The sequence below is a fragment of the Streptomyces kunmingensis genome (assembly GCF_039533535.1).
In the GTDB taxonomy this organism is placed as follows: Bacteria; Actinomycetota; Actinomycetes; order Streptomycetales; family Streptomycetaceae; genus Streptomyces; species Streptomyces kunmingensis.
Genome location: NZ_BAAATS010000016.1, coordinates 55,934 through 112,371, shown reverse-complemented (window position 1 = coordinate 112,371; position 56,438 = coordinate 55,934). Strand labels below are relative to the sequence as shown.

The 56,438-nt window shown below is 70.9% G+C and carries 52 protein-coding genes and 2 pseudogenes (2 of these 54 running past the window's edge); 28 read left to right on the top strand and 26 right to left on the bottom strand.

Features of this window, described 5'->3' with window-relative positions:
• The 3 genes in view from ABD366_RS18995 to ABD366_RS18985 are tightly spaced (at most 58 nt apart) and all read left to right on the top strand, a layout consistent with a single transcriptional unit that may run on beyond the window.
• A protein-coding gene (locus tag ABD366_RS18995; RefSeq protein ID WP_324767725.1) for an SRPBCC family protein crosses the window boundary here: on the top strand, positions 1–50 show its final stretch. The gene continues 463 nt to the left of window position 1, outside the view; the window shows 50 of its 513 coding nt (coding positions 464–513); the start codon falls outside the window, past its left edge; its stop codon occupies positions 48–50.
• Positions 51–108: 58 nt separating this feature from the next.
• On the top strand, positions 109–2,460 hold the full coding sequence (locus ABD366_RS18990; protein WP_324767726.1) for an FdhF/YdeP family oxidoreductase: 2,352 nt from the start codon (positions 109–111) through the stop codon (positions 2,458–2,460).
• Complete coding sequence (locus tag ABD366_RS18985; protein WP_324767727.1) at positions 2,457–2,636, top strand: DUF6480 family protein; 180 nt, start codon at positions 2,457–2,459, stop codon at positions 2,634–2,636. The genes ABD366_RS18990 and ABD366_RS18985 overlap by 4 nt, the downstream gene beginning before the upstream one ends.
• A 23-nt stretch (positions 2,637–2,659) precedes the next feature.
• Here the strand turns inward: ABD366_RS18985 and ABD366_RS18980 are convergent, their stop codons facing one another.
• From ABD366_RS18980 to ABD366_RS18965, 4 genes are read right to left on the bottom strand one after another with little or no spacing between them, the layout of a single operon-like run.
• Positions 2,660–3,679, bottom strand: a complete 1,020-nt coding sequence (locus ABD366_RS18980; RefSeq protein WP_324767728.1) for a Rieske (2Fe-2S) protein — start codon at positions 3,677–3,679, stop codon at positions 2,660–2,662.
• Positions 3,676–4,680 (bottom strand): phytoene/squalene synthase family protein, encoded by a 1,005-nt coding sequence (locus ABD366_RS18975; RefSeq protein WP_324767730.1) that lies wholly within the window; start codon positions 4,678–4,680, stop codon positions 3,676–3,678. Before ABD366_RS18975 ends, ABD366_RS18980 begins: the two co-directional genes overlap by 4 nt.
• A complete protein-coding gene (locus ABD366_RS18970) occupies positions 4,677–6,215 on the bottom strand; it encodes a phytoene desaturase (RefSeq protein ID WP_324767731.1) in 1,539 nt (512 codons plus the stop codon). Before ABD366_RS18970 ends, ABD366_RS18975 begins: the two co-directional genes overlap by 4 nt.
• The gene (locus ABD366_RS18965; RefSeq protein ID WP_324767732.1) at positions 6,212–7,444 is read right to left on the bottom strand and encodes a polyprenyl synthetase family protein; all 1,233 of its coding nucleotides are present in this window, start codon (positions 7,442–7,444) and stop codon (positions 6,212–6,214) included. The genes ABD366_RS18970 and ABD366_RS18965 overlap by 4 nt, the downstream gene beginning before the upstream one ends.
• A gap of 213 nt (positions 7,445–7,657) precedes the next feature.
• Between ABD366_RS18965 and ABD366_RS18960 the strand changes: the two genes are divergently transcribed.
• Genes ABD366_RS18960 through ABD366_RS18950 form a run of 3 tightly spaced genes read left to right on the top strand, consistent with a single transcriptional unit; the run spans position 7,658 to position 11,150 of the window.
• Positions 7,658–8,848: a lycopene cyclase family protein gene (locus ABD366_RS18960; protein ID WP_324767733.1), complete on the top strand. Its 1,191-nt coding sequence runs from the start codon at positions 7,658–7,660 to the stop codon at positions 8,846–8,848.
• Positions 8,849–8,874: 26 nt separating this feature from the next.
• Positions 8,875–9,597, top strand: a complete 723-nt coding sequence (locus tag ABD366_RS18955; RefSeq protein WP_324767734.1) for a class I SAM-dependent methyltransferase — start codon at positions 8,875–8,877, stop codon at positions 9,595–9,597.
• A complete protein-coding gene (locus ABD366_RS18950) occupies positions 9,594–11,150 on the top strand; it encodes an FAD-dependent oxidoreductase (RefSeq protein ID WP_324767735.1) in 1,557 nt (518 codons plus the stop codon). Before ABD366_RS18955 ends, ABD366_RS18950 begins: the two co-directional genes overlap by 4 nt.
• A 37-nt stretch (positions 11,151–11,187) precedes the next feature.
• On the opposite strand, the gene ABD366_RS18945 is transcribed toward ABD366_RS18950, so the two are convergent.
• Complete coding sequence (locus ABD366_RS18945; protein ID WP_324767736.1) at positions 11,188–12,057, bottom strand: SGNH/GDSL hydrolase family protein; 870 nt, start codon at positions 12,055–12,057, stop codon at positions 11,188–11,190.
• Positions 12,058–12,323: 266 nt separating this feature from the next.
• Complete coding sequence (locus tag ABD366_RS18940) at positions 12,324–12,812, bottom strand: spore-associated protein A (protein WP_324767738.1); 489 nt, start codon at positions 12,810–12,812, stop codon at positions 12,324–12,326.
• A gap of 261 nt (positions 12,813–13,073) precedes the next feature.
• Between ABD366_RS18940 and ABD366_RS18935 the strand changes: the two genes are divergently transcribed.
• The 7 genes from ABD366_RS18935 to ABD366_RS18905 all read left to right on the top strand — a co-directional run bounded on the left by ABD366_RS18935 (position 13,074) and on the right by ABD366_RS18905 (position 19,801).
• Complete coding sequence (locus tag ABD366_RS18935; protein WP_324767740.1) at positions 13,074–13,382, top strand: hypothetical protein; 309 nt, start codon at positions 13,074–13,076, stop codon at positions 13,380–13,382.
• A 216-nt stretch (positions 13,383–13,598) separates the two neighbouring features.
• Positions 13,599–14,174 carry an RNA polymerase sigma factor gene (locus ABD366_RS18930; RefSeq protein ID WP_324767741.1) on the top strand — a complete coding sequence of 192 codons (576 nt, stop codon included), beginning with the start codon at positions 13,599–13,601 and terminating at the stop codon, positions 14,172–14,174.
• Entirely contained in the window at positions 14,171–15,433 is a 1,263-nt protein-coding gene (locus ABD366_RS18925; protein ID WP_324767742.1) for a CU044_5270 family protein, read from the top strand. Before ABD366_RS18930 ends, ABD366_RS18925 begins: the two co-directional genes overlap by 4 nt.
• Positions 15,434–15,547: 114 nt before the next feature.
• Entirely contained in the window at positions 15,548–16,792 is a 1,245-nt protein-coding gene (locus ABD366_RS18920; RefSeq protein WP_324767743.1) for an AAA family ATPase, read from the top strand.
• A gap of 18 nt (positions 16,793–16,810) precedes the next feature.
• Positions 16,811–18,328, top strand: coding sequence for a VWA domain-containing protein (locus ABD366_RS18915; RefSeq protein ID WP_411293659.1), 1,518 nt, complete (start codon positions 16,811–16,813; stop codon positions 18,326–18,328).
• A gap of 140 nt (positions 18,329–18,468) precedes the next feature.
• Positions 18,469–19,368, top strand: coding sequence for a LysR family transcriptional regulator (locus tag ABD366_RS18910; protein ID WP_324767744.1), 900 nt, complete (start codon positions 18,469–18,471; stop codon positions 19,366–19,368).
• Positions 19,369–19,471: 103 nt separating this feature from the next.
• On the top strand, positions 19,472–19,801 hold the full coding sequence (locus tag ABD366_RS18905; RefSeq protein ID WP_324767745.1) for an STAS domain-containing protein: 330 nt from the start codon (positions 19,472–19,474) through the stop codon (positions 19,799–19,801).
• A gap of 421 nt (positions 19,802–20,222) precedes the next feature.
• Here the strand turns inward: ABD366_RS18905 and ABD366_RS18900 are convergent, their stop codons facing one another.
• From ABD366_RS18900 to ABD366_RS18880, 5 genes are all read right to left on the bottom strand, one after another.
• A complete protein-coding gene (locus ABD366_RS18900; protein WP_324767746.1) occupies positions 20,223–21,155 on the bottom strand; it encodes a sensor histidine kinase in 933 nt (310 codons plus the stop codon).
• Positions 21,152–21,439 (bottom strand): STAS domain-containing protein, encoded by a 288-nt coding sequence (locus ABD366_RS18895; RefSeq protein WP_324767747.1) that lies wholly within the window; start codon positions 21,437–21,439, stop codon positions 21,152–21,154. Before ABD366_RS18895 ends, ABD366_RS18900 begins: the two co-directional genes overlap by 4 nt.
• A gap of 153 nt (positions 21,440–21,592) precedes the next feature.
• The gene (locus ABD366_RS18890) at positions 21,593–22,300 is read right to left on the bottom strand and encodes a 3-oxoacid CoA-transferase subunit B (RefSeq protein WP_324767748.1); all 708 of its coding nucleotides are present in this window, start codon (positions 22,298–22,300) and stop codon (positions 21,593–21,595) included.
• Positions 22,297–22,995: a 3-oxoacid CoA-transferase subunit A gene (locus ABD366_RS18885; RefSeq protein WP_324767750.1), complete on the bottom strand. Its 699-nt coding sequence runs from the start codon at positions 22,993–22,995 to the stop codon at positions 22,297–22,299. The genes ABD366_RS18890 and ABD366_RS18885 overlap by 4 nt, the downstream gene beginning before the upstream one ends.
• The gene (locus ABD366_RS18880; RefSeq protein ID WP_324767751.1) at positions 22,992–24,197 is read right to left on the bottom strand and encodes a thiolase family protein; all 1,206 of its coding nucleotides are present in this window, start codon (positions 24,195–24,197) and stop codon (positions 22,992–22,994) included. The genes ABD366_RS18885 and ABD366_RS18880 overlap by 4 nt, the downstream gene beginning before the upstream one ends.
• Before the next feature lie 93 nt (positions 24,198–24,290).
• On the opposite strand from ABD366_RS18880, the gene ABD366_RS18875 reads away from it, so the two are divergent.
• Positions 24,291–25,193 (top strand): LysR family transcriptional regulator, encoded by a 903-nt coding sequence (locus ABD366_RS18875; protein ID WP_324767752.1) that lies wholly within the window; start codon positions 24,291–24,293, stop codon positions 25,191–25,193.
• Between the two features lie 382 nt (positions 25,194–25,575).
• Positions 25,576–26,841, top strand: coding sequence for an MFS transporter (locus ABD366_RS18870; protein ID WP_411293664.1), 1,266 nt, complete (start codon positions 25,576–25,578; stop codon positions 26,839–26,841).
• Here the strand turns inward: ABD366_RS18870 and ABD366_RS18865 are convergent.
• On the bottom strand, positions 26,800–28,359 hold the full coding sequence (locus ABD366_RS18865; protein ID WP_324767753.1) for a DNA alkylation repair protein: 1,560 nt from the start codon (positions 28,357–28,359) through the stop codon (positions 26,800–26,802). The genes ABD366_RS18870 and ABD366_RS18865 overlap by 42 nt on opposite strands.
• Before the next feature lie 305 nt (positions 28,360–28,664).
• Between ABD366_RS18865 and ABD366_RS18860 the strand changes: the two genes are divergently transcribed.
• From ABD366_RS18860 to ABD366_RS18850, 3 genes and pseudogenes are all read left to right on the top strand, one after another.
• A complete protein-coding gene (locus tag ABD366_RS18860) occupies positions 28,665–29,225 on the top strand; it encodes a DUF2243 domain-containing protein (protein ID WP_324767754.1) in 561 nt (186 codons plus the stop codon).
• Entirely contained in the window at positions 29,225–30,070 is an 846-nt protein-coding gene (locus tag ABD366_RS18855; protein WP_324767755.1) for a cytochrome c oxidase assembly protein, read from the top strand. The genes ABD366_RS18860 and ABD366_RS18855 overlap by 1 nt, the downstream gene beginning before the upstream one ends.
• A gap of 18 nt (positions 30,071–30,088) precedes the next feature.
• Positions 30,089–30,475: pseudogene (locus ABD366_RS18850) on the top strand (cysteine hydrolase family protein); the annotation flags it as partial.
• 132 nt (positions 30,476–30,607) lie between these two features.
• Here ABD366_RS18850 and ABD366_RS18845 read toward each other — a convergent pair.
• Positions 30,608–31,345 carry an SDR family oxidoreductase gene (locus tag ABD366_RS18845; RefSeq protein ID WP_324767756.1) on the bottom strand — a complete coding sequence of 246 codons (738 nt, stop codon included), beginning with the start codon at positions 31,343–31,345 and terminating at the stop codon, positions 30,608–30,610.
• Between the two features lie 157 nt (positions 31,346–31,502).
• On the opposite strand from ABD366_RS18845, the gene ABD366_RS18840 reads away from it, so the two are divergent.
• Together ABD366_RS18840 and ppk2 are read left to right on the top strand one after the other, a co-directional pair.
• A complete protein-coding gene (locus tag ABD366_RS18840; protein WP_324767757.1) occupies positions 31,503–32,297 on the top strand; it encodes a helix-turn-helix transcriptional regulator in 795 nt (264 codons plus the stop codon).
• 52 nt (positions 32,298–32,349) lie between these two features.
• Positions 32,350–33,300, top strand: coding sequence for a polyphosphate kinase 2 (ppk2, locus tag ABD366_RS18835; RefSeq protein ID WP_324767758.1), 951 nt, complete (start codon positions 32,350–32,352; stop codon positions 33,298–33,300).
• Between the two features lie 17 nt (positions 33,301–33,317).
• On the opposite strand, the pseudogene ABD366_RS18830 reads toward ppk2, so the two are convergent.
• The 8 genes and pseudogenes from ABD366_RS18830 to ABD366_RS18795 all read right to left on the bottom strand — a co-directional run.
• Positions 33,318–33,911: pseudogene (locus ABD366_RS18830) on the bottom strand (helix-turn-helix domain-containing protein); the annotation flags it as partial.
• Between the two features lie 4 nt (positions 33,912–33,915).
• Positions 33,916–34,335, bottom strand: coding sequence for an ATP-binding protein (locus ABD366_RS18825; protein ID WP_411293660.1), 420 nt, complete (start codon positions 34,333–34,335; stop codon positions 33,916–33,918).
• The gene (locus ABD366_RS18820; protein WP_324767759.1) at positions 34,335–35,186 is read right to left on the bottom strand and encodes an MEDS domain-containing protein; all 852 of its coding nucleotides are present in this window, start codon (positions 35,184–35,186) and stop codon (positions 34,335–34,337) included. The genes ABD366_RS18825 and ABD366_RS18820 overlap by 1 nt, the downstream gene beginning before the upstream one ends.
• Before the next feature lie 354 nt (positions 35,187–35,540).
• Positions 35,541–35,816 (bottom strand): DUF3253 domain-containing protein, encoded by a 276-nt coding sequence (locus ABD366_RS18815; protein ID WP_324767760.1) that lies wholly within the window; start codon positions 35,814–35,816, stop codon positions 35,541–35,543.
• Positions 35,817–35,874: 58 nt separating this feature from the next.
• The gene (locus ABD366_RS18810) at positions 35,875–38,226 is read right to left on the bottom strand and encodes a glycoside hydrolase family 31 protein (RefSeq protein ID WP_324767761.1); all 2,352 of its coding nucleotides are present in this window, start codon (positions 38,224–38,226) and stop codon (positions 35,875–35,877) included.
• Positions 38,223–39,065, bottom strand: coding sequence for a carbohydrate ABC transporter permease (locus tag ABD366_RS18805; RefSeq protein WP_324767762.1), 843 nt, complete (start codon positions 39,063–39,065; stop codon positions 38,223–38,225). Before ABD366_RS18805 ends, ABD366_RS18810 begins: the two co-directional genes overlap by 4 nt.
• Positions 39,065–39,982, bottom strand: coding sequence for a carbohydrate ABC transporter permease (locus ABD366_RS18800; RefSeq protein WP_324767763.1), 918 nt, complete (start codon positions 39,980–39,982; stop codon positions 39,065–39,067). The genes ABD366_RS18805 and ABD366_RS18800 overlap by 1 nt, the downstream gene beginning before the upstream one ends.
• 39 nt (positions 39,983–40,021) lie before the next feature.
• Positions 40,022–41,332 carry an ABC transporter substrate-binding protein gene (locus ABD366_RS18795; RefSeq protein ID WP_324767764.1) on the bottom strand — a complete coding sequence of 437 codons (1,311 nt, stop codon included), beginning with the start codon at positions 41,330–41,332 and terminating at the stop codon, positions 40,022–40,024.
• A 172-nt stretch (positions 41,333–41,504) separates the two neighbouring features.
• On the opposite strand from ABD366_RS18795, the gene ABD366_RS18790 reads away from it, so the two are divergent.
• From ABD366_RS18790 to ABD366_RS18770, 5 genes are all read left to right on the top strand, one after another.
• Positions 41,505–42,524: a LacI family DNA-binding transcriptional regulator gene (locus ABD366_RS18790; protein ID WP_324767766.1), complete on the top strand. Its 1,020-nt coding sequence runs from the start codon at positions 41,505–41,507 to the stop codon at positions 42,522–42,524.
• A 147-nt stretch (positions 42,525–42,671) separates the two neighbouring features.
• On the top strand, positions 42,672–44,543 hold the full coding sequence (locus ABD366_RS18785; RefSeq protein WP_324767767.1) for a glycoside hydrolase family 2 protein: 1,872 nt from the start codon (positions 42,672–42,674) through the stop codon (positions 44,541–44,543).
• Positions 44,536–47,580 (top strand): alpha-mannosidase, encoded by a 3,045-nt coding sequence (locus tag ABD366_RS18780; protein ID WP_324767768.1) that lies wholly within the window; start codon positions 44,536–44,538, stop codon positions 47,578–47,580. Before ABD366_RS18785 ends, ABD366_RS18780 begins: the two co-directional genes overlap by 8 nt.
• Before the next feature lie 112 nt (positions 47,581–47,692).
• Entirely contained in the window at positions 47,693–48,751 is a 1,059-nt protein-coding gene (locus ABD366_RS18775; RefSeq protein WP_324767770.1) for a vWA domain-containing protein, read from the top strand.
• Positions 48,752–48,855: 104 nt separating this feature from the next.
• A complete protein-coding gene (locus ABD366_RS18770) occupies positions 48,856–49,527 on the top strand; it encodes a DUF5701 family protein (protein WP_324767771.1) in 672 nt (223 codons plus the stop codon).
• A 317-nt stretch (positions 49,528–49,844) separates the two neighbouring features.
• Here ABD366_RS18770 and ABD366_RS18760 read toward each other — a convergent pair whose 3' ends face one another.
• Positions 49,845–50,816: a TIGR03557 family F420-dependent LLM class oxidoreductase gene (locus ABD366_RS18760; protein WP_324767772.1), complete on the bottom strand. Its 972-nt coding sequence runs from the start codon at positions 50,814–50,816 to the stop codon at positions 49,845–49,847.
• A gap of 413 nt (positions 50,817–51,229) precedes the next feature.
• Between ABD366_RS18760 and ABD366_RS18755 the strand changes: the two genes are divergently transcribed.
• Positions 51,230–52,237 carry a hypothetical protein gene (locus ABD366_RS18755; protein ID WP_324767773.1) on the top strand — a complete coding sequence of 336 codons (1,008 nt, stop codon included), beginning with the start codon at positions 51,230–51,232 and terminating at the stop codon, positions 52,235–52,237.
• A gap of 54 nt (positions 52,238–52,291) precedes the next feature.
• Here the strand turns inward: ABD366_RS18755 and ABD366_RS18750 are convergent, their stop codons facing one another.
• Together ABD366_RS18750 and ABD366_RS18745 are read right to left on the bottom strand one after the other, a co-directional pair.
• Positions 52,292–52,732 carry a hypothetical protein gene (locus tag ABD366_RS18750; protein WP_324767775.1) on the bottom strand — a complete coding sequence of 147 codons (441 nt, stop codon included), beginning with the start codon at positions 52,730–52,732 and terminating at the stop codon, positions 52,292–52,294.
• A 37-nt stretch (positions 52,733–52,769) separates the two neighbouring features.
• A complete protein-coding gene (locus ABD366_RS18745; protein ID WP_324767776.1) occupies positions 52,770–53,267 on the bottom strand; it encodes a GNAT family N-acetyltransferase in 498 nt (165 codons plus the stop codon).
• A 234-nt stretch (positions 53,268–53,501) separates the two neighbouring features.
• Between ABD366_RS18745 and ABD366_RS18740 the strand changes: the two genes are divergently transcribed.
• A complete protein-coding gene (locus ABD366_RS18740) occupies positions 53,502–54,656 on the top strand; it encodes an outer membrane protein assembly factor BamB family protein (RefSeq protein WP_324767777.1) in 1,155 nt (384 codons plus the stop codon).
• A 44-nt stretch (positions 54,657–54,700) separates the two neighbouring features.
• Here the strand turns inward: ABD366_RS18740 and ABD366_RS18735 are convergent, their stop codons facing one another.
• Positions 54,701–55,018, bottom strand: coding sequence for a hypothetical protein (locus ABD366_RS18735; RefSeq protein WP_324767778.1), 318 nt, complete (start codon positions 55,016–55,018; stop codon positions 54,701–54,703).
• A gap of 70 nt (positions 55,019–55,088) precedes the next feature.
• Between ABD366_RS18735 and ABD366_RS18730 the strand changes: the two genes are divergently transcribed.
• Positions 55,089–55,946 (top strand): LysR family transcriptional regulator, encoded by an 858-nt coding sequence (locus tag ABD366_RS18730; RefSeq protein ID WP_324767780.1) that lies wholly within the window; start codon positions 55,089–55,091, stop codon positions 55,944–55,946.
• A gap of 185 nt (positions 55,947–56,131) precedes the next feature.
• On the opposite strand, the gene ABD366_RS18725 is transcribed toward ABD366_RS18730, so the two are convergent.
• Positions 56,132–56,438 carry the 3' portion of a LacI family DNA-binding transcriptional regulator gene (locus ABD366_RS18725; protein WP_324767781.1) on the bottom strand. It continues 725 nt past the right edge of the window, so the window shows 307 of its 1,032 coding nt (coding positions 726–1,032); the start codon falls outside the window, past its right edge; the stop codon is at positions 56,132–56,134.

Genomic DNA, 56,438 nt, shown 5'->3' with positions numbered 1-56,438 from the left:
CGGACGGCGAGCAGGCGCCCCGGCCCGTGCCGCACTGGCCCACGGGCTGAACCCCGCGCCCCTCCCGCGGTCCGGCAGAGCAGCGGTACTGAACGAAAGGCTGATGTGGTGCGAGAGTCATCGACCGAAGACCCCGGCGGCGAGCAGGCGAAGATCACGCCGCCGAAGACCTGGGCGGCCGGCGTCCCGGCGGTCGCCCACGCGGTCCAGTACTCGCTGGCCGAGACATCGCCACGGCGTACGGCCCTGAACCTGCTGGACCTGAACCAGACCAAGGGCTTCGACTGCCCCGGCTGCGCCTGGCCCGACCCGGATCCGGGCAACCGCCACGTCAACGAGTACTGCGAGAACGGCGCGAAGCACGCCAACGACGACGCCACCACGAGGCGCATCACCCCCGAGTTCTTCGCGCGCCACTCCGTCTCCGAACTGGGGCGGGCCTCGGACCGGTGGCTGAACCAGCAGGGCCGGCTCACCCACCCGATGGTCAAGCGGCCGGGCCGTGACCACTACGAGCCCATCGACTGGCACGAAGCCCTCGGGCTGCTCGCCGACGAGCTGCGCGGCCTCGACTCCCCCGACGAAGCGGTCTTCTACACCTCGGGCCGCGCCGGCAACGAGCCCGCTTTCCTCCTCCAGCTCTTCGCCCGCGCCCTGGGCACCAACAACCTGCCGGACTGTTCCAACATGTGCCACGAGTCCAGCGGTACGGCGCTCCACGAAACGCTGGGCATCGGCAAGGGCGACGTGAGCCTGCCGGACCTGCACCACGCCGACCTCGTCCTGAGCCTGGGCCAGAACCCGGGCAGCAACCATCCCCGGATGCTCTCCGCCCTGGAGGAGACCAAGCGCAGGGGCGGCAAGATCGTCGCCGTCAACCCGCTGCCCGAGGCGGGTCTGATGCGGTTCAAGAACCCGCAGAAGGCGCGCGGGGTGATCGGCCGCGGCACCAACATCGCCGACCAGTTCCTCCAGATCCGGCTCGGCGGCGACCTGGCCCTGTTCCAGGCGCTGAACCTGCTGCTGCTCGAAGCCGAGGAGGCCGCGCCCGGCACCGTCCTGGACCGCGCGTTCATCGACTCCCGCACCGACGGCTTCGAGAAGTTCGCCGACCGGCTCCGCCGTACCGTGTCCTGGCCGGACGTCCTGGCCGCCACCGGACTGAAGCGGGCCCAGATCGAGGAGTTGCGCGACCGGGTCCTGGCCAGCGAGCGGATCGTCGTCTGCTGGGCGATGGGGCTCACCCAGCAGAAGCACGCCGTCCCCACCCTGCGGGAAGTGGTGAACTTCCTTCTCCTGCGGGGCAACATCGGACGGCCCGGCGCGGGTGTCTGCCCGGTGCGCGGGCACAGCAACGTCCAGGGCGACCGGACGATGGGCATCTGGGAGCAGATGCCGCAGACCTTCCTGGACTCCCTGGAGCGCGAGTTCTCCTTCACTCCGCCCACCGCGCACGGCCTGGACACGGTGGACTCCATCCGGGCCATGGCCGAGGGAAAGATCAAGGTCTTCCTGGGGCTCGCGGGCAACTTCGTGCGCGCCACTCCCGACAGTGACTACACCGCGGACGCGATGCGCCGCTGCCGGCTCACGGCTCACATCTCCACCAAACTCAACCGCTCGCACGCGGTGTGCGGCGACACCGCGCTGATCCTCCCCACACTGGGCCGCAGCGAGCGGGACCGGCAGAGCGGCGGCGAGCAGTTCATCACCGTCGAGGACTCCATGAGCCAGGTGCACGCCTCGTCGGGGCGGCTGGAACCGGCGTCGAAGCACCTGCTCAGCGAGGTGTCGATCCTGAGCAGGCTCGCCCGCCGCACGCTCGGGGACCGCGTGCCCGTCCCCTGGGAGGAGTTCGAGTCGGACTACGGCCACCTCCGCGAGCGGATCTCCCGGGTCGTGCCGGGCTTCCACAACTTCAACGCCCGGGTGGCGAAGCCCGGCGGGTTCGGTCTGCCGAACCCGGTCAACGACGGCGTGTTCCCCACGCCCAGCGGCAAGGCCCTGTTCACCTGCAACGACTTCGAGATGCTGCGCGCCCCCACGGGGCATCTGCTGCTGCAGACGCTGCGCTCGCACGACCAGTGGAACACCGTCCCGTACACCACGAACGACCGCTACCGCGGGATCCACGGCTCGCGCCGCATCATCATGGTCAACCCGGCCGACCTGCGGGCTCTCGGCCTCCGGGACGGGGCACAGGTCGACGTGGTCAGCGTCTGGCGGGACGGCTCGGAACGCAGGGCCGACGACTTCCGGCTCGTGTCCTACTCGACGCCGCCCGGCTGCGCCGCCGCGTACTACCCGGAGGCCAACGTCCTCGTACCGCTGGACAGCGTGGCCGACCGGAGCAACACGCCGACCTCCAAAGGCATCGTGGTCCGCCTGGAGCCGCGCGCAGCCGCACCGAACGGGCCCGACATGCGCACCTCCCCGGCAGGAGAGACCGTGGAGGGATGACACACATACTCGTACCGCCGACAGAGACACCGCCCGCCGAGGGCTCGACCGCCGAGGCCCATCAGGAACGGGCCGACGGGGGCATGTGGGAACACCCCGGCTGGTGGGCGTGGACCATCGTGATCGGCGCGGCCCTGGTGGCCGGCTACTTCGTGGCCCGTATCTGGGGGCTGTGACCGCACGCGGTGCGGCTCCGGCGTCAGTACTCCGGGCTACGGCGTGAGCGCAGCGTCCAACGGCGTTCCGCGTAGGCGAGGTCGTCGCGCCACAGCCGTCCCGCGGCCGCACGCATCAGGGGCCGCAGCGCGAAGGACGCATGCCGGGCGACGGTGAACCCGGGGCGTTCGGACGTGGCGATCACCGCCTCGACGACGGCGGTCCGGGGCGCGGGATGTCCCGCCGGGGTCAGCGGCGTGGCATGTGTCTCGACCACCGAGTCGCGTCCCTCGCCGTCGGTGATGTGCATGACGACGGTACGGGGCTCCGGCGCGGTGAAGACGGCGCGGACCGGGACCACGAGCCGGGACGTGAGCTTGAACGAGACCTCCACGACGAACCTGTCCGGGTCCGCGTCCGTCCCGCCGGCGTCGCCCGGAGGGCTGTCGACGACGCGCAGGTCGACGAACGAGTACGGGTGGAACCAGGCTCCGTGCCAGGGGTCGAGGCGGTTGGCGACGACGTCCTCGGGCTCGCAGCGTCCCGCGCCTGTGTAGACGGCGTGCACGGAGCGAGCCGGGTCCGGACGTGGCGGGATGACCGGCCGGCCGAGCGGCTCCTCGCCGCCGGCCCCGTCCAGGCGGACCCACATGAGGACGCCGTCGTCGTGGACGGGCAGGGTCCGCCAGCCCTCCTTGCCCTCCGCGCCCAGGGCCATTCCGTGCCAGTGACAGACGAGAGTCCCGCAGCGCACGGGGCTGTCCTTCAGGGGCGCGCCCAGGTGGGGGCAGGCGCCCGGACCGGCGGCGAGGTCACCGTGGGCGTCACGCCAGACGACGATCTCGCGGCCCGCCACGGTGCGCCCGAGCGGCGCCCGGCGGGGTACCTCGTCGGCGGCTCCGACGACGTACCAGTTGCCGGAGGGGCGTGCCTGTGAGCGCTTCAGGGCGGTCTCGATCACCGAGGGCCGAGCTGCCCGCCAGGTGGGTTCCTGGCGCTCCCACGCTTGCGGATTCCTGCGCAGCGTCAGCGGAAAACGCGGTGTCCTGGGCCGCTTGTTCATGCCGCCCCCCGACGTACGGGCGCGGCCGGCCGCAACTCGGCAGGTGCCACCGTCCCGGGGGGCGCCGAGCGATGCGCGATCCGGGCGTGTGCGATCCGGGCGAGGCCGTCCAGGGCCACGACCGCGCGGCGGCGCCGGGGCACCACCGCGCGCCGGTGCAGCACGCTGTACCCGTCGTCGGCGACGGCGTCGAGGATGCCGGAGTAGAGCACGAAGGCGCTGCGGATACAGGGCCGGGACACCGGCGCCAGCAGGGCGATGCCGGGGACCGCCTGCCGGTAGACGTCACGCGTCAGCGCTTCGAACGCCTTGAGGGCTTGGGTGATGCGGGTGTCGCGGCGGCCGGTGTCCCGGCTCCACTGCAGAAGGTCCCGGTCGACCCCGTGCGCGTGCAGCAGGTCCGCGGGGACGTAGACCCTTCCGCGGTCGAGGTCTTCTCCCACGTCGCGCAGGAAGTTGGTGAGCTGGAAGGCCACGCCGAGGGCCGCCGCGTACGGTTCGGCCTCGCTGTGCGGCACCGTGGCGCCGAGGACGGGCAGCATCTGGAGTCCGATCACGGCGGCCGAGCCGTGCATGTAGCGGCGCAGGTCGGCGTAGGTGGGGTAGTCCGTGACGGTGAGGTCGTCGCGCATCGCCGTCATGAAGTCGTGGAAGTGGCGCGGGTCGATCTCGTAGCGGTGCGCGGTGTCGGCGAGGGCGTGGACGACGGGTTCGGTGCTGTGCCGCGTGCCCAGGCCGTGCCGCAGGCTGGTCTCCAGCTCCGCCAGGCCGGCGGCCCGCTCCGGGTGGCCGGGCCGGCTGCCGTGCGCGTCGACGATGTCGTCGGCCCAGCGGGCGAAGCCGTACAGCGCGTGGACGGCGGGGCGGTGATGAGCGGGGAGCAGCCGTGTGGCCAGGAAGTACGTCTTGCCGTGGCGGGCGTTGAGCCGGCGGCAGTGGGCGTAGGCGTGCCGCAGGGCCGGATCGGTGATGCCGGCCGCGTCGAGTTCTCGGGCGGTCACGAGAGGGCTCCTCTGGGGGTCGTGAGCTTGCCGCGGCCTCGGGGCGCCGGAGTGCGGTGGGATCCGGTGATCCTCGCGGCGGCGAGTTTTCCGGACAGCAGGACCGTGGGCACGCCGACGCCGGGCGTGGTCCCGCAGCCGGCGAGTACCGCGTTCTCGGTGCCGCGGACCAGGTTGCGGGGGCGGAAGGGGCCGGTCTGGGCGAAGGTGTGCGCCGCGGAGAACGGGGTGCCGGCCGCGTGGCTCTGGGCGTGCCAGTCGGCGGGGGTGACGAGGCACTGCTCGTCGATGGCGGTACCGATGCCGTCCAGGCCTCGCCGTTCCAGTTCGGTGAGGAGTTCGGCGCGGTACCGGGGTGCCAGATCGCCCCATTGCGCGGCGCTCGGCCCGATGTCGGTGTTGGGGCAGGGGGCCAGGATGTAGTGCAGATGCCGGCTGGGCGGCGCCAGGGTGGGGTCGGTCGCGGTGGGCCGGGTGATGAGGAGCGAGGGGTCGCTCATCAGGCGGCCGTGGCGGGTGAGTTCGTCGAACGTGCCGTGCCAGGCGGCCCCGAACGAGATTGTGTGGTGGGCCAGTTGGGGCCAGGTGCGGTCGGTTCCCGCGTGCAGGATCACCGCGGAGGGGGCGTGCCGCAGGGGTGGGGAGCGGCGCGGGGTGCGGCCCAGCAGCCGGTAGGTGACGGGCAGGTCGGGGGTGAGGACCACGGCGTCGCAGGGGATCCGCTCGGCGTCGGTCACCACGGCGGTGATCCGCTCGCCCGTGCGCTCCAGGCGCTGCACGGTGCGGCCGTAGCGCAGTTCGGCGCCGGCGGCCTCGGCGGCGTCCGCCATGGCCTGCGGGAGTGCGTGCATGCCACCGCGGGGGAAGTACACGCCGGCGACGGTGTCCATGTAGGCGATGACCGCGTAGGCCGCCAGGGCGCGGGCCGGTGGGACGCCGGCGTACAGGGCCTGGAAGGAGAAGACGCGGCGCAGGCGTTCGTCCTTGATGAAGCGGCTGATCTGGGCGTCCATACGGCCGAATCCGCCGAGCGCGGCGAGCCGGGCCAGGTCGGGGGTGAGCAGTTGCAGCGGCGTGTCGAAGTTGGTGTCGATGAAGTGGTTCATCTGCGCCTGGTAGAGGCGGTGCAGCCAGCGGCGCAGCCGCGCGTACCCGGCTGCTTCCCGTGGGCCGGCGAAGTCCTCGACGGCCTGGCGCATCGCGGCCGCGTCGGTGTGGACGTCGAGGCTGCTGCCGTCGGCGAACGACGCGCGGTAGGCGGGATGGAGCGGGATGAGTTCCACGCGGTCGCGCAGCCGCTCGCCCACGGCGGCGAAGGCTTCGTCGGCCAGGTCGGGCATGGTCAGCACGGTCGGTCCGGTGTCGATCCGGTAGCCGCCGCGCGTCAGCCGTCCGGCCCGGCCCCCGGGCAGGTCGTCGCGTTCCACCAGGGTGACGCGGCGGCCCGCGCCCAGCAGGTGCAGCGTGGCCGCCAGACCGGACAGGCCCGCCCCCACGACGACGACATGGTCCGTTTTGCCTCGTACGGTCCTCACTGGACCGCTCCCGCGAACGCGGGGCCGCCCGGTGCGGAGGACACTCCGGCCGCCTGATGGATCAGGGTCCTCAGGCGGGCACCGGCGACGGGATCCAGGGAAGCCGTGTCCAGTTCGTGCATGCTCTGCGCGGTCAGACGGCGGATCTTCTCCTCGACGTTCTGCCGGGCCCCGGTGCGCTCGAGCACGTGCCGGACGTCGTGCAGGTCGGTGTCGTCGAAGTCCGGCCGGCCCAGGCAGCGCCGCAGGACCTCCAGCGCCTGCCGGTCGCCGTCCGCCTCGGCCCGCGCGTGCGCGAGGGCGACGAGGTAGGTGGGTTTACCGGCGCGCAGATCGCCGCCGGCGGGTTTGTCGCGGCGTGCGGCGTCGCAGAAGACGTCGTCGAGGTCGTCGCGCAGTTGGAAGGCCAGACCGGCGCCGCGGCCGGCCGAGCACAGGGCGCGCAGCGTCGCCTCGTCCGCGTCGCCCAGGATCGCGCCGAGCTGGAGGGGGCGTTCCACGGTGTAGCGGGCGGTCTTGAGACACGCGGCGCCGAGAGCCTGGCTCAGGGACCTGTTCCGCGTGGCCTCCCCCTGGACGTCCAGGTACTGCCCGGCGACCATCTCCATGCGCATACGCGCCCACGCCGCACGGATCCGGCCCGCGTGCCGCTCGGACACGTGGAGGGCGGCGGCCTTGTCGTCGGCCCAGGCCAGCGCGAGGTCCCCGGCGAGGATCGCGGCGGATTCCCCGAACCGCCGGCGGTCCGGGTGCGCGGCCGCCTCGTACTGCGCGGCGCAGTCGATGTGCAGGGCGGGACGGTTGCGCCGGGTGGGGGCCCGGTCCATGACGTCGTCGTGGATGAGGGCGCAGGTCTGCAGGAGCTCGAGGGCCACGCCCAGATGGAGGGCCGCGTCGATCTGCGCGTCGTCGGGCAGTCCGCAGGCTCGCAGCCCCCACCACAGGAACTGCGGTCGTATGCGTCGCCCGCCGCCGAGCGTGAAGCGCGCCACGCGTTCGGCGACGTCGGCGCCGAAGACGGCGTCGACCGAGGCGGCCTCGGCGACGCGACGGGCCAGGAGCAGGGCCAGACGGCGTTCCACCGTCCGCGTCACCTCGGCGTCGATCTGCCTCGCGCGCACGGCCGCCGGTGCGTGTCCGTCGCGTGCGAGGAGACCGGTGCCCGCACGGTCCGCCCCGTCGTGTTTCGCAACAGCCGTGGCGGCGCCTGTTGCCTCATCGGGGGGCATGTCGGCTCCTTCTGGGATGGCATGGGCTGGCAAAGTGCTTTCCAGAGGCTTTCCCTGACCCCCACGTGATCGGATGCACCACGCCGCGGCAACCTGAAGACCGTCGCTCACTGCACGCTTTCGGGCGCGGTCCGGACGGGTCGGCGAGAGGTGCATCTGTGACCGGTCGTGGAGCGGAAGGGTCTCCGGGAGCAAACGGTCTACACACCGGAGGTGCGTGTGCGGTCAGAGGTGGTGATCATCGGCGCGGGTGCCGCCGGCCTGTCGCTGGCGGAGCGGCTGTGCGCCACAGGTCCGTCCTCGCTCTCCGTGCGCCTGATCGAGGCGCCACCCGGCCCGCTGCGGCCGCCGCCGCGCACCTGGTGCTTCTGGGAGGACGGAGCCGGCCGTTACGACGAGGCCGTCACCGCCACCTGGAACCGTATGCGGGTGCGCGGCACCGACGGGCAGCTGGTGGACGCGAGCACGGGCGCGCTGCGGTACAAGATGATCCGCTCCACCGACTTCGAAGCGGTGATCGCGCGACGGCTGGCGGGCCGCCGGGGACCGACCCGTACGGAGGCGACCGTCGAGGCGGTCGAAGGGACCGCGGACGGCGCCGACGTGCTGGTGCGTACGCCCGACGGCCGGCAGGAGAGCCTGCCGGCCCGCTGGGTGTTCGACTCACGGCCGCTGGGCAGCCTCCCCCGCGCCCGCACCACGCTGCTTCAGCACTTCCGCGGCTGGTTCGTGCGCACACCGCGGCCTGTCTTCGACACCGGCTCCGTCGAGCTGATGGACTTCCGCACCCCGCAACCGGAGCGCGGGCTCGCCTTCAGCTACGTACTCCCCACGAGCCCCCACACCGCGCTGGTCGAGTACACGCAGTTCTCGGCGTCCGTGCTGCCGTCGGACCGCTACGACCAGGCCCTGGACACCTATTTGGGGGACGTGCTCGGCATCCGTGACTTCCACGTCGAGGCGCGTGAGGAGGGCGTCATCCCCATGACGGACGCCCGCTTCGCGCGCCAGAGCGGCGGCTCCGTCTTCCGGATCGGCGCGGCCGGCGGCGCCACCCGCCCGTCGACGGGCTACACCTTCGCCGCCATCCAGCGCCAGACGACCTCCATCGCCGCCGCCCTCCTCGCAGGGCGCCGCCCCCTGCCGCCACCGCCCCACTCCCACCGGTCCCACGCGATGGACGCGGTCATGCTGCACGCCCTGGCGAGCGGCCGGCTCGACGGGGCGGCCTTCTTCACGCGGCTGTTCTCACGCGTCCCGGCCGAACGGCTGCTGCGCTTCCTCGACGGCGCGACCACGCTGTTCGAGGACCTGTCCATCGGGCTGCACAGCCCGATCCTGCCCCTGCTGCACAGTGCGGCGTCGCTCCCCTCCCGCCCCCTGCGCCCCTCCCCCACGCCCTGACCACCCGGGTCCCGCCAAGGAGAACCATGCCCACCATGCGCGACGCCCCTCTGGCCCGTGCGTTCGACCATGCCGCGCGCAGCTATGACGCTCTGGTCCTGGCCAACCCCGGCTACCACGCGCACCTGCGGCGTTCGGCCCGCCGTCTCGGCCTTCCCGACCGCGGGCGGGGCCTGCGCGTACTGGATCTGGGCTGCGGCACGGGCGCGTCGACCGCCGCTCTCCTGTCCGCGCTGCCCGAAGCGCAGATCACCGCCGTGGACGCGTCGGCCGGGATGCTGGAGCGGGCCGCCGCCAAGGACTGGCCGGACGGCGTCACCTTCGTCCACACACCGGCGGAGTGCCTGGCCGAGGCGGACGTCACCGGTCCCTTCGACGCGGTCTTCGCCGCCTACCTGTTCCGCAACACGTCCGATCCGGACCAGGTGCTGTCCGCCGTACGAGAGGTGCTCGCACCCGGCGGCAGGCTGGCGGTGCACGACTACACGCTCAGCGGCAAGCACCGCCACCGCGCCGTGTGGTCGGCGGTCTGCGCCGGACTGCTGCCGCTCACCACCGCGCTGGGGGACGGCGCGCTGTACCAGCATCTGTGGCGCAGCGTCATCGAGTTCGACACCGCCGACCGCTTCGCCGAGCGGCTGGCCGACGCGGGGTTCACGCAGGTACGTGTCCTGCCGCTGCCCGGCTGGCAGACCGGTATCACGCACACCTTCGTCGGCCGGGCGGGCGACGAGAGGCCTCGCCGATGACGCGCGGACACCGTCTTCCGCCGGGGGCCCTGGACCGCCAGGCGGTGTGTGTGCCGGCCTCGCCCGGAGCGTCCAGGGTCACCGGCACGCCGCCCTCCACGGCCGTGGTCGGCGGGGGCATCGCCGGTCTCGCGGCCGCCGTCGCGCTGGCCGAACGCGGGGTGCGCGTCGCCCTCTTCGAACGCGAGGCCACCCTCGGTGGGCGGCTGGCGGGCTGGAGCACCCGGCTCGCCGACGGTTCGCCGGCCACGATGAGCCGCGGCTTCCACGCCTTCTTCCGCCAGTACTACAACCTGCGGGCGCTGCTGCGCCGCACCGATCCGCACCTGGAACGGCTGACGCCGCTGCCCGACTACCCGCTGTGGCACGCCGACGGGATGCGGGACAGTTTCCGGCGCGTGCCGCGGACCCCGCCGTGGAGCGCCATGGGTTTCGCCCTGACCAGTCCCAGCTTCACGGTCCGCGACCTGCCCGGCATGAACGCCCGGGCGGCTCTCCCGCTCATGGACGTGCGGGTTCCCGAGGTCTACGACCGGCTGGACTCGGTCAGTGCGCACGATCTCCTGGCCTCGATCCGTTTCCCCGAGGCCGCACATCATCTCGCCTTCGAGGTGTTCTCCCGCAGCTTCTTCGCCGACCCGCGGCGGCTGTCGGCGGCCGAGATGGCGCTGATGTTCCACATCTACTTCCTGGGGTCGGCCGAGGGGCTTCTGTTCGACGTGCCCAACGACCCTTTTCCGGCCGCTCTGTGGGACCCCCTGCGCGACTACCTGGAGAATCTGGGTGTCGACCTCCACCTGTCCGCGCCGGTCGACCGGATCTCCCCGGCCCCGGACGGCGGCTTCGACCTCGACACCGGGGCACACACCCACCGTTATGACACATGCGTCCTCGCCCTCGACACCGGCGGCCTGCAACAGTTGAGCCGCAGCAGCCCCGGCCTGGCCGACGAGGACTGGTACGCCCGCATCGCGCGGCTGCGGACCGCGCCCGCCTTCCTCGTCTCCCGTCTGTGGCTCGACCGCCCGGTCGCCGCCGACCGGGCGGGATTCCTCGGGACCAGCGGCTACGACAACCTCGACAACGTCAGCGTGCTGGAGCGGTGGGAGCACGAGGCGCACAACTGGTCGCGCCGCACGGGGGGTTCGGTCGTCGAACTCCACGCCTACGCCCTCGGCGACACCACCGACCGGGAGACGGCGCAGCAGCGTCTCATCGGGCAACTCCATCGCGTCTACCCCGAGACCCGCGCGGCGCGCGTCGTCGACGCGCGGCACGAATGGCGCGCGGACTGCCCGCTGTTCCCCGTGGACGGCTACGCGGACCGCCCCACCGTCCGCACCTCCAACCCGTCCCTCATGGTCGCCGGTGATCTGGTGCGTACCGGACTGCCGGTGGCGCTGATGGAGCGGGCCGCGACCAGCGGCATGCTCGCGGCCAACGCACTGCTCGCCCAATGGCGGCTGCGGGGCCACGAGTTGTGGACCGTACCGTCCCGTGGGCGCAACGCTGTGCTGCGGAAGCTCGCGGGCCGGGGCGCGGCGGGCCGGTAACGGCGTCAGCGGTTGATGGCATCAGTGGTGGCCGGCGTCAGTGGTGGCCGGGGCGCCTGTTCAGCGTCTTCGCCAGCGCCCCGGCCATGGCTTCCTGGCCCTTGGCGTTGGGGTGCGCGGGAGCGGCCGGCGAGGTGGGCCGCAGCGGCTCGATCCAGCGCTCGGCGGGTGCCTTGCACATGTCGTGCCCGACCGTCGGCCCGTACGTGTCCACGTACTCGGCCCGGTTCAGGTGTGCCACCGCGCGCAGCATGACGTTGAGGCGTTTCTCCGTGTCCCGCAGGTACGGGAAGTCCTTCGCGGCGAACGGGACCGACGGGAAGCAGCCGGTGCCGTCGTCGGGGAGGAGGGCGGGGTAACCGACGACGACCACGCGCGCGCGGGGCGCCTTGGCGTGCACCGCCCTCAGCACGCGGGCCACCTTGGGCGCGGTCTGGATGATCTTCAGGGTCAACCGGTCGTAGCCGGCTGCCCTGTAGTGCTGCTGACACGGGTTGCCGGACGGGTCGTTCGGGCCGAGCCCGGCACATGTGCTGATGATCGAGCCGAAGCCGATGTCGTTGCCGCCGATCTGCAGGGTCACCAGGTCGGTGTCGCGTCGCACCGCGTCCAGCTGGGGCCCGTTGGTCCCCTGCGCCTGCCACATCTCGACGGTCGTCGCGCCGCCGCAGCTGACGTCCGTGAACGACGTGACGGCGCGCTCGCGCGCGGTGAGCGACGGGTAGTTGTGATCGGACCGACCGCATTCCGCGTCGACCTGGGAGGGGATCAGCGGCCCGGAGGTGTAGGAGTCGCCCAGCGCCACGTAGTTCGAGCGGGGTGTTCCGTGCCGCTCCCCCGCCGCGGCGGAGGCCGTCCCCGTGGCTGCGACGACCAGCACACAACTGCTCAGCGCGGCGGTCGCCATGGCGGTACGTCTCTTCGGTCCGGCCACGTCCGATCGCGTCCGTCTCCTCATGATGCCCCTCCCCTGAAGCCCGATCTTGCTTGTATATCGGCCAGTACGCCGTGATGCCAGCGATCTGGCGAACTCGGCCTGCCGATCGGCCGGAAGACCGGAAGAGTCGGGCACGCCGTTGTGGGGCCGCAGACCTGAGGAGCCGCACACCGAAGGAGCCGCACACCGAAGTGTGCGGCTCTCTGTCGTGTCGTGCGCGGCGATGCCAGGTGGCGTCAGCCGGCCTGGCGCCCGGCCGCGAACGAGCCGCAGTGGCCGGTTCCCTTCGTGGAGTAGGTGGTGATGCCGCCCTCCCAGGTGACACATTCGCCGCGGGCCTCGAGGTAGACGGGTCCCGCGTACGTGGTGAACCGGCCGCGGTCGGTCGTCGTGCCGCCCGTCTCGGAGCTGAGCCGGGCGAACATGTCCACCGCGGCGCCGGGCTTGGTGCGTACGGTGACCACGCAGTTCTCGCCGGTCGTCTTGTTGTAGGTGAGGAAGGTGGTGCCGAGGTTCTCCATGTTGGCGGAGTCGATCACCTTGTGGCCGCTTCCGCAGGCGCCGTTGTACGTGGCGACGGGAACCTCCGCGGTTGCCGCGGCCGGGGCCGTCCTGGCCGCCGTGGGCGCGGCGGTGGGTGCCGACGCGGAGGCGGGTGCCGCGAGGGCGAGGGCTCCGCCGGTGACGACGACGGCTACGGCGGCGGCGTGACGAACGAGCTTCATTTTTGTTCCCCCAGAGATGTGGTCATGCAGATGTGGTCATGCATCCATGTCGTGCGGTGCGTCCGGATCGGTCAAGTGCCGTTCGCCCTGCTCCTGTTGAGACCAGGAGCCCCGGGGGTAGGTTGTGGCCTCCCTTGTCCCCATTTTGTCACCGTTCTGTCACCGTATGTCATCACCCTGTCGTCGCGCTCGTGAACGCGAACCACTTGGGCCCCGGCTACGGTGGGTACACCGCAGGGTCAACCGAGGGAGGACACGCAGATGTTGGTCGCAGCCGAGAAGGGCGACATCAACACGCTCATCGGTGGGATCGCCCCCGACTGGGGCCCCTTCGGGGCGCTGGGCACCGAGGCGAAAACCATGATCCAGGTGGTGATGGCCGTCGCGATCCTGCTCTGCCTGGCCATCGCGATCTGGGGCGCCGCCAAGCAGCGTGTCGGCGCCACGGCGCTGCGCGACACCTTCAGCGCGGAACAGGGCAAGGGCCTCATCATCGCGGGCCTGACCGGCGTCTTCATCATCGGCTCGCTCGGCACGCTCTTCACCATCGTCTACGGCATGGCCGTCTGACCCTCGGCCCGTCACCCCGCACGCACCACGCGGAGTCCCGGGCCGAACTCAACCGACCTGCTCCAGCCACATGCGGTAGCGGGAACCAGAGGGTTCCGTACCGCCGCACAGCGCTGCCGCCGGCCAGGATCGCGTCGCAGATATTTCGGCTCCCCCTGTAAGAAGCAGGCCGCCCTGCGCATTGCTTGGTATGAGAGCCGATTCGAGGGACGGCGCATGACACATGCCCAACGTTTCCTGGACATCTACGAGGAGTGCTATCCCCGCGTCCTCGCCTACACCACAAGCCTGGTGGGACGGCAGGTAGGAGAGGACCTCACCAGCGAGACCTTCACCGTGGCCTGGCGGCGGGTACGGGACATCCCGCAGCCCGCGCTGCCCTGGCTGCTGGGGGTGGCCCGCAACCTGGTGCGCGAACTGCGTCGCCGGGACAGCCACCAGTACGCCCTCGCCGCCGCGGAGGCACAGCGCATCAGCAGCGGCGCCCGGGCCGACGTCGGCGACGTAGCGGCGGACGTGACGGATCGGGAAGCCGCGCTACAGGCGCTGGCGAGCCTGTCCGAGGCCGACCGGGAGCTGTTGACGCTCATCGCCTGGCACGGGCTGAGCGCCAAGGAGGCCGCACGGGTCCTGGGCTGCACCATCGCGACGTTGACCGTCCGGCTGCACCGGGCCCGCCGCCGACTGGAGAAGGCCCTCGAGTCGACGTACCCGGCAGAGAAGGCAGAGACAGCGGACACGGCACCTGCCCCGCAAGCGGCTCGCCCCGATCACAGAGGAGCACTCACATGAAGAACACCCACGAACGGTCCGGGCGGGCCGACGCCCGGCCGGCCGACGTCATGAAGGTGCTCGCGGGCGCCCGGCCCGACGAACTGGACCCCGCCAGGCTGACGGACACCCCACGGCAGCGCGAGGACCTGGCACGCATCCTGGCGACCGGAGCGACGGACGACCGCGCGGCACGCTTGAGGACGTCGAGGCGGCTGCGGCCGCTGGGAGCCGCCGCGGCCCTCGCCGCCGTCGCGGCCTCCGCCGTGGTCGTGAGCACGCTCGACGGGGACCCTGCGGGCGGGCGCGCGGGCGGTCCCACGCACTCCACCTCCGCTGCCGCGGACCCGGGTTCGTCGACGTCGAACGGCGCCACGGACGTCAGCGTCGACGGCCGCCTCGAACTGCTCGGCGTGGCGCGGAAGGCGGAGACCCCGGCTGCCGAGGGGACGTACTGGCAGACCACGTCGCGTTCGCAGAACGTGGAGGTCGTCAAGGCGGCGGGAGGCCAGGGGCAGCCCTTCGCCGTGCGCACCACGTCGACCGAGGAGTGGTCGGTCGGTGTCCGCCCGGGGACCAGGAGTCTGATGGTCTCCGGTCTGGACGCGACGACGGAACCGCGCACCCGCGCGGACGAGAACCGCTGGCGGTCCGCCGGCTCGCCCGCCACGATGCAGGCCGAGGTCCCGGGCAACGACGGAGGCGGCAGGCTCGGGTACACGATGGGGACCCGGCGGCCGATGGTCATGCGGACGGACGCCGACGACAAGGTCTACGCCCTCGGCCCGCAGAACATCACTTACCAGGATCTGCTCGAACTCCCCGCCGACGTCACCGAGTTGCGTCGGAAGCTGGAGCGCCTGTACGCGGACGACAGTGGCGCGGACACCGGCGCGGGCCGCGCGGCGTACGTGCTGCGTCAGGCGGCCGACCTGGTCACGATGCCGGTGAAGCCCGCCGTCCGGGCTGCCGCCTACCGGGTGATGGCGGAGCTGCCCGGCGTCCGGGGGCTGGGGCGCGTCACCGATCCGCTGGGACGCGAAGGCGCCGGTTTCACCTTCCCCGGCACGGACCCGACACCGCTGGGCAGCGTGCGGCAACGCCTGGTCGTCGACGCCTCCACCGGTGAACTCCTCTGCGAGCAGCTCGTGTTGGTCGAGCCCTCGGCCATGGCCCGGAAGGCTGGTCTGGACGCCGGCACGACGGTGAACTACACGGCCACAACCCGGATGGGCTGGGGCGAGAAGCAGATCACGGTGCCGAAGAACGCCCGGCACTGAGCCCGTTCGTACCGGGCGGGTACGACCCGACCCGGTACGGCGGTCTGCCGGTTCCGGCCCCGAGAGCCCGGGCGGCCTCGCTCCCTGAGAACATCTGGCGGGGGAGGAACACCTATGAACACGCAGGGCAACCAGAACACCGGGAACGCTCAGAACGTCCATGACGTCCATGACGCCCACGACACTCCCACACGACTGCGTGCCGTCGTCGGCGAGTTGTCGGACCGCTTCTACGAACGGGACGACGTCGTGCGGACCTTGGTGGTGGCGCTGCTGGCCGGACAGCACTCGCTGGTCCTCGGCCCGCCCGGAACGGCCAAGTCGGAGCTGGCCAGGGAGCTCACGAGCAGGATCGAGGGGGCGTCGTACTGGGAGATCCTGCTGTCGAAGTTCACCGCGCCGACGCGGATGTTCGGCCCCGTCGACGTCGCCGCTCTGGCCCGCGGCGAGTACCGCCAGGTCTACGACGGCCGCGCCACGACCGCGCACATCGCGTTCATCGACGAGATCTTCAAATGCTCCACGGCGGCCCTGAACGAGACCCTGGGCTACCTCAACGAGCGCATCTACCACCCCGAGAGCGGCGGCGAGCCGATCCGCTGCCCCCTCATCGGGGCCGTCACGGCGAGCAACGAGCTGCCCAGCGGCGAGGAGACGGCCGCGATCTACGACCGGCTGCTGGTACGGATCGAGGTCGGATACCTGGAGGATCCCTCGAACTTCGCCGCGTTGGTCCGCTCCGCCGTCACGCGCCCGCAGGCCCCCGCCCGGACCACCGTCGAACTGGCCGCACTGCAGCGGGCCGTGGCCGAAGCCGTCCCGGCCGTGGACGTCCCCGACGCGATCGTGGACGCGGTGTGTGCGCTACGCGTCGCCCTGCGCCGCAAGGAACTTGTCGCCTCCGACCGGCGTTGGCGGCAGGCGGTGGGCCTCCTTCAGGCGTCCGCGTACCTCGACGGCCGCCCGGCGGTCGCCGAGACCGACCTGTCGGTGCTGACACACGTGCTGTGGAACTCGCCCGCCGAACGCCCCACGGTCGAGCGGGAGGTGCTGCATCTCATCAATCCCGATGCCAGGGAGACCCTCGATCTGGCGGACACCCTCGACGAGTTGGAGACACAACTCGACGCCATGGCCGGGCAGTCGCGTGAGGCGTTGAGCGACTGGGTCATCAAGAACGCGCACAACAAGCTCGCCATGGCGGGCAGACGGCTGGAGCAGCTGCGCGCGGAAGCCGCCGGCGGCGGCCGTTCCACCGTCACCATCGACCGCGTCACCGGCCGCCAGCGCGCCGTCCGCGCCCGTGTGCTCACCGAGGCGCTCGGCGTGGACACGAGCATGGTGCAGGCCCACCTCTGACACGCCGGAGGCGACGCCATGAGCGAGACACCCAGCAGCCCCGGCCCGACGGCCACCACAACCATGAAGGCCACCGCCACAGTGCAGCGGCACACCGCGACCGTGGTGGCGGACCGGTTCGACCTCATGACCTGGCGCGACACCTACGAGCAGTCGGCCGGCCTGCGCGAGCTGACCGCGGAACTGAGCCTGCGCCACGACGGCGCCACCGATCTGCTGACGGACGCGTTCCTGGCCGCCTACCAGGCCCGGCCGCGGTTGCGTGACCGCGCGGAGATGGACCCGTCCCGGCTGGTCGACCACCACGTGCTCAGCTCGCTCATGGAGCCGCCCGACTTCGCCGAACTGCGCCGGACGACGGCCGGTGACCCCTATGCCGCCGCCATGGCCGTACTCGCCATGGCCCCCTCGCTGCGCCGCATACTGCAGCGCGCTCAGGAGGCCCAGGACCAGGCCGGACAGGCGGAGCAGGACGCCGTGGCGCAGCAGCCCACGGAGTCCGTAGAGGAAGCGGAGTCCGACTCCCGGCAGGCCGGCCGAGCCGCCGAGGCCGCCGCGCAGGCGATGACGGCCGCGGCCCGAGGGCTGCGCGCCGACGCCCACGCCGCGGCGGCGCGAGCCGCCAGGGTCGCACGGCAGGAAGCCGCCCTGATGCGGATTTGGGGCATCACGGCCGGCGAGACGGAACGGATGCCGTTCGCTCAGCGCCTTCAGCTCGCCGAGCGGCTGCGCACCAGCCGTCTCGCGCGCTGGGCCGACCTCATCGGCCGCTTCCGGCAGATGGCCTGCGGCGAGCGCGCCCACAAGGTGGAGAACGCCGGCGGGGAACTGATCGGCATCACACTCGGCGACGACCTCTCCCGCGTCGTCCCCTCCGAACTGGCCAACCTGGGCCTGCCCGTACTGCGCGCGGTGTTCGCCGCGCGCTACGCGGCCGGAGAGCTGATGCTCTACGACAACCGGGGCGAGCAGACCACCGGCCGGGGCGCGATCATCGCCTGCGTCGACACCTCGCACTCGATGTACGAGGAGGGGCCCGGCGGCGTCACCCGGGAAGCGTGGGCCAAGGCGTGCGCCCTGGCGCTTCTGGACCAGGCCCGGGACGCGGGGCGCGACTTCGTCGGCATCCTGTTCTCCGCCGCCGACAAGCTCCAGGTGTTCCGGTTCCCGGCCGGAGAGTCCGCCGGGATGCCCCGGGTCCTGGAGTTCGCGGAGACCTTCCTCGGTGGCGGCACCAGCTACCAGCGGCCGCTCTCCGCGGCTGCCGACGTGCTCAGGCAGGAGTTCGACGACGCCGCCCGCGCACGCGGCGACATCGTGATGATCACCGACGACGACTGCGGCGTCACCGAGGAATGGATGCGCGACTGGAAGGACACCAAGCGGCAGCTCGGCTTCCGCGTCTTCGGAGTGGCCGTCGGCGCCCCGCGCGTCGCCGAGGCCGACTCGGTCCTGGACGCCTTGTGCGACAACTTGCGCTGCGTCGAAGACCTGACCGACGTGCACGCGGCCGCCGATCTCTTCCGTCTGATCTGAACCGGCGCGTGCGCACCGGTCCGTGACGTCGCCGGCGGGAATCCACGCCGCCGGAACCGGGTTACTTACTTGCACAGCGTCGACGACAGCATCGATCACAAGGTGGGCCGTGGACCACCGCGAGGAGGGGACGGGCACCGATGAGCCTTCGCCAGTTCGAGTACGCCCTGGCCGTGGCCGAGGCGGGCTCGGTGACCGCGGCCGCGGAGCTGCTGCACGTCGCACAGCCGTCGATGTCCCAGCAGATCCGCGGTCTGGAGCGGGATCTCGGCGTGGAGCTGTTCGTCCGCACGCCGACCGGGCTGGTACCCACCGCGGTCGGCCGCGAGTTCCTGCGGGAGGCCGAGGTCGCGGTGAACGCGGCGCGACGGGCCAGGGCGACGGCGCGGGCCGGTGCCGATGACGTCGTGGGCGAGCTGGTGGTCGCGGCGCAGATGGGCTTCGGCGCGCGGCAGTTGCCGCGCGCGCTGAGCGCGCTGCGTCGCCGCTACCCGCGGCTGGAGGTCACCGTCTTCGAGGAGCCGAGCTCCGCCGAACTGGAGCGGCTCTGCCGCCGCGGCGTACTGGATCTCGCCCTGATGGCGGCCTGCGAGCGGACCCCGGCCGACGCCCACCGCCTCGGTGACGAGGAGTTCGTCGTGATGCTGGGCGCCGGACACCCGCAGCTCGCCGCGGACCGGGTCGAGCTGAGCGATCTGGCGGGGCAGCCGTGGGTGCGGTTCGACCGTGACAGCGCGCTCGACGGCGTACTGCTGTCCGTGCTGCGGGACAACGACCCGGCACCGGTCACGGCCGCCCGCGTCTCCCAGACCGCGACGGCCGCGCGCTGGGCCGCGCACGGTCTGGGCCTCACACTCATCCCGGCCTCGGCGGTGCCGAACGGTCACGAGCACCTCGTCCGCCCCGTGTCCCCGGTCGTGTCGCAGCCCGTCATCGCCGTGGTCCGGCCCGACGCGGGTCCGGCACAGACGGCGTTGCTCGAACTCCTACGTAAAGAGACCTGGTCCGAATCCGCCGTTGCGGTAGGCGGACACCGCTGAATTCCTTCGTCCGAAGCGGCGTTCCGCAGAGGTAATTGATCCGGCATGTGCCCAATCAGTGAAGAGCCGGTGCGACGCGGACGATTGTGGGCACGATGTGGCCATGGACCGATTGGTCATCAAAGAGACCGCGTCCGACGCTCCGTCCCGTCTCACCCTCGTACTCAGCGGTGAGCTGGACGTCATCAACGTCGGCAAGCTCAGCGACACCATCGTCCTCGAACTCGAAGCGGGCAAGCGGCATCTGCTCCTCGACCTCACCGGCGTCATACGCTGCGACAACGGCAGTCTCTACACCCTGCTCGGGATGCGTCACGCCGCGAACCACGCGCACGGCAGCCTCGCGCTCATCGCGGCGAGCGCGTGCGTACAGCAGGCACTCGACCGGGCTGGGCTGCGCGCACTTCTGCCCTTCGACGCGGCGACCACTTGAGAGCCGAGAAGTCACCGGCGCGCGTACGGCCGGAGCTTCGGGGTACCTGCGGGGTGTCGCTTGAGGCAAGCAGGCGATGGCCCATCGCTGAGCGGGAGCACCGAGGGTCGCGCGTCCGGTCGGCCGCATCGCGACGGCGGTCGGCCGGACCGATCCGGGGTGCGCTCCGACCAGGCTCCGAGCAGGCCCAGCCACGCTGTGTTCGTCGGCGGCGCAACCGGGCCCGCCTCGACTCCGGACACCCGCAGGCGGGAGGCTGCCGACGTCCGGAGGAGCCGACGGCGTGCCGCCCGAGCGGCTCCGCCCACTGGGCGCCTCCCCACCGCGGACACTGCCGACACCCCTGTCTGTACCACCCACCGAAAAGGCTTTTCGCGCCGTCGCACGGACGCGCGGACTTTCCCGTTACGGAACGGCGCCGTCAGCGGTGGAAGTAGACGTGCGTGGTCGTCCCCAGCGCCGGGGTGCTGTGCACACGGACGAGGTCGGCCACCACGTTCACCAGCAGGAGCCCGCGTCCACCGCGCTGCTCCCGGGGCGGCAGGCGGCGGCCGGCGAGGGGGTCGTCGAGGAGACCGCTGTCGTGGACCTCGCAGATGACGTGCTGGTCCTCGGCCCAGATCCGCAGCGTCCCCTCGCCTCCCGCGTGCACCACGCTGTTCGTCGTCAGCTCGGCGACGGCCAGCTCGAAGTCGTCCAGACGGTGCTCGCCCAGGCCCAGATCGGCCGCCCACCGGGTCGCCTGCTGCCGCACGGCGGGCAGCGTCCCCGCCGTGTAGACCATCGACACCGCGCCGAGCGGGGTGCTCAGGGGCTGGTTGTAGCGGGCGACCAGCGCCTCCGGGGCGTAGGCGGAGCTGTCGGCCTGTGTGCCGGATTCGATGACCGTGGGATGCGTGACATAGGCGTCGGCCAGCACCGATGCGTCCAGACGCGTCGTGTCGTACGGACAGAGAATCGTTGCTTCGCGGCCCTGGAACGCCAGGTTGATCAGTGCCTCGTGCTGTACGCAGGCGGGGTACTCGGCCTCGGTGCGGCCGGCCCAGATGGGTTCGCCGATGATGCGCGCCCGCCGTCCCGGGTGGCTGTCGGCGAAGGCGCGCAGCACGCGGGGAATGATGCGCCCGGGGTTGCGGCCGGCCCGGGTCATGTCCAGAAGGTGCACCTCGGCGGCCCGCTCGCCCAGCTCGTCCCGGATCAGGGCGAGGTTGGGGCCGGGTACGGCCACCGCCACCGGGTCACCGGCGTCCAGCGCGTCCCGGACGAACGGCACGGTGCCGGCCAGGTACTCCTGCTCGTCCCGATAGAACAGCGCCGGGTGGTCGAACGGTTCGGTTATGGACACGGTCCTCATGCGGGGGCCACCTCGATGCCGGGCAGATCGGGCCAGAACAGTTCGAGCAGACGGCTCAGACTGGTCGGCGGGCGGTCAAGAACGAGGCGTCGGCCGCCGTCCAGGTTCTGGGCGGCGACCGCCAGAGCCGTGGCCCCTGCCAGGTCGACGAAGGTCACCGCAGACAGCTCCAGGTGGTACGCGCGCCCGTCCTGCTGGACCACGCGTGCCAGGGCGCGCTCCCAGAGGGCGTGCGTGGGCAGAGAGATCTCTCCGGCCACCTTCAGCCCGGAGCGGCCGGTCATGGGGCCGAACTCCAATGCGGCCGCACGGGTGGCGCCTGCTCCTGTCGTCCCATGTCCCACCTGCGGTTCGTTCACCTCGCTCCCCCACTCCCTTGCGATGCCTGGACTTTACCCCGGGGCCCCCGGACCGAACATCCGAGGCCCGGGGCCGTCTCACTCCCCGGCGAAGGTCAGAGGTACCTCCAAACGCGCCGAGAGCTCGTCCGGTGTGATGCCGAAGGTGCGTGTGACGGTGATCCCCCGCGGGGTGATGTCGAAGACCGCGAGGTCGGTGTAGACACGGTCGACGCAGCCGAGGCCGGTGAGCGGACAGCTGCACTCGGGCACCAGCTTCGGTGTGCCGTCCTTGGTGAAGAGGGTCATCATCACGAAGACCTTCTTCGCCCCGATCGCCAGATCCATGGCCCCGCCGACCGCGGGGATGGCGTCGGGGGCGCCCGTGTGCCAGTTGGCGAGGTCACCGCCGGCCGAGACCTGGAACGCGCCGAGGACGCAGAGGTCCAGGTGGCCGCCGCGCATCATGGCGAAGGAGTCCGCATGGTGGAAGTACGCGGCTCCGGGCAGCTCCGTGACGGGGACCTTGCCCGCGTTGGTGAGATCGGGGTCGATCTGGCCCTCCTGCGCGGCGGGGCCCATGTTGAGCATGCCGTTCTCGGTGTGGAGCACGACCCCGGAGTCGGCGGACAGATGGTCGGCGACGAGCGTCGGCTGCCCGATGCCCAGGTTGACGAAGGCGCCCCGGGGGACGTCGCGCGCGATCAGAGCGGCGATCTCGTGCTTGCCCAGCGGGCCCTGCTCGTCGCCCGGTCCGTTAGGTCGGGTCGGTTCGTTCCGTCGGGTCGGTTCGTTCGTCGAGGTCATGCGCGACGCGCCTCCTGCACCACTCGGTCGACAAAGATGCTCGGGGTCACGACGGTCTCCGGATCGATCTCGCCGGTCGCGACGATCTCGCGCACCTGGGCGATCACGGTGGTCGCCGCGGTGGCCATGACCGGGCCGAAGTTGCGTGCGGTCCTGCGGTAGACGAGGTTGCCCATGCGGTCGGCGCGGTGCGCGCCGATCAGCGCCACGTCGCCCTTGATCGGGTACTCGAGGACGTAGGTGCGGCCGTCGATCTCGCGGGTCTCCTTGCCCTCGGCGAGCAACGTGCCGACGCCGGTGGGGCAGTAGAAGGCGCCGATACCGGCCCCGGCCGCCCGCATGCGCTCCGCGAGGTTGCCCTGCGGAACCACCTCCAGTTCGATCCGGCCCGCGCGGTACAGCTCGTCGAACACCCACGAGTCCGCCTGGCGCGGGAAGGAGCAGATGACCTTGCGGACCCGTCCCTTGGCCAGCAGCGCGGCAAGCCCCGTGTCGCCGTTGCCCGCGTTGTTGGACACGACGGTGAGGTCCGCGGCGCCCTGGCGGATGAGCGCGTCGATCAGGTCGACCGGCATGCCTGCCATGCCGAAGCCGCCGACCAGCACCGTGGAGCCGTCCGCGATCCCGGCCACGGCCTCGTCGGCGTCGGAGCAGAGCTGTGTGGTCCGTGTGGTCTGTGGTGAGTGTGCGGTCATCGGGTGCCTCCTGTGACGTTCTCCAGGACCACGGCGAGGGCCTGGCCGACGCCGATGCAGATGGCGGCGACGCCCCACCGCTCGCCGGACTCGCGGAGCCGGTGGGCCAGGGTGGCGAGCAGCCGTCCGCCGGACGCGCCCAGCGGATGCCCGAGGGCGATCGCGCCGCCCTTGGCGTTGACGAGGTCCGGGTCGACTCCCCAGGCGTCGACGCACGCGAGGGACTGCACGGCGAACGCCTCGTTCAGCTCCACGGCCGCCACGTCGGACCAGTCGATGCCCGCCCTCCGCAGCGCCTTGTCCGCCGCCTCGACGGGCGCGTATCCGAACAGCTGCGGATCCAGGGCGGACAGGCCGCGGCCGGCGATCCGGGCGAGAGGGTCGGCGCCGATCCGCTGCGCGGCGTCCCCCGAGCCCAGCAGCACGGCGCAGGCGCCGTCGCTCAGCGGTGAGGCGTTTCCGGCGGTGATGACGCCGTCGGGCCGGAAGACGGGCTTGAGTCCGGCCAGCTTCTCGGCGGTGGATCCGGGCCGGATCCCCTCGTCCCGGTCGAGCGTGGCGCCCTTGGCGTCGACGGTGACGGGGATGACCAGATCGTCGTAGAAACCCGCGTTCCAGGCTTCGTCGGCGAGGTTGTGGGAGCGGGCGGCGAAGGCGTCCTGGCGTTCGCGGGACACCTTGAATCGGTCGGCGAGCTGTTCGTTCGCCTCGCCCAGGGAGACGGTCCACTCCTTGGGCATGCGCGCGTTGACCAGCCGCCAGCCGAGGGTGGTCGACACGGCCGTCATGTCTCCGGCGGGGAAGCCCTTCGCGGGTTTGGGCAGCACCCACGGGGCGCGGGTCATCGACTCGACCCCGCCGGTGAGGACGATCGACGCGTCGCCGGTCTCGATGGCGCGGGAGGCCATGATGGCCGCGTCCAGGGAGGACCCGCACAGCCGGTTCACGGTCGTTGCGGGCACCGAGGTCGGCAGTCCCGCCAGCAGGACGGCCATCCTGCCGACGTTCCGGTTGTCCTCACCGGCCCCGTTGGCGTTCCCCCAGACGACATCGCCGATCTCCGCCGGGTCCAGGCCGGGGGTTTTGGCGAGCGCCCCGGTGACGGCCAGCGCCGCGAGGTCGTCGGGCCGTACGCCCGCGAGGGCGCCCGAGAACCGTCCGAAGGGCGTTCGTGCTGCTGCGTACAGGTAACTGTCGGTCACCCGCTCACCCTAGGAGCGGCAGGTTTATCACGTCCAAGACCTAGTCGGCATAGATTGATAAGAAGCACGCATGAAAACTCGTAGGCTGACGCCATGGAACTCCGTCAGCTCCGGTACTTCCTCGCGCTCGTCGAGGAGTGCCATTTCGGCCGCGCGGCGGCCCGTCTCCATGTGGCGCAGCCCGCCCTCTCCCAGCAGATCAAGCAGCTGGAGCGGGAGCTCGGCATCCAGCTCTTCAACCGCTCCACGCGCCGCGTCGAACCGACCGAGGCGGGCCATCGGCTCACCGACTACGCGCGCGCCCTCGTCGCCGAGGAGGAACGTGCGCGAGTGCACATGCGGGAGCTGGCCACCGGGCACGCGGGGCGGGTCTCCGTGGGCTTCATCGGCACCGCGACCTACGACGTGCTGCCGCGTGTCTCGCGCACGGTGCGGGCGGAACTGCCGGGGATCACCATGGACCTGCGCGGCGAACTCCTCACCCCGGAACTCGTCGAGGGCGTGCTCCACGGCACGTACGATCTCGCGGTCGTCCGCGGTGCGGTCGCCGAGGACGGCCTGCGCGTCACGCCTCTGCGGTCGGAGCCTCTGGTGGCCGTGCTTCCGGCGCACCATCCGCTGGCGGACCGCCCTCGCGTCTCGCTGCGGGAACTGGCCGGAGAACCCTTCGTCGTCCACCCGTCGCAGTCCCGGTCCTCCATGTACGCGCGCGTGCTGTCCGCGTGCGAACGGGCGGGCTTCCGGCCGGTCTCGCTGACCGAGGTCGGTGAAACGGCCACCCTGGTCGTCTTCGTCGCGGCCGGTCACGGGGTGGCGCTCGTACCGCGGTCGGTCCGCAGTCTCAGTCTCGACGGGGTGACCTACGTACCGCTGGCGGAGCCCGAGTACGTCGACCTGCTGCTGGCCCGCCGGGTCCACCGCACCTCCCCCGCCGCCGATCAGGTCGCGTCGGTCATCGAGCGGTGCGCGGCGGGTACGGCGGGGTCGAACGTTTAGCGGCTCAACGCCACACACGGGGGGATGCGGCGTTGAGCCTGCGGCAACAGTAGTCGTAGATGACCGCGCTCCCGACCCCACTTCCGCACAGGCGGCGCGAAATAATCGACTGCAAATATTCGTCCGCACTCGCGTGCCCGTGGTGGCGGGGCCACGAGCACACGACGACGACGGAGAGCAAACCTCTCCGCAGCGCGGATCATGACGGAAACACGCCGCCCGGTGCTCTCGCGGCGGTGCGGCGGCCCTCGGAATCGGCTTTTGCCCGCTGTCGGGCCGGAGTCAGGGTGCGCGCGGCGCGTGGCTCACGAGGAGCACGGCCGTTCGAGAGGTCCTTGTCCTGTCCTCTTCCTCCTCCTCTTCCTCTTCCTCTTCCTCCGCGATCTCCGGTTCCGGTCTGGCTGCCTCGTCACGTCTGTGGCGGGACGGCGACTTCCGCCGGCTGTGGCTCGGTCAGACCGTCTCGCAGCTTGGGGAACACGCGACTCTGGTGGTCCTGCCGCTGTTCGCCGTCCTGACGCTCGACGCCGGAGCCGGTCAGCTGGGCGTCCTGCGCGCGGTGGGCCAGGCACCGATCCTGCTGCTGTCCCTCTTCGCGGGCGCGTGGGTGGACAGGTGGCGGACCCGTACGGTGATGGTGCTGACGGACGCCGGACGGTCCCTGGCCCTGGGCGCCGCCGCCGTCGCCGCCCTCCTCGGCCTGCTCGGTCTGCCGTCGCTGCTGGTGGTCGCCTTCGCCGTCGGGGCACTGTCCGTCTTCTTCGACGTGGCCTACCAGACGTCTCTCGTACGGATGGTGACGCGCGAGCAGCTGGTGCGGGGGAACAGCGCGCTCGAGGGCAGCAGGTCCGCCGCGCAGATCGGCGGTCCCGCGCTCGGCGGTGCGCTGGTGTCCGCGCTGTCGGCGCCGGTCGCCGCCGCCTGCGGCGCGGTGTTCTTCGCGCTGTCGTTCCTGTCCATACGCCGGATCGGCCGCCGGGAGTCCGTTCCGAAGCAGTCGGACCGCCCGCCGCGGGTCTGGCGGCGGATCCACGAAGGGCTGCGCTTCGTCGCCGCCGACTCCTTGCTCCGGACGGTGTGCCTGGCGTCGGCGGCCTTCCAGTTCTTCTTCGCGGCTGTGATGACCGCCTATCTGCTCTTCCTGCCACGGGACCTGCACCTGTCGGGTGCGGTCGTCGGGCTGGCACTCGCGGCGACGGGTCCGGGCGCGCTCCTCGGCTCGCTGCTCGCCGCCCGTCTGCCGCACCGCTTCGGACACGGCGCCGTGCTCGTCTGCGCGGCGGCCCTCGGCGACGGCGTGTTCCTCTTCGTACCGGCGCTGCGCGGCTCGTCGGTTGCGACGGTCTGCGCACTCCTCACGATCAACTTCGTCTTCGGGGCCTTCAGCCAGCTGGTGAACGTCACCGTCATGGCCGTCCGGCAGACCGTCACTCCGGACGGGATGCAGGGCCGCGCGGCCGCGACGATCAACTTCGTCGGCATGGGCCTGACCCCGCTCGGCTCGCTGCTCGGCGGCTTCCTCACGGCGGAGTGGGGGACGCGTACCAGCCTCCTGGTGACAGCAGCGGGGATGCTGCTGTCACCAGCGCTGATGGCCCTGTCCCCTCTAGCCCGCCTGGGCCGGACGCTGCCTGCTTCCCGCGGCTGACATCGGTTGCTTCGATTGCTTCGATTGCTTCGGTGCTTCGGTGCTTCGGTTGCTTCGATTACTTCGATGAGCGGACGAATTGCGGGTACACGGCCCGGCATGACAGCTACCACAGAGCTTCCCGGGCGTTCGTCGCCGGTGCACGGACTGCGCCGTATCCGCGTCTTCTACACGGGAGGCACCCTCCTGTGGGCGGCCTCCGCCGCGTGGACGGGATGGCTGTATCCAGGGAGCCGGCAGATGTGGGTGTCGCTCCTTCTGCTGGCGGTGTTCGGCGGTCTCCTGGCCACGACGTCGGTGTGGCTCAGCGGCGCCGTACGCTCCCGCTCGGCGGCTCGGCGCAGCCGCCCGGCGCGGCCCCGCCCCACCGCGACCGCGCGCCATGTCTGAACCGCGACTGCTCAGGCCGGATCCGCGGCCAGCAGGTCGAAGTCGGCCCGCTCGGACTCGACTCCGTTGATCTGCAAGGAGATCGCGTGCCGGCCGGGGTAGTAGCGGCGCGTCGTGATGAGCCGGAACGAGTGCTCCCGCACCACCTCGAACCGCTCGTCCGGGGGCGAGCGTGCGCGTGGTGAGTTTGAAGGTCTTGCCGGTCCGGCCGCCGTCGGCCTTGCGGTGATGCACGATGTAGTCGATCGCGAGCCGCGCCGGACGATCGCCCGTGTTGCGGATCGAGGCGGTCAGGCGGACGCTGCCGCCGATGGGGACGGACTCCCGGTCCAGCAGGGGCCCTTCGACCTCCAGGACCGCGGGGGCGAAGCCGAGCAGTTCCAGGGCGCCGCGGTGGCCGCGCTTGATGAGCGTGCGCAGCCCGTGCCGTACGAGGCGTTCGGTGGTGGCGGCGGGACGCTCCAGCCAGCGGCGGGCGGTGGCGACGACGAGATCGGGGTGATCGCGGCTGAGGTCGTTGAGGTGGTTGGCGACCGAGCGCCGCACGTACTCGCTCTCGTCCCGGTACAAGGCGTCGAGGATCGGCACGGTCGCTCCGGGACGAGCCTGGATGCCCGGTACCCGCACCGCCCAGGGAAGGTAGGGGCGAGTGCCTTCGGAGGCGAGCCGGCGCACGTCCGGGTCGGGGGAACGGGTCCAGTCGCCGGCGATGACGCCGAGGGCCCGGTCCAGGTCGTGCCGTAGCAAGGTCCGCAGGGCGAACTCCGCGGTGAGACGCCCCGTGAGGCTCGCGAGGAGCGCCATCGCGTCGTCGAAGGCCGCCGTCCCGCCCTCCCGCACGGCACGGGTGGCGACAGCGCTGGTGACCGGCCAGATCGTCCATCCGGTGAGATGCGGGGTGTCGTCTCGGGCGATGCGTACGGTCCGGGCCAGGGCGGCGTAGTCGCCCGGAAGGTCCGTCAGGAGCGCGTCACGGAGCAGGTCGGCACGCTCGCGCAGGGGCAACGGGTCGATCCGCCGGGGCGCCGCACGCAGCTCCGCGAGGTCGGCGTCCGGGGCGGCGGCCCGGATGGCACGGGTGAGGCTCTGGACGGCTTCTCGGCCGATGAGTTCGTCGGCGAACGGCATGCGAGGTCTCTTCCGTCGGACCGTCGGGCAGGGCGGTCGGGCGAGGGCGGTCGGGCAGGGCGGTCGGGCGAGGGCGCCAGGGACAAGGTTAGGAGCCGATCCGGACAGGGACGGTCCTGGTTCGCAGCCGTCCCGTGGCGGCCGGGCTCGGTGACGAGGGCGTGTGCGCGGCGCACGCATGTCATTCGGCCGAAAGGACGCCCGTTCGTGAGGCCCGGGCCCCGGCGGGAAGGCGTACTGCGTCAGGCAGACGCATCCGGCGGACCGGCGTGTCCGGCGGACCGACAGATCGGACGGAACAGGCGATGGCCGGCACCGACCAGGCGCGAGCGGGCGCGACGCCCAGGAGCATTCAGCTACCGGGGATCGTGCTGGGGGTGGGGCTCGGCGGATTCGTCGACGGCATCCTGCTGCACCAGTTGCTGCAGTGGCACCACATGCTCACCAGCACCGACGACGACCGGATCGGTGTGAAGTACTACCCCGCGAACACCGTCTCCGGGATGGAGATGAACACCGTGTGGGACGGCATCTTCCATGCCGTCTGCTGGGTCGCGGTCATCCTGGGCCTCGGCATCCTGTACTCGCGGGTCACCCACCACCGCCGCCAGGTGTGGACGTCCCGGGTGCTGTGGGGCTGGATCCTGGTCGGGTGGGGCCTGTTCAACCTCGTCGAGGGCCTCCTGGACCATCAGATCCTCGGCATCCACCACGTCCACGGCGGCCCGCACCAGCTCTGGTGGGACCTGGCCTTCCTGCTCCTGGGCCTGCTCCTGATCGTCGGCGGATACGCGCTGCGGAGCACCGGCCGCCCCTTCGACCCCGACGCGTCCGGCGCCACCGAGCAGGCCGGCCGGTACGTCTGATGGGCGGCGGCACGCACCACCCCACGCACGGCCAGAGCGCGGGCGGCGAGCTGTGGGCGACGCTGCTGCCGGCGGCCGCGGTCCTCGCGCTCGCCGTCGCCTACGTCGTCCTGGCGGGCCGGGCCCGACGCCGCAATCCCGTCCAGGGCTGGGGAACGCCGAGGACGGCGAGTTTCCTGACCGGGTGCGCCCTGCTGGCCGTGGGTCTGCTGCCGCCGCTGGCCACCTTCGCGCACGGGGACTTCCGCGGACACATGCTCCAGCACATGCTCATCGGCATGTACGCGCCCCTCGCCCTGGTCCTCGGCGCGCCGATCAGCCTGCTGCTGCGTACCCTGCCCACGGCCCGCGCCCGCGCACTGACCGGCCTGCTGCACAGCCGTCCGGCCCGGCTGCTCGGCCATCCGGTCACCGCTCTGGTCCTGTCCACCGGAACCCTCGCGGTGCTGTACTTCACCCCGTTGTACAACGCGACCCTGGACCGGCCCGTCCTGCACTGGCTGATGCACGCTCATTTCCTGCTGTCCGGCTGCCTCTTCGCCTGGGTCGTCGCCGGCCCCGACCCCGCCCCGGCCAGGCCGGGTGTGCCCGCCCGGCTCGTCGTCCTCGGGATCGCCGTCGCCGCGCACGCCGCGCTCTCCCAACTCATCTACGGCGGCTTCCTCCTGAACGTGCACGCGCCTGCCGACCAGGTCCGAGGAGGCGCCGAGATCATGTACTACGGCGGCGACATCGCCGAACTCCTCCTCGCCGCTGCCCTCGTCACCACCTGGCGGCCCGAGCGCACGCGTCGGCGCCCGGCCCGTCGCACCGCAGAACCGACTACGTTCCTGGAGACGACATGAGCAGCGCCCTTCTCGTGAGTGACCAGGCGCAACAGGGCACTTGCCGCCATCGCCGAGGCCGGGCTCCGCCCCGGGCACCGAGGTCGCGCCCCTGCCGGGGACGTGGTGGTCACCAAGAGGCGGGCGAGCGCGTTCTCCGGCAGCGATCTCGACGTGGTGCTGCGGGCACGCGGCATCGACAGCCTCGTCCTCACCGGCATCGCCACCAGCGCCGTGGTCCTGTCCACCCTGTGCCGGGCGAACGACCCGGACTTCGGGCTGACCGTCCTCTCCGACGCCTGTCTGGACACCGATCCGCAAGTGCACCGGGTCCTGATCGAGCGGCTGTTCCCGCAGTGGGCGGAGGTCGTCGGCGTCGACGGCTGGGTGAAGAGCGTCGCGGCTCGACAGCGGCCTGCCGGGTGAAGGACCGGGCGGTCGCCCGCCTCACTGCCGAAGCGGGCCCCACCGGTCGGCCGGCTCGTGCGCTCCGGCCGACCTGACCAGTGTCACCCGAGAACGTGACCGGGCAAAGGGCCACACGGCCCACATTCCGCGTCAGCTCTGCGCGGTCGGCCGGACGACGATCTCGTTGACATCGACATCGGCGGGCTGCTCGACGGCGAAGACGACGGCCCGCGCGATCGCCGCCGGGGGGATCGCGAGTTCGTCGCGCATCCGCGAAATACCCGCGCGGACCCGCTCGTTGCTCGACGCGTCGGCGAAACCGGTGTCCGTCACCCCGGGCGAGACGGTGGTCACCCGCAGCGCCGGCCCGGCTTCCTGGCGCAGCCCCTCGCAGATGGCCCGCACCGCGACCTTGGTCCCGGCGTACACGGCCATCGCCGGCACGACACGGTACGCGGCGGTGGACGCCGTCGTCACGAAGTGACCGGCGCCCTGGGCCCGGAAGACGGGCAGCGCCGCGCCGATCCCGTGCAGCAGGCCCTTGATGTTGACGTCGACCATGTGGTCCCACTCATCGGTCCGCAGGTCGTCCAGGGGCGAGACGGTGCCCACCCCGGCATTGCTCAGCAGCACGTCGAGCCGGCCGAACCGCTCCCCCGCCAGCGCGACCAGGGCCCGCAGATCGTCGCTGCGGGTCACGTCCGTGCGCAGGTACGCCACCTCGCCGCCCGCTTTCTCGATCCGTCCGGCCAGCTCCGCGAGCCGCTCGGTGCGGCGTGCGCCGAGGACGAGCCGCGCCCCGCGTTCCGCCAGGGCCAGCGCGGCAGCCTCGCCGATACCGCTGCTCGCTCCGGTGACGGCCACGACCTTGCCCTGAATACCCGACACGTTGTTCTCCCTCGCACTGATGCCCTTCCGGGCACTGGGCTGATGCCCTTCCGGGCCCTCGCACCGATGCCCTCCGGGCTCTTCTCCATCAGTCTGCGGCGGGCTTAATCTGGTATCCAGAGCCGACTTATTCTGGAACCAAAGGTGGTACCCACCCATGTCCGAGGCCCAGGTGCGCCGCGCCGAGCTCGGCGCTTTCCTGCGCAGCCGCCGGGGCCGGATCACGCCACGCGAGGCGGGTCTGCCCTCGACGGGGCGGCGCCGCACGCCGGGGCTGCGGCGCGAGGAGCTGGCGCTGCTGGCCGGGATGAGCGCCACTTGGTACACGTATCTGGAGCAGGGGCGGGACATCCGGGCCTCGGACCAGGTCCTGGACGCCATCGCGGCCGCCCTGCGGCTCGCCCCGCACGAACGCGAGCATCTGCTCCAGCTCGCCGGGCGCGTCCCGGCGGCCGGGGAAGCGGTGCCGGAATCGCTCGCTCCGGAGGTCGCGGCCGTTCCGCAGCTCCTCCAGCCGCACCCCGCGTACGTCATCGACGGCACCTATGACGTGCTCAGCCACAACCGGGCGGCCGAGGACATGTTCCCCTGCCTGTTCACCGGCGGGGAGCGGCCGCCCAACTTCGTGCGCTGGGTCTTCCTGGAACCCGTCGCCCGGGAGGTCCTGGTCGATTGGGAGCCCGAGGCCCGAGGCCTGCTGGCCCGGGTCCGCACCCTGGCCGGCGGCCACCCGGGAGACGCGCGCTACGCCCGGCTCGTCGAGGAGTTGCACCAGGGCAGTCCCGAGGTACGCGAGTGGTGGCCGCGCTTCGAGGTCATGGCCCGCAGGGGCGGGCACAAGCGGCTGAGACCACCGGGGCGGGAGGTTCGCACGTATGCCTACACCGCGTTCCATGTGGCCGGGAACGCGGAGCAGACCCTGGTGATCTATAACGCCGTGGACGGGGTATGACCTGCAGTGCAGGCGCCTGCGTTCCCACCGACACACCCGTGAGGAGACCACGTTGAGCGGCAAGGACGAGGAGAAGATCCTCCTCGACGGACTGCAGGTCGACGACTCCCAGCCCGAGCGACCGGTACTCCTCGACGACGAGGGCCGCCCGCTGCGCACGTGGCGGGAGAACTATCCGTACACGCAGAAGCTGCGGCGCCAGGAGTACGAGCGCAGCAAGCGCCTCCTGCAGATCGAACTGCTCAAGCTGCAGAAGTCGGTCCGCGACCACGGGCGGCGCGTCGTGGTGCTCTGCGAGGGCCGTGACGCGGCCGGCAAGGGCGGCACCATCAAACGTTTCACCGAGCGGCTCAATCCGCGTGGGGCCCGGGTCGTGGCGCTGGACAAACCGACCGAGCGGGAGGCCAGCCAGTGGTACTTCCAGCGCTACGTCTCCCACCTTCCGGGCGCCGGTGAGATCGTCTTCTTCGACCGGTCCTGGTACAACCGGGCCGGTGTCGAGCCCGTCATGGGTTTCTGCACCCCGGAGCAGCACCGGCAGTTCCTGCAACAGGCCCCCTTGTTCGAGAAGATGCTGACGGACGACGGTGTCGTCCTGGTCAAGTTCTGGTTCTCCGTCTCCCGCGCCGAGCAGCGCACACGTTTCGCGATCCGCCAGGTCGATCCCGTACGCCAGTGGAAGCTCTCGGACACGGACGTCGCCTCGCTGGACCTGTGGGACGCCTATACCCGCGCGAAGGTGGAGATGTTCCGGGCGACGGACACCGATCACGCGCCGTGGACCGTGGTGAAGACGAACGACAAACGCCGCGGACGGCTGGAAGCCATGCGCCATCTCCTGCTGCGGTTCGACTACGAGTCCCGGGACGAGGACGCGGTGGGGAAGGCCGACCCGCTCGTCATCGGACCCGCCGATACCCTGCTGGAGGCGGGCGAGGACCCGGCGGACCTGTCGCCCAGCCGACTCGCCGACTACAACGAAGGCCGGGGTCAACACCCTTGACCGGGCGGCTCGTTCGGTCAGCGGAAGTGGGACGGCGGCGAGCCGAACGCTCGTGAGAAGGCGGCGGTGAACGCGGCGGGCGACGCGTAGCCGAGGCGGGAGGCGACCGCGGTCACGCTCTCGGTGGCCAGCAGCGGCAGGCTCGCCAGCAGCCGCGCCCGTGCGCGCCAGGTCGCGGGGCTCGTACCGGTGAGCTCGCGGAAGCGGCGGTCGAAGGTGCGCGTGCTCATCGCTGCTGCACGCGCCCAGTCGGTGTTCGTCAGCGTGACGTCGGGCGCGGCCAGGTAGGCGCGGCACAGCGCACGGTACGGCTCGTCCCGCGGAAGGGAGATCGCGAAGGGTACGGGCGCCGTCCGGCGCAGTTCGTGCAGGGCAAGGCGGACGAGAATGCCGTCGCGACCGGCGGTGTCGTAGGGGACGTCGAGGTCGTTCGCGGCGCGCAGCAGCTCGCGCAGCAGGGGGCCGACCTCGATGACCGTGCACGAGGCCGGCCACCACGGCACGGCGTCCGGTTCGATGTACAGGCTCCAGGTGGAGACGCCGAGCATACGGACCTCGTGTGGTACCCGCGGCGGGATCAGCACGCCTCTGTCGGCGGGCACGGTCCACGATCGATCAGTGAGGCAGTCGCATGGCGAGCGCCACGATCGAGCCGATGGAGCCCGCGGAGACCGTGAAGTGATCGGTGACGAGGCTGGCGAGCCAGAGTCCGTGCCCCGCGGTGCGGTCGCCGATATGGGGCGCATGCGCGGGAATGACCTCGTCGGTGAAGCCCGGACCGCAATCGCGGATCTGGCATTCCAGACGGCCGTCGACGCGTCGGAGGATCAACGTGCCACCGCCGCCGCCGTGCTCGATCGCGTTGGTGGCCACGGCGTCGACCGCCACGACGAATTCGCCGCGCCGGGGTTCGGCAAGCCCCGCACGGTGGGCGTACTCGTCGATGAGCAGACGCAGCCGCGGCAGGTCTCTCAGGGAGAACAAACATTCCAGCAGGGGTACGGCGGACGGGTCGCCGTGACCGGCCACTGCCATCAGCGGATCACCTCACTGACCACCAGGTTGGACTGGTTCTGGGTGTCCATCCGGCGCAATATGCGGGCCACCCGCGGAAGGCAGCGCACCTCGATCAGATCGTGCTCGGAGGACGCGATCAGCCGCAGCAGGTCCACGGTGCAGGCGGCGCTGAGGAAGGTGAGCCGGGCCAGGTCCACCGTGAGCCACCCGGCCTCCGCACTGCGCAGCAGCCCCTGGCGCACGGCAGCGCCGAACTGTTCCCGCGTGGCGAGGTCCGCCTCCCCGGCCAGCAGCACCGTGTCGTCCCCGTGCTCGACGTGCAGGAGGCCGAGGCGGGACAGCAACCGGCACGGGTGTGCCTCGTACATGGCGGCGAGGACGCCGGGTTCGAAGGCGCGGCGGTCGTAGGCGCAGATCTCGGTGTACGGGCGGTCGGTGAACAGATGCTGGGCGTGGGACTCGCGGTACATCATCACCGCGACATCGGCGTCCAGGTCCCTCACCCAGTGCATGTCGATGTAGGCACGCAGTCCGTGGTAGCCCTCCGCCACGGCGAGGGCGGTCTCCTCCTCGATGCGCTCCCACTGCCGCTGCGGGGTGAAGCTCCGGTCGGGGTGGATGAGTGCCCGCATGCTGCTCACCACCAGCTGTCCGCGGGCGCGGGCGGCGCCCAGCAGCGGCCCCGGGGCGTCCAGCCGGCTCCACACCTCGTCCTCCGCCAGCTGCGGGGCGGCGAAGACCATGACTTTCTCGCGCTTGGCCAGCCCCGACCACGCGAACTCGGCCACCACGTCCCTGCCGCCGTCGTCCGCGTCGTCGTCGTAACCGACGAAGGCATGGTCACCTGTACGTAGCTGCTGGACAGGCATCGTGCCTACAGATGCCGCATCCTCAGCAGCGCCCATCTTTCACCTCCGAGCTCGTTCCGGATATCCGCGGGCCACGCTAGCGATCCGCGGAGCGCCGTAGGGCCCCTGTTGGATTGCGTCATCCGCGGCGTTCAAAACGCAGCCGAACATGACCGGGAGGGTTACGGCGCTGCTCGAATCACGGCAGTTTCTGTTCGGCGACGACGGCGTGTCCGAGCCGTTTCTGAGCGACCTTGAGGCGATGGAGCATGTGCCCCGTTCAGAGCGACGCGCGCATCGGCAGCCCACGCGTTCCGCTCGTATGGGTAGCGAGGTTGACGACGCCGGGGCGCCTGCCCGTCAGCGCGCTCGCCGTCAGCGCGTTCGGCGGATGCGGATCGGGCCGTGGATCCCGGTCGATGTGACGGGCTCGCCGCCCTGGGTGATCTCGACCTTGCCGGCCTCGGACAGCCGCCGGGCGGCCCGGCGCGCCGGTTCCATCAGCTCGCGCCAGCCCTCGCCCTCACCTTCGTACGCCTCCCGCGCGGCGTCGGACGGACAGATCGACGACGTCGGAGCTCGACGGTCCAGCAACTCCAGGATCGTCCGCTCCAGGCGCCGCTCGGTCTGCCGTCCGCTGTCGTCCGTCACCGTTCCAGTGTCGCACCGGCGGCAGCGGCCACCACTTCACCGCCGGCTCCGCCGCGCCTCATCGCTCCCGTGCAGTGAGGTGTTCGATGACCGCGCCGAGCAGCGCCTCGGGGGCCCGCACCGCGTACAGGGCGGCGATCTTCGCGGACAGCGGTTTGGGTGAGGTCACGATGGACCACATCCTCAGTTTGGTGGGGTTGTCGAACTGGGCGGCGGCGAGGATCTGCTGGATGCTCTCCGCCGCCAGGTCGGCCACGGCGGCTTCGGGGAGTTTGACCTCGACGGCGATCTCGGAGGTGGTGGGCGCTGTCGCCCGGACGCTGAACCGCCTTTCACCATGGGCGACTTCGACCGGCTCCGCGTTGATCCGTACCGGTCCGGTGGGCGGGTCGGCGAGGAAGGTGACGGTCCAGGTCCGCTCGGAGGGAATGATGGCATCGGGCCCGGCCGCCGCGCCGATCCGCAGTACGCCCGCCGTGGCGTCCCAGTGCAGGGGCGTGGAGACCGTACGCAGATCGGTCCCGTCCCCGCGTCCGTCGTCCTCCACCAGGGTGAAGGAACCGCTGTCGGAGGGCGCGACGAGCAGTTCGAGGTGTTCGGGGTTGCGCGTGGCGTCCGTCTCGTGCGGAGCGGCGAGCGGGAGGATGCCGCCGGCGCGCAGCAGGGCGGGGACGGAGTCGAGGGTGCGGTGGAGTTCGGCGTGGCGGTCGCCGTCGTACACGGTGCCGGTGAAGATGTCGGTCCAGGTGCCGGGCGGCAGCCAGACGGACGAGGCGCTGAGCAGCGTCAGCGGGTCGCGCGGGGTCGTGACGGGGGCGACGATCAGTTCGCTGCCGAAAGCGAACTGGTTCGGGACTTCGTAGGCGTCCTCGCTCTCCGGTGCGAGGTGGTACATCGGGCGCACCAGGGGCAGGCCGGCCGCCGCGCGGTGGTTCATGGTGTGCAGGTAGGGCAGCAGCCGGTGCCGGAAGCGCAGCGCCTCCCCCATCGCGTGCCGTGGCTCGCGCGGGAACTCCCAGGGCTCCTTGCGGATGAAGGGGTTGCTGGCCGAGTGCAGCCGCAGGATCGGCGAGAAGACGCCCAACTGGAGCCAGCGCGTGGCCAGTTCGTCGTCGCGTACGCCACGGGTGTGTCCGCCGATGTCGTGGCTCCACCAGCTGTAGCCGATGTTGGCGGCGGACGCGGTGAACTCGGGCTGGAAGGCCAGTGAGTCCCAGGAGACGACCGCGTCGCCGGAGAACCCGATCCCGTACCGGTGGCTGCCGGGTCCGGCGTACCGGGAGAACGCCATCGGCCGCCGGCCCTCGCGTCCGGAGTCGAGGAAGTGGAAGTGGTTGAGGAGCCAGAGCGGGTCGACGCCGGGGATGCGTGAGGTGCCGCCCTGCTGCCAGTCGATCCACCAGAAGTCGACGCCCTGCTCCTCCAGTGGATGGTGCAGAAGACGGAAGTACGCGTCGAGGAAGGCCTTGTCGGTGAGGTCGAAGGGGATGGTCTCGTCGGACTCGGGGTCGATGCCCAGCGCGCGGGCCACCTGCGGGTAGGCGTCCTCGAAGGGGCGCACTCCGTCGGCGGGGTGCAGATTGAGGGTGGTCCTGAGGTTGCGCCGGTGCAGCTCGTCGAGGAACGCGGCCGGGTCCGGGATGAGGCGGCGTTCCCAGGAGTAGCCGGTCCATCCGGTCCCGTACCGCGCCGGCACCGAGTCGACGCGGTGCCAGTCCATGTCGATCACGGCGACGGAGAACGGCAGTTCCTCGGCGTCGAAGCGGTCGAAGAGCTGGAGGTAGGAGTCGGCGGTGTAGGCGTGGTAGCGGCTCCACCAGTTGCCGAGCGCCCAGCGGGGCAGCACCGGCGGGTGGCCGGAGAGGGCGTACAGGGCCTTGACGGCCTCGGTGTAGTCGTGGCCGTAGGCGAAGACGTAGAGGTCGCGGCGGCCCGGTCCGCGCGGGGCGATCCAGCCGTCGGCGTCGAAGAGGAACGAGGCGGTGTCGTCGATGACGGCGATTCCGCCGCGGGCAGCGACGCCGGGTTCGAGGGGAAGGGCCCCGTCGGCGTCGTCGAGCGTGCGGGCGGTGCCGCCGAGGTTGTCCGCCGGCTCTCCGAACCGCCAGCGGCCGCCGACCGGCGTGGTGACGACGAGTCCCTGTGCACTGAACTCGCCCCGGTCATAGCGCAGATGGAAGCGCGGGGTGGAGAGGGTGAGGACGCCGTTGTCGTCGCCGACGGTGAACGCGGGGGTGCTGAACTCCCGGTGCTGGGCGAAGGTCGAGGCGCGGTCCTCGAAGGTGCCGTCCTCGGACCGTTCGAGGCGCACGAGCCCGTCGGTGAGGACGGTGATACGCCACTGCTCGCCCTGGAGGACGGAGTCGGGGCGGGCCTGAGGACGGGAGGGCATGGTCCTGATGGCTGTCATTGCTTCACGGCCCCTTGGGTCACTCCGCTGATCACCCAGCGCTGGGCGAACAGGTAGACGAGTACGGTCGGTGCCATCGCCATGAGGTAGGAGGCGAAGGCGATGTTGTAGCTGGTGCCGAACTGGCTCTGGAAGATGTTCTGGACGACGGGGAGGGTCTGCTGCGCGGGGTCGGCCGTGATGAGCGAGGGCATCATGAAGTCGTTCCACGAGGCCAGGAACGCGAAGATGCCGACGGTGGCGTTCATCGGGCCGAGGAGCGGCATGATGATGCGCCAGAAGATCTGCCAGGCCGAGGCGCCGTCGATGCGGGCGCTCTCCTCGAGGGCCGCCGGGATCGAGCGGAGGAACGCGGTGAACAGGAGCACGCTGAAGGAGAGTTGGAAGACGATGTGCAGCAGCGCGACGCCCACCGGGTTGTCGATGCCGAGCATGGCGGTGAGTTTGATCTGCGGCAGCGCGATGACGGGGAACGGCAGGAACATCGCACCGAGCAGGTAGAAGAACGACCAGCGGAACAGCCGCCGGTCCCAGTTGCGGGCGATGGCGTACGCGGCCAGGGAGCTGAGGACGAGCGTCCCCGCTACCGTCACGGCCGCCACGGCGACCGAGATGCCGAAGGAGACGGGGAAGTCGGTCAGCCGCCAGGCGGTGGCGAAACTGCCCGGGTTGAGCGGCCACGGCAGGGAGAAGGCGTTGCCGTCGGACGCCTGGGACGTCGATTTGAACGCCATGGCAAGGGCGACGTACAGGGGAATGACGACCGCCAGCGCGGCGATCATGAGCACGATGGTGAGGGGCCAGCGGGGGGCGTCGACCCGTTTACGGTTCGAGGTCATCAGAGTCTCAGGCCCCTTCCCCGGGTGGCCAGCAGTTGCAGCAGGGAGATCACCACGGTGAGGACGAAGAAGACGGCCGCGTTGGCCATCTGGTAGGCGTAGTCGCCGCCCGTGTAACCGGTGAAGATCCCCATGGCGACACTGCTGGTCGCGGTGCCGGGTCCGCCGTTGGTGAGCGCGACGATGATGTCGTAGGAGTTCAGATAGCCCTTGACGCCGAGAATGGTGTTGATCACGATGAATCCGCTGATCAGCGGCAGCGTGATGGATCTGAGCCGCCGCCAGGGCGACGCCCCGTCGAGGGCGGCCGCCTCGTACAGCTCGTCCGGGATCGACAGCAGTCCGGCGATGTAGATCAGCAGCGCGCCGGGGATCGTCTGCCATGAGGACACGATCACGATGGCGATCCAGGCCAGGTCCGGATTGCCCAGGATGCTGTCCTCCAGCGGGCCGATTCCGAGGGCTCCGGCGATGCTCGGCAGCGAGTTGGAGAACAGGTAGTTGAAGACGTAGGCGATGACGATGCCCGAGATCACCATCGGGATGACGAAGATGCTGCGCAGGGCCGTCGCGAACCGGATGCGGCTGGTCAGCCCCAGTGCGAGGGCGAGCGCCAGCGTCTGTGTGAGGACCACGGTGACGAGGGCGAAGCCGATGGTGAACTTGTACGCGGAGAAGACGGCCGGGTCGGTGAGGACCGCCCGGTAGTTCGTGATGCCGACGAACGACCAGTCGCCGAAGCCCACGTAGTCCGTGAAGCTGTAGAAGATGCCGACCACGGCGGGGAGCAGGACCAGGGCGGTGAACAGGGCGAGGGTGGGCAGCAGGAACCAGTAGAAGACGGGTTCGACACGGCGGCGCCCGGCACGGCGGCGCGCGCCGACCGCACCCCGTGCGACCCGGACGGGAACGGGCATGGGTACTCCTCGATGCGGCTCTGGGAAGGATGAGTGGGTCTACACCGAGGTGCGGATCGCGATGCGCCGCCAGTCGCTGTCGAGCTGCTTGAGCATGGACTCGAAGTTGCCCGTCGAGATCGCGCTCTGCAGGTAGTTGCCCAGCGGGATGGAGGTCGGGATGAAGGTTCCGGCTCCGGGGTAGAACGCGGCGGCGTCCACGTAGGGCTGGAGTCCGGCGAGCCGCGGGTCCTTCGCCGGTGGCGCGTCCCCGGTCACTCCGTACGCGAGGTTGTCCTGGTTGTATCCGTCGATGATCTCGGGCTCCATCAGGAAGTTGACGAGCTCGCGGGCCTCGTCCTTGTGCTGCGAGCCGGTCGGGATCCACAGCGCGAGGTCGATGTTGACCCGTGCCTGCCGGTCGCGCGCCCGTTCCGTGACGGGCAGCGCGAAGGTCCCGACCTCCAGGTCCGGGTCGACCGCCGCGATCTGGGACAGCGCCCACGGGCCCTGGAAGTACATGGCGGCGCGGCCCTGGCCGAAGGCCAGATTGCCGTCGGGGTAGGAGCGGGTGGCGGCGTCCCGGTTGAAGTACCTGGTGAGGGTGCGGGCGCGCTCCATCGGCACGGCGAAGTCCTTCTGGAAGGAGACCGCCGAGTCCGGTCCGATGTCGGTGCCCTGTTCGTCGAGCCGGGCGAAGAAGGACGGAGTGTCGACGAGACTGCCGACGGCGTAGTCGAACAGCCCCTGCCAGATCGTCCAGTTCTCCTTGTGGGTGGCGTAGATCGGCGTGACCTTGGCCGACTTGAGTTCCTTGCACACGTCCACGAACTCGGACCAGGTCGTCGGCACGGGCAGCCGGTACTTGGCGAAGATCCGCTTGTTGTAGATGACTCCGGCGGCGGCCAGTGAGTAGGGCAGGACACTCATCCGGCCCGGGTACTTCGCGTACCGCTCGCTGAGTACGCGGATGTCGGCGGGGATGCGGCGGGCCGCCGGCAGGTCCGACAGGTCGGAGAACACTCCGCGCTCGATGTAGCGGGCCAGCTCCAGGTTGTCGTTGAAACAGCCCACGTCCGCGGGGTCGTCGCGGACGAACTGCGGCGCGATGATCGTCGTGTCGTCATGGATCACCCGGATTCCCGGGCGCCGCCTCTCGAACTGCCGCAGGAGCTTGTCGAAGTAGGCGAGAACCTCCTGCTTCTGTTCGTAGAAGCGGATGGTGGTCGCACCGCGGCCGGGCGAACCGCCGCCGCAGCCGGTGAGTCCGACCGCCCCGAGCAGGGCACCGGCGCCGGCCGACGCCACGAGAGTGCGGCGGCTGACACCTCTGGTGTCCGGTCGCGTGGGGCGCCCTCTCTTGATCGTCACCTCGTTGCCTCCAAAGGTCCGTCACGCAACCTCGGGGCGCGTGAGCCATGTATGCAAGCGAGCGCGGCGAACTTACAGCGCTGTAAAAATGAGTGTCAACCAGTTGTCGCTTAAAGTTGAGCGTCGCGCGACATCAGAACTCGGCGTCTTCGGCGTCACCCCAGGAGGCGAAGTGCCCAACGTCCGGCTGAGCGATGTCGCGAAACTTGCGGGCGTCTCACCGAAGACCGTCTCCAATGTCGTCCACGGGTACGTGCACGTGCGCGAAAGCACGCGCACCAAGGTCCAGAACGCGATCGACGAACTCGGCTACCGACCGAACATGCGCGGGCGCAACCTCGCCACCGGCCGCACCAGAATGATCGCTCTGGCCTTCCCCGACCTCCGCATTCCCTACTTCGCCGAGCTCGCGCACGTCATCGCGGAGGAGGCGAGCGCGCGCGGCTACCGGCTGCTGCTCGAAGAGTCGGGCTCAACGATCGAGGTCGAGCGGGCGATCCTCTCCGCGGAGGAGGCCGGCATCGTCGACGGAGTCCTGTTCCAGCCCTCCTATCTGACGTCCACCGAGATCGCGCAGCACCGCCGGGACGTACCGGTCGTCCTGCTCGGCGAGAGCATCGCCCCGCTCAGCGTCGACCATGTACGCATCGACAACATCGCGGCGGCCGCGCAGGTGGTCGGGCATCTGGCCGCGTCGGGACGGCGGCGCATCGCCTTCCTGTGCGCCGAGGTGCCCGCCCCCTCCGAGACGTCGAAGCAGCGGCTCATCGGCTACCAGCAGGGACTTGAGGCCTGCGGCCTGCCCGTCGACCCCTCGCTGGTCGTGACCGGCAGCGTGGCCGACGCGGACGCCGCCTGCGCCTCTCTCGCCGCCGCGCTCGATGCCGGTATGGCGCCGGACGCCGTCCTCTGCCGCGACGACCTGGCCGCCCTGGGGGCACTGCGGGCCCTCTCCGAACGCGGCCTGCGGGTGCCTGCGGACGTCGCGATCACGGGGTGGGACGACATCACACTGGCCTCGTCCATGCACCCGAGCCTCACCTCTGTCCGCGCGGACGGCGCTCAACTCGCGCGCCGCGCACTGGACTTGTTGCTGGAGCGCATCGACGGGTACGACGGGCTCGGCCGTCATGAGATCGTCGGCCACTCGCTCGTGGTCAGGGAGAGCGCACCGGCCGCACCGGCGGGCTGACGGCGGCACCCAAGGACATGCTCCACGGGAACACACGCGTCCCGCCGCGTTCCAGCGCACCCATTTACAGCGCTGCAAATTGATGCTGGGATGGCTCGGCGACGCATGCGTCCTCCCTGTCCCCTGCCGCAGGAGATACCTCAGCCCATGCCTGATTCGCGCTCCTCGACCGAAGACTCGACCGAAGCCGTGTCCGGCTCGGCGGCGATACCCCGACCGGAATATCCCCGGCCCAGTTTCGTCCGCGCGGACTGGCTGAACCTCAACGGAACCTGGCAGTTCGCCCGCGACCCCGGCGACAGTGGCCTGGAGCGCGGACTCGTCGACGCCGAACTTCCGGACCGCATCGTCGTTCCGTTCTGCCCCGAGGCGGAGCTGTCGGGGATCGGCGACACCGACTTCCACCACGCGGTCTGGTACCGCCGCACGGTGCGCATCCCCGACACATGGGCGGGCCGCCGGCCGGTGCTGCACTTCGGGGCCGTGGACCACGACGCCACCGTCTGGGTCAACGGCCGCGAAGTCGTGCGGCACAGCGGCGGGTTCACCCCGTTCAGCGCCGACCTCGGCGAGGTGGCGCGGGCGGGTCAGGACGCCGTCATCGTGGTGCGTGCCCGGGACAGTGCCCGCGGCCCGCAGGCCCGTGGCAAGCAGTCCACGGAGTACCGCAATCACAGCTGTGTGTACACGCGGACCACCGGCATCTGGCAGACCGTGTGGCTGGAGCCGGTGACCGACACACATGTGCGGCGCCCCCGGATCACGCCCGACCTCGCCGCCGGCTGCTTCCATGTGGAGGTTCCGCTCTCCGGCTCCCGCGTCGGCCACGTCGTCCGCGGCGAACTGCGGGACGCCCATGGCGTGGTCGTGGACAGCTCCGTGCCTGCCGACCTCGATCTCGCGCCGCGCCTGGTCCTGCCGCTGCCCGCGGACCGGCGCCGCCCGTGGTCGCCCGAGGACCCGCACCTGTACGAGCTGGTCCTGGAGTTGCTCGACGCCGACGGCGGCGTGATCGACCGCACCGTGTCCACGGCGGGGCTGCGCGCCGTGACCGTCGACGGCAAACGCATCCTGCTCAACGGCGAACCCGTCTTCCAGCGTCTGGTCCTCGACCAGGGCTGGTACCCCGACGGCCTGATGACCGCCCCCGACGACGCCGCGCTGATCCGCGACATCGAGCTCTCCCTCGCGGCGGGCTTCAACGGCGCCCGCCTGCACCAGAAGGTCTTCGAGGAGCGTTTCCTGCACCACGCCGACCGCCTGGGCTACCTGGTGTGGGGCGAGTTCGGGGACTGGGGCGCGGCGACGGGCCCTGTCAGCGGCGACAACCAGCAGCCGACCCGCGGTTTCGTCGCCCAGTGGCTCGAGGCCGTGGAGCGTGACTACTCCCACCCCTCCGTCATCGGATGGTGTCCGCTCAACGAGACCCGCCAGGAACTCACGGACCGGCAGAGCGTCCTCGACGACGTCACCCGCGCCATGTTCCTCGCCACCAAGGCCGCCGACACCACACGGCCGGTCCTCGACACCTCCGGCTACGCACACCGCGTGCTGGAGACGGACGTGTACGACTCACACTGCTACGAGCAGGACCCCGAAGTGTTCGGCCGTTTGATGACCGGTCTGGACAAGGACACCCCCTTCATCAACCCGCAGGACGAGAATCCGGAGTCCACCTGGTCCCTGCCCTACCGCGGACAGCCCTATTTCTGCAGCGAGTTCGGCGGCATCTGGTGGAACCCCGAGGAGGCGCAGGCCGCCGACGAGGAACGGCTCGTGTCCTGGGGGTACGGCGAACGCCCACGCGACGAGGAGGCGTTCCACCACCGGTTCGCCGGGCTGACAGGTGTGCTGCTCGACGATGCCGACATGTTCGGCTACTGCTACACCCAGCTGACGGACGTCTTCCAGGAGCAGAACGGCATCTACCGGTTCGACCGCTCCAGCAAGCTCGACGTGGCGCGGGTAAGGGCGGCGCAGCAGCGGCCTGCCGCATTCGAGAGGGGCCGGGATGCATGACGATCGCGCGTTGATCGAAGCCCGGCTCCGGCGTGTTCTCGACGAACGCATCCGCCCCGCCGTGTACCCCCTGCGCCATCCCCTCACGGTCACGGTGTGGACCGCTCCGGACGAACCCGTCCCCGTGGCCGAAGGTCTCGCCGCGCCCGCGCGCCCGATCGCGCCGGGCGAGCGCTGGGGCGCCCCCTGGGGGACCAGTTGGTTCACGGTGACGGGTCAGGTCCCCGGGGAATGGGCGGGACGGACCGTGGAGGCCCTGGTGGACCTCGGCTTCACCGAAAGCATGCCGGGCTTCCAGTGCGAGGGCCTCGTCCACCGGCCCGACGGCACCCCCGTGAAGGGTCTCAACCCGCGCAACCAGTGGATCCGGATCGGGGACCCGGTGAGCGGCGGCGAGCTCGTCGACCTGCGGATCGAGGCGGCGTCGAATCCGGAGTTCTTCCACGGCCGCCCGTACCGGCCGACCCCGCTGGGCGACCGCGAGACCGCCGGTCGGGCACCGATGTACACGCTGGGCGCCGTGGACCTGGCGGTGTTCGACCATGAGGTCTGGGACCTGGTGCACGACCTGGAGGTCCTGGGTGAGCTGATGACGGAACTGCCCGCGGACTCGGCCCGGCGCTGGGACATCCTGCGCGCCGTCGAGGCGGCTCTGGACGCCGTCGATCTGCAGGACGTGAACGCCTCGGCCCCCGCCGCCCGCGCGGAACTCACCACGGTGCTGTCCGCGCCCGCGCCCGCCTCCACCCATCACATCAGTGCGGTGGGCCACGCACACATCGACTCGGCCTGGCTGTGGCCGCTGCGGGAGACGGTCCGCAAGGTCGCCCGCACCGCCGCCAACATGACCGCGCTGATCGAGCAGGAGCCGGACTTCGTCTTCGCGATGTCCCAGGCACAGCAGTGGGCCTGGCTCAAGGAACACCGGCCCGAGGTCTACGCGCGGGTCAGATCGGCGGTGAGCGAGGGCCGGTTCCTGCCGACGGGAGGCATGTGGGTGGAGTCGGACACGAACATGCCGGGCTCCGAAGCGATGGCCCGCCAGTTCGTGCACGGCAAACGCTTCTTCCTCGACGAGTTCGGCATCGAGAACGACGAGGTGTGGCTGCCCGACACCTTCGGCTTCGCCGCCGGGCTTCCCCAGATCATCAGGGCCGCCGGCTCGTCCCGGCTGCTGACCCAGAAGATCTCCTGGTCGAAGACGAACTCGTTCCCCCATCACACCTTCCTGTGGGAGGGCATCGACGGCTCCCGCGTCTTCACCCACTTCCCGCCCGTCGACACCTACAACTGCACTTTGCACGGCGGTGAACTGGCGCACGCGGCACGCAACTTCAAGGACAAGGGCGCCGCCAGCCGCTCCCTCGCACCCACCGGTTACGGGGACGGGGGCGGCGGCACCACCCGTGAGATGGTCGCCAAGGCCAAGCGGCTCGCCGATCTGGAGGGCTCCCCCACCGTGCGCTGGGAGCGCCCGGAGGAGTTCTTCACCGCGGCCGAGGCCGAGTACCCCGACCCGCCCGTGTGGGTGGGCGAGCTCTATCTCGAACTGCACCGCGCCACGCTCACCAGCCAGGCGCAGACCAAGCAGGGCAACCGGCGCAGCGAACAGCTGCTGCACGAGGCCGAACTCTGGGCGGCGACAGCTGCCGTCCGCAGCGGATTCCCTTATCCGTACGAGGAGTTGGACCGGCTTTGGAAGACGGTTCTGCTCCATCAGTTCCACGACATTCTGCCGGGCTCGTCCATCGCCTGGGTCCACCGCGAAGCGCGGGCCACCTACCGGGCGGTGGCCGAGGAGCTCGGGCGGATCATCGCCGAGGCGCAGTCCGCGCTCGCGGGTGACGGCCCGGCACGGATGTGTTTCAACTCGGCGCCGCACGCCCGTCATGGAATCGCGCCGGGTGGCGGTGCGACGTCCGGCGGCGACGAGGGTGAGGCGACGCTCTCGGCGCGAGCGGACGGCGGATACGTACTGGACAACGGCCGGGTGAAGGCCGAAATCGACGGGCGCGGTCTGCTCGTTTCGCTCTACGACCACCGCGCCGGGAGGGAGTCCGTCCCTCCCGGCCTGCCCGGGAACCTCCTGCAACTGCACCAGGACCTGCCCAACGCGTGGGACGCCTGGGACGTCGACAAGTTCTACCGCAACAGCGGTGTCGACCTCACCACGGCCGACTCGGTGACCGCTGAGGGAACAGCGGTGCGCATCGAGCGCTCCTTCAACGACTCACATGTCACCCAGATCCTGCGCCTGCCCCCGGGCGGGCGACGGCTGGAGGTGGAGACCGAGGTCGACTGGCACGAGCGCGAGAAGTTCCTGAAGCTCGCCTTCCCGCTGAGCGTGCACGCCGAACGCTATGCCGCGGAGACCCAGTTCGGGCACGTGTACCGCCCCACACATGTCAACACCAGTTGGGAGGCGGCCAAGTTCGAAGCATGCAACCACCGCTTCGTCCACGTCGAGGAACCCGGCTGGGGCGTCGCCCTCGTCACCGACTCCACCTACGGACATGACGTCACCCGCACCGTGCGCCCCGGCACGAACGGGGCCGGCGGGGCCGGTGGCACGGGCGGCAGGCCGGACACGACGGTCACCGTGCGGGCTTCTCTGCTGCGCGCGCCGCGCTTCCCGGACCCGGAGACCGATCAGGGCCTCCACCGCTTCCGGCACACCCTGATCCCCGGCGCGAGCATCGGCGACGCCGTGCGCGAAGGACATGCGTTCTCGCTGCCCGAACGCCGGGTCGACGGAGCGGCAGAGGCGGCGGTCCAGCCCCTGGTCGGCGTCGACAACGACGCCGTGGTCATCAGCGCGGTGAAACTCGCCGACGACGGGTCGGGCGATGTCGTCGTCCGCCTCTACGAATCCGTGGGCGGACGCGCGACCGTGAACCTGACGCCGGGTTTCGCGGTCACGGGCGCCACGCGCTGCGATCTGCTGGAACGTCCCCTGGCCGCAGAGGAGTGCGGGCCCCGACTCGCTCTCGCGCTGGGGCCGTTCGAGCTCGTCACGTTGCGGCTGTCGAGGGGGTGAGCGTCGGGGCGACGGAATGAGCGGCGGGGTGGGCGGCAGCTCAAGGTCCGTTGTCAGTGCCTCCCCCTAGAGTGAAAACATCACTCGGGGACATCGGAGGGGGAGCAGAATCATGTCCGCAAACAGGATCCAGCACAAGGTGAATCACGTCGCGCTGGTCGTGGACTGTTCGGGTTCCATGCGGCCGCACCAGAATCAACTGGTGCGTGTGGTGGATGAATTCGTGGCGGGGCTCAAGGCCGAATCCGACAGCCTCGGCCACGAGACGCGGATCAGCCTCTATTCCTTCGACCACAGGGTGGAGAACCTGGTGTGGGACATGGACGTGAAGCACCTTCCGTCCATGCGGGGGCTGTACCAGGTGAACAATGGCGCGACGGCGCTCATCGAGGCCTCATTGAAGTCCCTGGACGATCTGGGACATATCTGGGAGGAATACGGCGAGCACAGCTTCCTCCAGATCGTGGTGACGGACGGCGAGGAGAACGCGTCGGGGGGCGACCGCCGGCACAACGGGGACATGAGCATCCTCGGGCCCTGGCTGGACAGGATCACGGCGAGGATGGGCGGGCTCCCGGGCCACTGGACCTCCGCGATCCTGGTGCCGAACTCCCTGGCCAAGCGGACCGCACAGAACTACGGCTTCCCGGCGGGAAACATCGCCATCTGGGACGCGGACTCGCAGCAGGGCGTCGAGGAGGCGATCGGCACCGTGCGCGCGGCCGCCACCAGCTTCCTGCGGGGCCGGGAGCAGGGAGTGCGCGGCACAAAGAATCTGTTCGCGGTCGGCCAGGACATATCGGTCGACGAGGTGCGGGCGAATCTCGAACCCGTTCCGGCCGACAGATACCGGCTCCTGAAGGTCGACAAGGAAATGGAGATCCGCCCGTTCGTCAACTCGCATCCGGGAGTGTCATACGAACGCGGGGCTTGCTATTACCAGTTGGGCGCCCGCGCCCAGGTCCAGCCGAACAAGGAAGTCATCGTCGTCGAGAAGGACACCGACCGCGCTTACACGGGCGACGCGGCACGTAATCTCCTGTTCGGTACGGGAATTCAGGGAACCGTCTCCGTGAAGGCCGGGAACAATCCCAAGCTGGAGGTCTACGTGCAGAGCCGTTCGGTGAACAGGAAACTCAAGCCGAATACGCGCCTGCTCATCATGCTCTGAGCCGGTCCGTGGCGCGGCCGGGGGCGAGGCGGGAACATTTTCGCGGTCCGTCTCGTTCCCCGGACCCGTCCACCACACCGCACCACACGGCCCATGGGAGCAACGTGCCCGAAACCAAGCACCCCACCTCCGATGTCCTTCCCGCACTCCCCGCCCTGAGCGCGCAGGCCGAGCGCCTGATCGAGCTGGGGGTGCACGAGAGCGCGGGAGTGACCGCCGCGGAGCTGCGTACCTTCGCCGAAGTCTCCGCGAGTTCGAATGCGGGCGATGGTGCCCTCCTTGCCGTGCACCCGGACCGGGCTCCGGCCTCCGCTCTCGCGCCGCTGCTCCGGCGCGCCGGCAAGCCGGGGTTCGTCGTCACCGACATGCCCGATGTCGATCTCTTCGCCCCGCTCGACACGGTCATGCTGCCCGACACCCCGCTCTACCTCCTCAAAGGACTCGACCGGGGCGATCAGATGGCCAACTGGAGCCCGGACGAAGCCCTCCCGGCCCTGACCGCGCAGGCCCGCACACCGTTGCTGCTGACCGAAGGTGCCCACTGGGTGCTGCAACAGCCCGCCGTCCTGGAACGCAACCACTGCTTCATGACCATCGGCTCCCGGCTGCGCAAGGCCAACGGCGCACTGGACGCCCGTACCCCCGCGCTCTGGATCAGCAACGGCACCGGGCGGGACGGACGTGACCGCCGTGACGCTCCCAAGCTCGGCTGGTGCTGGGCGGGCAACCGGCACACCTGGCTGGGCTTCGCCTCCGCGACGGAGCGCCGCGGCTGAGCCGAGATACCTAAAGCGGCCGATCGGCGCGGTGGTGCGCCCCGCGCCGAGGGAGCCGAGGGAGCCGAGCGAACCGATCAGGTGCGGGGGTAGCCGGCTTCGAGCAGTGGACGGAGGTCGCGGTCGAGGTCGGGGAGGTAGCCGAACAGGACGTCGGCGGGCCCGGTGATCTCGACCTCGCCGCAGGCCGCCGGCAGCAGAAGCGTCTCGGCCCGGCCCAGTTCCTCGTGGGCGGGGTGGACGGGGTGGACGGGGTCACCGACGGCCGCCTGCGCGTCAACGGCACTCCGCGCACCGGGAGTTGAGCCATGCGTCGACTACGCGGAAGGGCTGAGCGAGCGGAGGCGCTGGTCCAGTTCCCGCTGGTAGAAGTCGATGAAACCGTCGGGGTCCGGCCCGGCGTTCTGCATCACCAGCCGGTCGAAGCCCGCGTCGACGAAGGGCTGCGCGACTTCGACGAAGCGAGCGGGGTCGGAGCCGCACGCGAACTGGGCGAGGATGTCCTCCTTGCGGACCGTGGTCGTGGCGGCCTCGAAGTTCGCCGGGTTGGGCAGCTCGCTCATCACCTTCCAGCCGGTGACCGCCCACCGGGACGTCTTCAGGGCCGCCTGCGCGGCGGTGTCCTCGTCGGCGGCCCACGCCATGGGGACCTCGGCGTAGCGCGGCCCGTCGCCGCCGGCGGCGCGATAGGCGTCGACGATCTCGCCCTCCGCGTCGGTCGCGAAGAGGCCGTCCCCGAGTTCGGAGGCGAGCCGGGCCGCGAGCGAACCCCCGGCGGCGACGGCGATGGGCGGCAGCTCCTGGGGCAGATCGAAGACGCGGGCGTCGTCCAGCTTCAGGTACTGGCCGTGGTACGACTGGTAGCCGCCGCTCCAGAGCAGCCGGATGATCTCCAGCGCCTCACGCAGGCGGGCGTGCCGCTCCGGTACGGAGTTCGGGAACCCCTCGCCGGTGACATGCTCGTTGAGCCGCTCGCCCGACCCCACGCCGAGCGTGAAGCGGCCGTCCGAGAGCAGTGCCAGCGTCGCGGCCGCCTGCGCGATGATCGCCGGGTGGTAGCGGACGGTCGGGCAGGTCACCCCGGTGGCCAGCCCGATGCGCTCCGTCTTCGCCGCGATCGTCCCGAACACCGTCCAGGTGAACGGCGAGTGCCCCTGTACGTCCAGCCAGGGATGGTAGTGGTCGCTCATCTCCACGAAGTCGAAGCCGGCCTGTTCGGCGAGCACGGCCTGCCGTACCAGCTCGCCGGGACCGAACGCCTCCGAGGCCAGCTTGTAACCGATCTGCACCGTTTCCTCTTTCCCGCCGAAGCCCTTGGTCTCTGCCGGGACCCGCCTGCCCATCCGGGGACAGAGGGCCGCCGCCGTACCGTTCAGGACATCGGTGTTGCGGACCGTGCCCCGAACGCGGGCGGCAGTGGTCGGCCAGAGATCTCGCACATGCTGGCAGCCGGGTCGGGGGCACGACGCTGCCACGCCGACAGGAGTCAGCACGTCACCGGGATGGGCCTCACCGATCCGTGCCGCCGGGGGACGGTGTGGGGCGGGGCGAGGTGTCACTCGGACGCGGGCCCGTCGGCCGTGTTGAGGTCTGACGGTTTTGCGCACGTTTCGCTCCTTCGCCCTGCGGCAAGGCGCCCTGTGGACGATGATCACCCCAAGCGTCGCGGCACGCGGCTGGGCGGCGGCGGACAGGAGGCGCGATGCGGACGAACGGCCACACCGACAGCACGGACCCGACCCCGGGCGGCGTGCGTCGGCGCAGCTTCTTCGCGGCAGCGGCAGGGGCCGCGGGAGCCGCCACCCTCGCGGCCGGCTGCGGCACGTCGGACGCGCAGGGCGGCGGCGCGGCAAGTCCGACACCCTCGGCAAGCACCTCGAGGTCCCCGTCCCCGAAGCCCACACGCCGCCGTCCCGAGCTGCCCCGCGGCGGACGCCGGCTCTTTCCCGAGCACCGGCTCGTCGGCTACTGCGGGCTGCCCGGGGCCGCCGCCCTCGGCCGGCTCGGCACCGGTGACCTCGACGACCGCGTCGCGGAGATCGAACGGCGGGGCCGCGCCTACGCGGACGGCCGCACGGTACTGCCGGTCCTCGAACTCCTGGCGGTCGTCGCCAACTCCAGCGCCGGGCCCGACGGCACGTATCGCAGCCGTGTCCCGGACAAGACGATCCGCACCTTCCACGAAGCGGCCCGCGATCACAAGGCGCTGCTTCTGCTGAACATCCAGCCGGGCCGCGCCGCTCCCCTCGACGAGGTGAAAGCGCTGCGGGAGTGGCTCGTCCACCCGGATGTCGGCATCGCCCTGGACCCGGAGTGGGAGATGAGCGCGGGTCAGGTGCCGGGCAAGACCTACGGCCGCACCAGCGGTGACGAGCTCACCCGGATCGCCGCCTATCTCGCCTCGCTCGTCGAGGAGCACGATCTGCCGGAGAAGGTGTTCGTCTACCACCAGGTCGCCGAGTCGGTCGTCCGCGACGAGCACCGGCTGAAGATTCCGCAGGGGGTCGCCGTGGTCAAGAGCGCCGACGGCATCGGCTCCCCGCACCTCAAGCGCGAGACCTGGCGGCAGCTGGTCGACACGATGCCGCCGCGCCTGCACACGGGATTCAAGCTGTTCTTCGAAGAGGACGCCGAGGGCGGCAGCCGCCTCATGACACCGGACGAGGTGCTGGCCCTGAAGCCGCGCCCGTCCTACGTCATGTACGAGTGACACCTGCCGGAACCCGGCGGACGGCCCCGGGCGCCGGGCGCGGACGGACCGCCGTCACGACAGATCGGCACGCCCCAGCCAGGAGGGCTTGACCGGTACGCCGTCGTCGTACCGCGCCACCGGATCGGTCTCGGGCTGCGGCGTGGCCGGGGGCGGCACGGCGTCCACCGGTTCCGACGCCGGTACGGGCGCGGGCTCGGCGACAGGTTCGGGCGCCGGCGCCGCCGAGTCGGCCAGCAACTCGGCCACCGTGAACCGTGTACTGAAGGACTGCCAGGCGCCGTCCACGACGAGCAGGAATCCGTCGCCCGTCCGGAACATCCGGCGCCGCTTGGGGTTCCTGGGATGCTCGGGGGCATGACGGCGGACCCGGTCCTCCAACTCCGCCAGCGCCTCGTCCCGTGTGCCTTCCACGTGCGCCAGTACGTAGGCCTCGGCGTGCTTGCGCTCCCCCATTCCCACAGTCATCTCGACGACCAGACCCCACGTCGGCATGGGCCCCTCCTCTTCTCGTACGCGCGCGGCCAGGCTCTCAGGTGGCCGGCGGCAGTGCGAGCCAGTCCTGCCAGGTGATGTCGCGGCCCAGGTAACGCGGCTGCCGGAAAGGCCAGTCGGCGGCGATCCAGCGGGGCACCAGCGCGTCGAGCGCGCGCTCGGCCTCGCTGCCGAGCAGTTCGTCCACCACCCACCAGGAGATCTCGCCGTCCGCGCCGGTGCGCTCGGGCGGGTCGATGTAGACACAGCCGAGGAGTTTCGTCTCCTCCTCGTTCAACAGGGCGTAGTTGAACGACTGGTGGGCGGCTATCTCCTTCTCATGGCGCAGCAGGTCGACGCGGTCCGCCTCGTAGGTCATGGTCTCCGCGGGCCAGCCCCAGGCAGGACCGAAGATCTGCCACAGGCGCTCCCGGGAACCCATCACGGCCGGGTAGTCGATCGCGGTGTCCGCCTCACGGATCGGCCGCAGGTGCAGCGCTGTGGTGGGCACGGGCACGTGGACAGGGTGGACGAAGTCGTCAGGCAGCCAGCTCATGAGGGGTGAGAGTACAGCGGGCCCGGTCGCTGCCGTGAGGCACGTGCGCTCCGAACGCATGTGAAGTTTCTGTGGGGGTAGTGGGTCGTGGTCACCCGGACCGGGGTGAGTTTCCGACCAGGGGGTTCTTCGTTGAAAGCGACAACTCGTCGTTCGCGTACGAGACTTGGTGTCATCTGCGTCGCCGCTGTCACACTGCTGACCTTCACGGGTTCACCACAGGCGACGACTCCGGTGCCGGGGCGGACCGCGACCGCGGCCGAGCTGACGGACGCGACGCTCGGCTACCGCGCGGACGGCCGGGCGGACAGCCTCGTCGTGGGGGCCACGGCGGCCCCGCCGTACAAGAAGTTGTGGTCCCGGGACTTCGGGACGGTCGTCTCGGCGCCGGTCGCGATCGGTGACAAGGTGTACGCCGTCGTCAACGCGGACGACGGTACCGAGGGCGGCCCGCGCATGATGCTCGTCGGCGTCCACGCCGCCACCGGCAAGGACCTGTGGCCGGCTGTGCGCCTGGAGCAGAACGAGCCGCAGGCCGGAGTGGCGTACGGGGGCGGCCTCCTCTACACGCAGACGTCGCGCGGCACGATCGCCGCGTGGGACCCGGCCACCGGCAAGCAGAAGTGGTCGGTGACGCTCGACTCGGCGAGCATGCAGTACCCGCCCGTCTGGTACGACGGCCTCCTCTATCTCCAGGACGGCAGGGGTACGGCGCTGGCGCTGCGCGCCGACAGCGGCGCCCAGGTGTGGGCGACGGCTCCCCTGGCGGAGTACTCCTCGGCCCCGACCGTCGTCGACGCCTCCGGCGTGTGGATCGGTTTCGACGGCATCGGCTGGCACCACCTCGACCGCAGGACGGGCGCCGAACTGCACCGCTTCGAGGTGCCCGACCGCTCGGGCGCGTACGGCAATCCGGTGGTGCTCGGCGCGGGTGCGGCCTGGATGCGCAGCAGTGACAGCGACGACGAGACGGTCACCGCCTACGACCAGAAGACGGGCCAGGCTCTGCGGAAGCTGCCGGCGGACGCGACCCCGGCCTTCGGCCCGGGCCGCGTGTACGTCGCCCATCACGGCAAGGTCCAGGCCCTCAGCACGAGCACGTACAAAGCCGCCTGGACGTACACGAGTTCCGTCGACGCGGCCACCGTGCGCCTCGTGGCCAACGGGTACGTGTACGTCGAGGACGCGGACGGGCGCCTGGTCGTGCTCGACCAGAAGACCGGCAACACCGCCTGGTCCTACCGGCGTTACCCCGCCCCGCACCCCCAGTCGATCATCAATGCCGAGGACGACTGGCGCGGTTTCATCGTGCCCGGCATCGCCACGTCCAAGGCCCGCCTCTTCGTACCCGGCGCCGAAGGCACGCTGATCGGTTTCGGCAAGGCGTAGAGCCACCGGGCGGGGACACAGCGCCCCGCCGCCGGAGAGGTCGTCTACGCGAACGCCTCGTGGTTCGCGTAGGCGACCTTGTACGGGTGCCGTGCCTGCCAGTGTCCGATGATCTCGTGCAGGCCGGGCACGGCGAACGCCTTGGCCAGTGTCTCCATGTCGGCCACGGAGAACTGCACGATCACGGTCGCGATCAGCGCCGGAACAGCCTCCTCGCCGGGGACGGGGAGGTGCGGCCGGGCCTCGAAGGACTGCACGACGCCGCTCTCGCGCATGACTCGTTCGATATCCGCGAGGTACTGATCGACCTCGGCGGCGGGCAGGGTGTCGGTGAAGGAGACCATCATCGTGTGCTTGATCATGCGTCCAGTCTCGGCGCCGCACACCCCGGCCGTCCAAGACCGGTCCGGCATCCGGCGATAACCTGTGGGCATGGATGAGCTGGAGACGCGCGAACTCAGGTACTTCATCGCAGTCGCCGACGAACTGCACTTCGGCCGGGCCGCCACCCGGCTGTCGATCGCCCAGCCGGCGCTGTCGAAGGCGATCCGGCGGATCGAGTCCCGGCTCGGTGTCCCCCTGTTCGTCCGCTCCAGCCGGCACGTCGCCCTCACTCCCGCCGGAGAGGTGTTGCAGGAACACGGGCGCCACGCCCTGAACGCGGTCGGCGCCGCCGTCCGCAAGGCCCGGGACGCGGGCGACCGCCAGACCCCCTTGCGGCTCGTGCTCAAGCCGGGCGGTGACGCGGGCCTGCTCTCCGGGCTGCTGGCCGCGTACGCGCTCCAGCCCGACGCGCGCAGGGTGGACATCCTGTTCAGCGGCCCTGCCGACCGCTCCGACTTCCTGCGGGACGGCCGGGCCGATGTCGGCCTGCTCTACCTGCCGTTCGACGATCTCGACGGCCTGGCCCACGAGGCGCTGCATGTCGAGGACCGCGTGGCCGTCGTTCCTTCCGGGCACCGGCTGGCCGGAGCCGTCTCGGTGCGCATGGCCGACCTGGAGGGCGAGACGCTGCCCCGCTGGAGGGGCGTTCCCGGGGGCGACGGTACGGGTCCTGAGGTCGCCGATGTGGTCCAGCTGCTCCACATGATCACGACGGGGCGGGTGATCGGTGTGCTGCCCCGCTCGCTGGTCGAACCGGTCCTGGCCGGCCTGGTCGCCGTCCCGGTGACCGACGCGCCGCCCAGCCGCCTCGTGCTGGCCTGGAACGAGCGGGACCGCCGACCGCTGGTGGCGTCGTTCGTGTCCGCCGCACTTGGGTCGCGGCGGCAGGACAAGCCCGGCGCGTAGTGATCAGCAACACATATGTGCAGGTGCCCCCGCAGGATTGGCGGACGCGTTCGGGGACACTCAGCACCAGGATGTGCTGCGGGGGCGGTCATTTTCACTGGGGAGTGTCGGACCGCCCCCGCGCCGTTCTCAGAACCGGCCTCGGGCCCGTCGGCTCTCAGCCGACGGGCCTCAGTCGACCGGCCTCAACCGACGGGCCGCGCGGGAGCCGCCGTTGAACCCCGTGGCGTCAGTGTCGGGGTCGGCACCGGCCGGGCCGTGAGCCGTCCGCCCGCCAGGATCTCGTAGAGCGCGCGGGCGACATCGGCTCCGAAGGCGTGGATGTCATGGCTCATCGCGGACAGCGTCGGGTGCGTCAGCCGGCACAGCTGTGAGTCGTCCCAGGCCAGCAGGGAGAGGTCGGCGGGGACCCGCAGCCCCATCTCGGCGGCCACCGACAGTCCGGCCACGGCCATCAGGTCGTTGTCGTAGATGATCGCCGTGGGCCGTCGG

Bases quoted from the DNA above. Each gene is read 5' to 3' on its own strand.
- ABD366_RS18875 (WP_324767752.1), top strand. From the start codon at position 24,291: ATGGAACTCCGTCAGCTCCGGTACTTCCTCGCGCTCGTCGAGGAGTGC.
- ABD366_RS18745 (WP_324767776.1), bottom strand. From the start codon at position 53,267: ATGAGCTGGCTGCCTGACGACTTCGTCCACCCTGTCCACGTGCCCGTG.
- ABD366_RS18905 (WP_324767745.1), top strand. From the start codon at position 19,472: ATGGACCGATTGGTCATCAAAGAGACCGCGTCCGACGCTCCGTCCCGT.
- ABD366_RS18900 (WP_324767746.1), bottom strand. From the start codon at position 21,155: ATGAGGACCGTGTCCATAACCGAACCGTTCGACCACCCGGCGCTGTTC.
- ABD366_RS18890 (WP_324767748.1), bottom strand. From the start codon at position 22,300: ATGACCTCGACGAACGAACCGACCCGACGGAACGAACCGACCCGACCT.
- ABD366_RS18935 (WP_324767740.1), top strand. From the start codon at position 13,074: ATGTTGGTCGCAGCCGAGAAGGGCGACATCAACACGCTCATCGGTGGG.
- ABD366_RS18825 (WP_411293660.1), bottom strand. From the start codon at position 34,335: ATGGCAGTGGCCGGTCACGGCGACCCGTCCGCCGTACCCCTGCTGGAA.
- ABD366_RS18895 (WP_324767747.1), bottom strand. From the start codon at position 21,439: ATGACCGGCCGCTCCGGGCTGAAGGTGGCCGGAGAGATCTCTCTGCCC.
- ABD366_RS18920 (WP_324767743.1), top strand. From the start codon at position 15,548: ATGAACACGCAGGGCAACCAGAACACCGGGAACGCTCAGAACGTCCAT.
- ABD366_RS18730 (WP_324767780.1), top strand. From the start codon at position 55,089: ATGGATGAGCTGGAGACGCGCGAACTCAGGTACTTCATCGCAGTCGCC.
- ABD366_RS18785 (WP_324767767.1), top strand. From the start codon at position 42,672: ATGCCTGATTCGCGCTCCTCGACCGAAGACTCGACCGAAGCCGTGTCC.
- ABD366_RS18735 (WP_324767778.1), bottom strand. From the start codon at position 55,018: ATGATCAAGCACACGATGATGGTCTCCTTCACCGACACCCTGCCCGCC.
- ABD366_RS18755 (WP_324767773.1), top strand. From the start codon at position 51,230: ATGCGGACGAACGGCCACACCGACAGCACGGACCCGACCCCGGGCGGC.
- ABD366_RS18910 (WP_324767744.1), top strand. From the start codon at position 18,469: ATGAGCCTTCGCCAGTTCGAGTACGCCCTGGCCGTGGCCGAGGCGGGC.
- ABD366_RS18820 (WP_324767759.1), bottom strand. From the start codon at position 35,186: ATGCCTGTCCAGCAGCTACGTACAGGTGACCATGCCTTCGTCGGTTAC.
- ABD366_RS18805 (WP_324767762.1), bottom strand. From the start codon at position 39,065: ATGACCTCGAACCGTAAACGGGTCGACGCCCCCCGCTGGCCCCTCACC.
- ABD366_RS18800 (WP_324767763.1), bottom strand. From the start codon at position 39,982: ATGCCCGTTCCCGTCCGGGTCGCACGGGGTGCGGTCGGCGCGCGCCGC.
- ABD366_RS18980 (WP_324767728.1), bottom strand. From the start codon at position 3,679: ATGAACAAGCGGCCCAGGACACCGCGTTTTCCGCTGACGCTGCGCAGG.
- ABD366_RS18940 (WP_324767738.1), bottom strand. From the start codon at position 12,812: ATGAAGCTCGTTCGTCACGCCGCCGCCGTAGCCGTCGTCGTCACCGGC.
- ABD366_RS18915 (WP_411293659.1), top strand. From the start codon at position 16,811: ATGAGCGAGACACCCAGCAGCCCCGGCCCGACGGCCACCACAACCATG.
- ABD366_RS18945 (WP_324767736.1), bottom strand. From the start codon at position 12,057: ATGGCGACCGCCGCGCTGAGCAGTTGTGTGCTGGTCGTCGCAGCCACG.
- ABD366_RS18810 (WP_324767761.1), bottom strand. From the start codon at position 38,226: ATGACAGCCATCAGGACCATGCCCTCCCGTCCTCAGGCCCGCCCCGAC.
- ABD366_RS18965 (WP_324767732.1), bottom strand. From the start codon at position 7,444: ATGCCCCCCGATGAGGCAACAGGCGCCGCCACGGCTGTTGCGAAACAC.
- ABD366_RS18780 (WP_324767768.1), top strand. From the start codon at position 44,536: ATGCATGACGATCGCGCGTTGATCGAAGCCCGGCTCCGGCGTGTTCTC.
- ABD366_RS18775 (WP_324767770.1), top strand. From the start codon at position 47,693: ATGTCCGCAAACAGGATCCAGCACAAGGTGAATCACGTCGCGCTGGTC.
- ABD366_RS18985 (WP_324767727.1), top strand. From the start codon at position 2,457: ATGACACACATACTCGTACCGCCGACAGAGACACCGCCCGCCGAGGGC.
- ABD366_RS18925 (WP_324767742.1), top strand. From the start codon at position 14,171: ATGAAGAACACCCACGAACGGTCCGGGCGGGCCGACGCCCGGCCGGCC.
- ABD366_RS18750 (WP_324767775.1), bottom strand. From the start codon at position 52,732: ATGCCGACGTGGGGTCTGGTCGTCGAGATGACTGTGGGAATGGGGGAG.
- ABD366_RS18930 (WP_324767741.1), top strand. From the start codon at position 13,599: ATGACACATGCCCAACGTTTCCTGGACATCTACGAGGAGTGCTATCCC.
- ABD366_RS18840 (WP_324767757.1), top strand. From the start codon at position 31,503: ATGTCCGAGGCCCAGGTGCGCCGCGCCGAGCTCGGCGCTTTCCTGCGC.
- ABD366_RS18865 (WP_324767753.1), bottom strand. From the start codon at position 28,359: ATGCCGTTCGCCGACGAACTCATCGGCCGAGAAGCCGTCCAGAGCCTC.
- ABD366_RS18885 (WP_324767750.1), bottom strand. From the start codon at position 22,995: ATGACCGCACACTCACCACAGACCACACGGACCACACAGCTCTGCTCC.
- ABD366_RS18950 (WP_324767735.1), top strand. From the start codon at position 9,594: ATGACGCGCGGACACCGTCTTCCGCCGGGGGCCCTGGACCGCCAGGCG.
- ABD366_RS18860 (WP_324767754.1), top strand. From the start codon at position 28,665: ATGGCCGGCACCGACCAGGCGCGAGCGGGCGCGACGCCCAGGAGCATT.
- ABD366_RS18955 (WP_324767734.1), top strand. From the start codon at position 8,875: ATGCCCACCATGCGCGACGCCCCTCTGGCCCGTGCGTTCGACCATGCC.
- ABD366_RS18855 (WP_324767755.1), top strand. From the start codon at position 29,225: ATGGGCGGCGGCACGCACCACCCCACGCACGGCCAGAGCGCGGGCGGC.